Raw genomic sequence first — 57,173 nt, 5'->3', positions numbered from 1 at the left:
TCGACGATGCGGCGTGCCGCCTTGCCGTCGCCATATGGATTGTGTGCGTGAGACATGCTCGCGTAGACCTCGGCGTCATCAAGCAGGTTGACTGCCTCGCTGAGAATCTTTTGACGGTCGGTACCCACAAGTCGTACGGTTCCCGCAGCCACCGCCTCCGGTCGCTCGGTCGTATCACGCATGACTAAAACGGGCTTGCCCAACGACGGCGCCTCCTCTTGAATCCCGCCACTATCAGTGAGGATGAGATGGCTCTGCCCCATCAAATAGACAAACGGCAGATAATCCTGTGGCTCGATCAAATGAACGTTCGCCAGACCGCCAAGAATGCGCGACACCGGTTCCTGCACATTCGGGTTCAAATGGACGGGATAGACGATCTGAACGTCGGGGCGAGCGGCGAGATCTGCCAACGCAGCACAAATATTCTCGAAACCCGCACCAAAGTTCTCTCGACGGTGGCCTGTCACCAGGATGAGCCGGCTATCCTCGCGCAGATAGGGAAAACGGCCTGCCAGCTGATCATGCATGGCAACACTGTGCTCGATACGCGCATGGACCTCGAGCAGGCTATCGATGACGGTATTTCCCGTGACATGCACAGTGTCAGCCGCAATGCCTTCCCTCAAAAGATTCTGTCGGGCTTGCTCCGTCGGTGCGAAATGCGTTGCAGCGATGGTGCCGGCGATCTTGCGGTTCATCTCCTCGGGCCACGGAGAGTAAATGTTCCCCGTGCGCAAACCTGCCTCTACATGCCCGACTGCAATGCGGTGGTAGTAGGCGGCCAGGGTGGCGGCCATGGTGGTGGTCGTGTCGCCGTGCACCAGCACCAAATCGGGTCGCCAGTCGTTGAACACCCCTCTCAGCCCAACCAGGACGCGCGCGGTCAGGTCCGTCAGATCCTGGCCCGGCTGCATCAGATCGAGATCAAACTCGGGCGCGATGTCAAAGAGCGACAGCACTTGGTCCAGCATCTGGCGATGTTGAGCCGTCACACAGACGCGGGCATCAAACCGCGGATCGGCCTTGAGGGCCTCGACGACCGGGGCCATCTTGATGGCTTCCGGACGTGTACCAAAGACAACCAAGACTTTCATAGTTCGCGTATCAACTGCATCCCGCTTTTACCAGCCGGCAAATTGACAAGAAGTCCGGTTGAAGTCGCCGGGCGCGGGGCATGACACAAAGTCCCGCCTTCTTGAGCATGTGTTTTGTTAGGAAAAACCCTGCATTCTAAGCTAAATCGACCCCGGTTTACCCTATCCCCCGTCGTGGGGTATCGATCGTGACAGCCGCGCACGGCTGCTCAAGTGGTCCGCCCATAGGAGTCCTCGAAACGGACAATGTCGTCCTCTCCGAGATACTCGCCACATTGGACTTCGATCATGATCAAGTCGATCACGCCAGGATTGATCAAGCGATGCTTGTGACCCGCAGGAATGTAGGTGGACTGATTGGGCTGCAACTGGATTGTCTGCTCGCCGTTGACGACCGTGGCGGATCCGCTAACGACAATCCAATGCTCGCTACGATGGTGATGCATCTGCAGGGACAGCTGCTCGTGCGGCTTCACCACGATGCGCTTGATCTTGAAGCCATCACCCTCCTCAAGCACCGTGTACGTGCCCCATGGGCGATGCGCCGTCCGGTGGATTCGATAGCTATCGTGGCCGGCTTTCTTCAACTGGCCAACGATATGTTTCACGTCCTGCGTGTTGTCGCGATTGGCGACGAGCAGCGCATCTGGCGTGTCGACGATGATCAGGTTCTCGACCCCAACAGCGCCGACCACGCGGTTATCGCTCTTGATGTAGCAATTGCTGACGTCATGCAGCAACGCATCGCCATAGATGCGATTGCCTTGTGAATCAGGGGGCGTCAGTTCGCTGATGGAATGCCATGACCCAATATCGCTCCAGCCCATGTTGCTGGGCACCACCGCGACACGATCGGATTTCTCCATGACCGCGTAGTCGATCGAAATATCTGGGACATGCTTGAACTGCTCAGCACTCAGCTCGAGCGAGCAGCAGCCGCTTGAAGTCGCTTCGCTTCCGGAATCGACGCTCCGCTCACAGGCTTGCAGCAAGTCCGGGGCGTACTTAGCAAACTCCTCCGTGATGGAGCCTGCGGTGAAGCAGAACATGCCTGAGTTCCAAAGATGGATGCCGCTAGCGACGAATGTTTCAGCGACATCAAGCTTGGGCTTTTCGATAAATCGAACGACCGGATGGACCCCTTTCCGCTCTTGAGCAGCATCCAGCTCGATGTATCCATAACCGGTCTCAGGCGACGCAGGGCGAATACCGAAAGTAACGATGCGCCCCTCCAACGCCGCCGCTGCAGCCGTTTGAACGACAGCCTGGAACTTGCCTAGATCATCAATCAGATGGTCAGCGGGCAAAACCAGCATCACGGCGTCGGCGCCATGGCGTTGTCGAATCCAATATGCTGCCGAAGCCACAGCACCCGCTGTGTTTCGACCAAACGGCTCGAGTACAAAACCCAGCGGGATTTGCGAACCGTTGATTTCTTGACATTCATCCCTTGTCAGAAAATACGTCTCGCGGTTCGTCACAACGACGACCTCCGGCACCTCTGCGAACAAGGTGGCTCGCTTGAACGTTTTCTGAAGGAGGCTTTCACCATCAGCCAGCTTGAGCAACGGCTTCGGGTACGACTCACGCGACACTGGCCAGAGCCGCGTCCCGGCACCGCCGGAAATGATGACGGGAATAATCTTCATTTTGAGCAATCGTGATTTAACGCGTAATTGTAAATTAGCCTTCCCACTTCCTCTCCTTTGAATCCACGGCACTCAAAATGGCGGGGGCACAAACGCCTCAGCCTCACGCAACGGTCGCCCCAGACGGTCTTTGGGCGACAACGTGGGCGCCTCCCTAAGGGGCCATTGAATGCCCAGTTCGGCATCATTCCAAAGCAAGCACCGCTCATACTCGGGACGCCAGAATTCTGTCGTCTTGTAGAGCATTTCTGCGTGCTCGGACAGCACCAGAAAGCCATGCGCAAACCCTTCTGGAATCCAGAGTTGTCGCCGGTTCTGAGCCGAAAGCGTGACACCAGTCCACTGACCGAACGTCGAAGAGCCACCCCGGAGGTCGACGGCCACATCGAAAACTTCACCGGCAACAACTCGAACGAGCTTTCCTTGCGGATATCGGACCTGGTAGTGCAGGCCGCGCAGTACGTTGCGCGCAGATCCCGAATGGTTGTCCTGGACGAATGTGCGATTCAGTCCTGTGGCCGCTTCGAAATCGTGCGCGTTGAAGCTCTCATAAAAGAACCCTCGCTCATCACCGAATACCTTGGGTTCGAGAATCAAAACATCCGTCAGCGCGGTTTGCGTCACCGTCAGCTTCATGAGCATTCATCATTCAGAACGATTCTTGTGCCCTATTGACATTCCGCACCTGAAATTCAGGCGAGCGAGCAATCTGGTCCAGCAAGCGCCGCAAGCCAATCTTCCAGTCCGGCAACTCAATGTCGAACGTCTGCCGCAGCTTGGAGGTGTCAAGGCAAGAATAGGCCGGCCGTGGCGCCACGGCCGGATAATCCGCCGCGGAAATCGGTACGACTTGCTCGGGCCCTGCCTTCAATGCGATTCCCCGCTCCCGCGCACTACCAAGTACCTCCACGGCATAGTCGTACCAGCTCACCTGCCCTGCGGCCGCCACGTGATAGAGCCCAAACGGAAAACTCTGCCGGTCATCAAGTTGCCAATAACGCGCCACCAGATCAGTGGTGACGTCGGCAATCAGCTCGGCAGTCGTGGGACCTCCTATTCGATCCGCGATCACACGCAGAACATCTCGTTCTTGCCCTAGTCGCAGAACGGTCTTGGCAAAATTGGTCCCATGCGCGCCCGCCACCCAGCCTGTACGAAAGACCAGCGCGCGGGCACCACTTTGAGCAATCGCCAAGTCCCCCGCAAGCTTGCTTTTGCCATACGCCGACAGCGGATTGGCTGCATCGACTTCAAGATAAGGACTCGATTTGCGTCCATCGAAAACATAGTCGGTGGAATAGTGCACTAGCAGGCTACCCATTGCCTTGGCTTCCTCCGCTAGAAGGCCGACGGCCAAGGCATTGATCGCAAAGGCCGTGTCCGCTTCAGCCTCTGCTCGCTCCACGTCGGTATAGCCGGCCGCGTTCACGATCACATCGGGGCGTATTTCGCGCAGCGCCTTGCGCAACGCCACAGGCTGAGCAAGATTGCCAGCCACGCGATCCAATGCGACCACGCGTCCAAGAACGGCCAGCCGCTGCTGCAGTTCGAAACCGAGTTGCCCCTTGCAGCCGGTCAGCAATAACGTGGGCTTGGTTTCGGGATCAACTGACATGCTGTTCTGCCGATGTTCCGGTACGCTCCTCGTCCTGAATTGCCGCCTGTACCCACTCGGGGTTGTCCAAGAACCACCGCACTGTACTGCGCAACCCGGAATCGAATGGCACCTTGGGCTCCCAACCCAATTCGCGGCGAATCTTGCCGGCATCGACCGCATAGCGCCGATCATGACCGGGGCGATCTTTCACAAAGCGGATCTGCTCGGAGTACGAACCTTTGTCCCTAGGGCGGAGCTCATCGAGCAGCCCGCACAAGACGTAAGCGATTTCCAGATTCGATCGCTCGTTGCCACCGCCTACGTTGTAACTGTCCCCTATGCGCCCGTTTGCAAGAATCTCGCGCAACGCCGCGCAAAGATCGCCAACAAATAGCCAATCACGAACATTGAGGCCGTCGCCATAGATCGGCAGCGGCTTGCCAGCCAACCCATTGGTAATGATCTTTGGGATCAACTTTTCAGGAAACTGATACGGCCCGTACCCGTTGGAGCAGTTCGCCGTGACAACGGGCAACCCATACGTATGGTGATAGGCACGGACAAGATGATCGGCGCCAGCCTTTGACGCAGAGTAAGGGCTGTTGGGTCGGTACGGTGTGGTTTCGGAGAAGCACGGATCGCCCGATGCGAGCGAACCGAACACCTCGTCCGTTGAAACATGAAGAAAGCGGAACGCCGCCTTGCCCGCGGCATCCAAATCTTGCCAATACATCCGCGCGGCCTCCAACAGAGTGAAGGTTCCGACGAGGTTGGTCTGAATAAACGCGGCGGGCCCTTCGATCGACCGGTCAACGTGACTTTCGGCTGCAAAGTGCAGCACTGCGCGGGGCCGATACTTGCTGAAAAGCTCCCGCAGCGCGGCAGCGTCGCAGATATCAACCTGGAAGAGCCGATGCCGAGGATCGAGATCGACCCCCGCAAGAGTTGCACGGTGGCCTGCGTAGGTGAGCTTATCGACGTTGATGATCCCGTCCGCAGCCGGATCCGCCAACCACCGCAGCACAAAGTTGCCGCCGATAAATCCAGCGCCACCGGTTACGAGAATATGGGGCAACTCTGTACTCCTACCTATCATCGGCCTGCCAGCCATAGCATGCTCAGGCCCACGTTGTCCCCACAACAAGGGCGGCAAAATAGCAAACTGCCGGGAATTCCGGCAAGCACCGTATTCTATCTGCGCCCTCGTGCTCTCCCGAGGAGGGCACTCAGAAATTTGTTGCACGATGTAATAATCGAGACGCCCACGTCGCAAATCGGCGCCATTTCCCCTTGATCCACCGTGCCTAGCCCCTCCCTCGAATTGACCGCCCCCCACGCCATCGGCGACCTCCAAGGCTGCTGCTCCCCCCTCCAGTCGCTCATGGCCGCCCTCCCCGCCAACGCCCCGCTGCGCTTCGTCGGCGACCTCATCAACCGAGGCCCCGACTCGCTGGCCACGCTACGCCAAGTCATCGCGCTTTGCGAAGCCGGCCGCGCACGCACCGTCCTGGGTAACCACGACATCCACCTGCTCGCCGTCGCTGCAGGCGTGCGCAAACCCGGCAAGCGAGACACGATCGGCGACATCCTCTCCGCGCCCGATAGCGACCAGCTCATCACATGGCTGCGTCACCAGCCGCTGGCCATCTTCGAAAACGGCTTCCTGATGGTGCATGCCGGCGTCTTGCCACAGTGGACGACAGGCGACGTACTGGAGCTGGCCAGCGCGGTCGAGCGCGAATTGCGCAGCCCACATTGGAAAACCTTCCTGGCGGACGCCTTCGGTAACCATCCGGACAAGTGGAGCAACGATCTCGTTGGCATGGACCGCCTGCGCCTGACCATTAACGCGCTGACACGCCTGCGCTTCTGCAAGCCCGACGGCACGATGGAGTTCGAAACGACGGATGCCGATGGTGCTCCGGATGGCCACATGCCCTGGTTCGACGTGCCGGGCCGCCGTACGCGTGGCACGCCGATCGTGTTCGGGCATTGGTCCACGCGCGGGCTGGTGATGCGCGACGACGTGATGGGCCTGGATACAGGCTGCGTGTGGGGCGGCAAGCTGACGGCGGCCAAGCTGTCGCTGGCGCCGGCGGGGCGCGACGTGGTGCAGGTCGAGTGCGAGCAGGCGCAAGACCCGCTCGCGCACAAGAAGAAGTAGCCTTGAGGCCTCAGCCCGCACGGTTGATCAGCGTGGCCACGGCTTCCTGGCTATGGGCCGCCAAGGCCCGACGGTCCATCTCGGGGGCCAGGGCCGGCCCCACCAGAACTTCCACCACCAACGGTGGGCCATTCAGGATCGCATTGATCGTGTCCATCATCGACAGGTCGCCGATGTACGCCGGAATGGTCGTCAATTCGCCGGTGGCAGCGACCCGATAGCGCAGCGCCAGTGGGCGGATCGGTGCGCCAGCGCTGACGGGCGCCTGGAACAGGTTGGCGTGGAACGGCAGCAGCTGCAACCCGTCCGACGTCGTCCCTTCAGGAAACACGCAAATGGCATCGCCGGAGCGCATCGCATCTGCAATGACGTGCATGATGCGATGCGCGTCGCGCTTGCGGGCGCGCTCGACAAACAGCACGCCGGTCTGCGCGCACAGCCAGCCAATCACCGGCCAGCTGCGAATCTCCGATTTGGCGACGAAGCGCGGCGGGTACCAACTGTTGATCGCGTAGATGTCGATCCACGATACGTGGTTGGACACCAGCATGGACCCTGCCAGTTCCTGGCCCGCAACCTGCTCGCCATGCACCACGAGCGAGACGCGGAACAGCCCCAGCAACTTGCGCGACCAGCGTTGGATCAGCGCCTGCTTGGTCTGCGGCTTGATCCACCAGAACAGCAGTGCGCACGTGATCAGGCCTTCGGCCAGATGCACGAGCAACCGGAGCTTGCGCAGCACATGCTTGCGCTGCGGCGTGCGCATCTCGGTGGGCGCGCTTGTCACGCGCTGATCAATGCCCGTCATAGGCAAGATGCCCGGCAACCATCGTGGCACGTACGCGGCCGGCCAGCTCGAAGCCAAGATACGGCGAGTTCTTGCCCTGGCTGCGCAGCGTGCGCGGCTCGAGTTTCCACGTTGCATCCGGATCGAACACGCACACGTCGGCCATCGCACCCACCTCCAGCGAGCCCGCATGCAGACCCAGCACACGGGCGGGCTCGCTCGTGATGCGGGCCAGCGCCTTCGGCAGCTCGACCTTGTGCTCGGCGGCCCAGCGCAGCGTGAGCGGCAGCAGGGTCTCGAGGCCGGTTGCACCGGGCGTGGCCTCGGCAAACGGCAGCAGCTTCTCGTCGTCGTCCACGGGCGTGTGGTCCGAGCAGATTGCGTCGATGGTGCCGTCGGCGAGCGCGCGCACGATGCCGTCACGATCACGGCCGGAGCGCAGCGGCGGCACGAAGCGCATCTGCGAATTGAAGTAGCCGATGTCGACGTCAGTCAGCGAGATGTGATGGACGTTCACGTCGCACGTCACCGGCAGGCCTTCGGCCTTGGCGCGACGCACGAGGTCGATGCCGGCAGCAGACGACAGGCGGCAAAGATGCACGCGCGCACCCGTGCTGCGCATCAGTTCAAAAATGGTGTGCAGGCGCACGGTCTCGGCCATCACGGGCACGCCGGACAAGCCCAGGCGCGAAGCCAGCGGCCCGCTTGCTGCCACGCCACCCTTGCCCAGATACGGATCTTCCGGGCGCAGCCAGACGGTAAAGCCGAAGGTCTGCGCATATTGCATGGCACGCATCAGGACCTGCGTATCGATGATCGGCGAATCGGCCTGCGAGAAGCCCACGCAGCCCGATTCGGTCAACTCGGCCATCTCGGTCAGCACCGCGCCTTTGAGGCCCACCGTCAGCGCGCCGAGCGGATACACGTGCGCCTGGTTCAGATTGCGCGCACGGAACTTCAGCATCTCGACAAGGCCGGGCTCGTCGAGCACCGGGTCGGTGTCCGGCGGACACACCAGCGAGGTCACGCCACCGGCCATCGCCGCCGCCATTTCCGATTCGAGCGTGGCCTTGTATTCGAAGCCCGGCTCGCGCAGGCGGGCGGACAGGTCGATCAAGCCCGGGCACACCACCAGGCCCGTCGCGTCGAGCGTCTTGTTGGCATGGAAATCCGCCGGCGCGTGGCCGACACCGACCACCTTGCTCGCCGCAATGTACAGATCCTGTTGGGCATCGATGCCGTTGGCCGGGTCGATCAGGCGGCCGCCTTTGATATGCAGTTTCATTGCTCTTCTTAGTCGTTGTTGCCAGCCACAATGCCCATCACCGCCATGCGCACGGCGATGCCGAACGTCACCTGATTCAGGATCACCGATTGCACGCCGTCGGCCACGGCGGAATCGATTTCCACGCCGCGGTTCATCGGGCCGGGGTGCATGACGATGGCATCCGGCTTGGCCAGCGCCAGGCGCTCCTGCGTCAGGCCGTAGGCCTTGAAGTATTCCTGTGCGGACGGCAGCAGCGCACCGCTCATGCGCTCGTTCTGCAGGCGCAGCATGATGACCACATCCACGCCCTTGAGGCCCTCTTCCATGTTGTGGAAGACGCGCACGCCCATGTGCTCCAGGCCGCCCGGCAGCAGCGTGCGCGGGCCGATGGCGCGCACTTCGGCGCAGCCCAGCGTCGTCAACGCATGGATATCGGAACGCGCCACGCGCGAGTGCAGGATGTCACCGACGATGGCCACCGTCAGGTTGGAGAAATCCTTCTTGTAGTGGCGGATGGTGAACATGTCGAGCAGCCCCTGCGTGGGGTGTGCATGACGGCCGTCGCCTGCATTGATCACGTGCACGTGCGGTGCGACGTGCTCGGCGATCAGGTACGGCGCCCCGGAACTGGCATGCCGCACGACAAACATATCCGCCTGCATCGCCGACAGGTTGTTGATCGTGTCGAGCAGCGACTCGCCCTTGCTCGTGGACGACGCATTGATGTTCAGATTGATCACGTCCGCCGACAGCCGCTTGGCCGCGATCTCGAACGTCGTGCGCGTGCGCGTGGAGTTCTCGAAAAACAGGTTGAACACGCTCTTGCCGCGCAGCAGCGGCACCTTCTTCACCTCGCGGTCGGAATCCGATACGGACACGAACTGCTGCGCGGTGTCCAGCACGTGCGTGAGGATGTCGCGCGACAGTCCCTCGATCGACAGCAGGTGCTTGAGCTCGCCGTTTTTCGTGAGCTGCGGGTTGGCAAAAGTCTTGGGCATGGAGAAACGAAAAGCGACGAGGTCAGTACAGGTCAGGTCAAAGCAGATGCGGCACGGTGCGCGGATTCAAGCGCCCTTGGGCTCGCGCGTGAAGGTGAAGCGCGCGGCAGCGCCTTCGCCAGCTTCGCTCAGCACGAGCGATTCATCGGCGGACAACGTGATGCGCTCTCCGATGTAATCCGGCGCAACAGGCAGTTGGCGTTCACCGCGGTCGACCAATACGGCAAGCTCCACCGCCGCCGGACGCCCGTAGTCGAACAGTTCATTGATGGCCGCGCGGATGGTGCGGCCGCTGGCCAGCACGTCGTCCACCAGCAGGATGCGGCGCTCGTTCACGTCGAACGGCAGCGTGGTGGGTTGCGCCTTGGCGTGCAGGCCTTTCTTGGCGTAGTCGTCGCGGTGCATCGCAACATTGACGACGCCGTATTCCGGCAGGCCCAGGTCATGCGCCAACCGCCTGGCGATCCAGGCGCCGCCGCTGACAATGCCGGCCACCGACCAGGTGTGGCCGTCGGCCAGCCGCGTGCGCAGTTGTGCAACGAGGCTCTGGTACAGCGCCTCGGCATCGATCTCTTGCGATGTCATGCGTGTTCGTCGAAAAACTGTTGGAGGATGATGCGCGCGGCTTCTGCGTCGAGCACATCGTCGGAAGCACCGGCGTCCTGTGCGGCGATGGACGAATAGCGCTCGTCCACCCAGGTGACCGGCAGGCCATAGCGGCCGTGCAATTGATTGCCGAAGCGCTTGGCGAGCTTGATCATCGGCTGCTCTTCGCCATCGGGGTGGACGGGCATGCCGACCACGAAGCCGACGGGCTGCCATTCCCCGACCAGCCGGCTGATCTGCGCGAAGCGGAAATCGACCGAGCGGTTCGGGATGGTTTCCAGCGCCCGCGCCGATCGCGTGATGGAATTGCCGAGCGCCACGCCAATGCGCTTTTCGCCGTAATCGAATGCCAGCAAGGTGCCTTCTGCGGGCATGGAAGCGGGGGCCGGACGCGCCGGCTCAGGCATGCCCGGCCTCGCCCGACAGCATGGCGGGATTGATGCCGAGCAGGTTCAGCGCCGCGGCAAACCGCGCTTCGGGAGGCACGTTGAAGATGATCTCGGGATCGGCCTGGACGGTCAGCCAGCCGTTGCGGCTGATTTCATCTTCCAGTTGACCGGCGCTCCAGCCGGCATACCCGAGCGTCAGGATGAAGCGGTGTGGGCCGCCGCCCTGGGCAACGGCTTCCAGCACATCCTTGGAGGTCGTCATTTCCAGCCCGCCCGGCACCGCCAGCGACGACGAATACGCGCCCGTAGCGTCGTGCAGCACAAAGCCGCGCTCGGTCTGCACCGGGCCGCCGTAGTACACCGATTGTTCTGCGAGGGGATGGATTTCGAGCTTGAGGTCGATCTTGTCGAACAGCGTCGCCAAGTCGATGTCGATAGGCCGGTTGATCACGAGCCCGAGCGCGCCGCGCTCGTTGTGCTCGCACATGTACACGACCGTGCCCGAAAACGTCGAATCCGCCATGCCGGGCATAGCGATCAGGAACTGATTCGTGAGATTGATGAGTGCGTCAGGCGAGGCCATGAGGGGGAGTTTACCAAAAGCCCCCGGCCGCTGCCCCTCTCATTTGGAGGAATCGGCTCTCGGCGCAAGGTTTTTTGGGATTGCGCATTGTGCCGCTTCAGGCACTTGACCCGGTTGCATGCGGCGGCGTGGTGTTCAGCGCTTCCAGATCGGCGGCTTCCAGCCAGCGCCACTCGCCCGGCGCCAGATCGCCGAGCGACAACCCGCCGATGGCGCTGCGGTGCAATCCGGCCACGTGGTTGCCGGCGGCGGCCACCATGCGTTTCACTTGGTGATATTTGCCCTGGGTGAGCGCCATGCGCAGGTGGTGCGTGTCTACGCGCTCGGCCCAGGCGGCGGCAACGTTTTCATTTTCGTCAGCCAGCAGCACGCCGGCGCACAGCTGAGCGATCTGCGCATCGGTCACGGGCTCGGCGGTGGTGATTTCATACACCTTGGGCACCTGGTGGCGCGGGCTGGTGATGGTGTGGACGAACTGGCCGTCGTCGGTCAGCAGCAGCAGCCCCGTGGTGTCCTGGTCGAGCCGCCCGACGCACTGCACGGCGCGCTCGCGCAGCGGCACCGGCAGCAGCGTGTACACGCTGGGATGATGTTTCGGCTTTTGCGAGCACTCGACGCCAGCCGGCTTGTTGAGCATCAGATAGGCGCGGGCGTGGTATGCCCAGCGCTCGCCGTCGACATCCAGCACCAGGCCGGCGGTATCGACCAGCGCATCCGGGCTTTCCATCTCGATGCCGTTGATGAATACGAGACCCGCGAGTACGAGGTCCTTGCAATAGCGGCGCGTGCCGAAACCCTGGGATTGCAGGATGCGATACAGCGGAAGACGAGGAGAATCAGCCATGACAACAACGTGAACAAGACAAAAAGGGGCGATTTTTGCGATACGCTCCGCCAGTCTAAAGAGCAACCGATTTCCATCCGATGCCCTCCACCGCCCCAAGCCGCCAGCCATACAACATCGGAGCGCGCTTCCAGCGAGGTCTGGTGTGGTTCCGGCGCGATCTGCGGCACTTTGACCACGCGGCGCTGCATTATGCCTTGCGGCACTGCCGCGAGGTCTATTGCGTGTTCGTGTTCGACCGCGACATCCTCGACGCGCTGCTCGCGCGCGGGCTCAAGGCCGACCGCCGCATCGAGTTCATCCGCGCGTCCATCGAGGAACTGCGCAGCGCGTTGCGCGAGGCCGGCGGCGACCTCATCGTCGTGCACGACCACCCTCGCCAGGCGATTCCCGAGATCGCCCGCAAGTTGAACATCGAGGCCGTCTTCGCCAACCATGACGAAGAACCTTCCGCGCAGGCCCGCGATGAGGCGGTGCGCAAAGCGCTCGCCCAGCAGCCGTGCGCCTGGTTCGACTTCAAGGATCAGGTGATCTTCGAGCGCGATGAAATCCTGAACGGGCAAGGCAAGCCGTACGGCGTCTTCACGCCTTACAAGAATGCCTGGTTGGCCGCGCTGACGCCATTCGACCTGCGCGCGTATCCGACGGAGCCCTACTTCGGCGCACTGGCCAAGCCGCTGCAGGCGCTGGCGCACGCTACGCCCACGCTGGAAGCGATGGGGTTCGCCCGCACCAACCTGTCGGAAATTGCCCTGCCCAGCGGTATGTCCGGTGGGCAGACGTTGCTCGACGAGTTTGAAGAGCGCATGGACGACTACCATGCGCGCCGCGACTTTCCCGCCGTGCGCGGGCCCAGCTATCTGTCAACGCATTTGCGCTTTGGCACCGTGTCGATCCGCACGCTGGCCGCGCGTGCCCACGCCGCCATGCTGCGCGGCAGCCGGGGCGCGGCGACGTGGCTGTCGGAGCTGGTCTGGCGGGATTTCTACTTCATGATCCTGCATCACCGCCCGGACTTGGCAGACGGCGCCGCGTTCCATCCGGAATTCGATCGCATCCGCTGGGTAGACGGCGACACGGGCGACGCGCGCTTCCAAGCCTGGAAGGATGCGCGCACCGGCTATCCGCTGGTCGATGCGGCCATGCTGCAGATTTTCCAGAGCGGCTACATGCACAACCGCCTGCGCATGGTGGCGGCCAGTTTTCTCATCAAGGACCTTGGCATCGACTGGCGGCGCGGCGAACAGTATTTTGCTGACGTGCTCAACGATTTCGACTTTTCCGCCAACAACGGCGGCTGGCAGTGGGCGGCATCCAGTGGGTGCGACGCGCAGCCGTGGTTCCGCATCTTCAACCCGGTTACGCAATCGGAGAAGTTCGATCCGCAAGGCCGCTTCATCCGCAAGTACCTTCCGCAACTGGCGAAGCTGCCCGACAAGTACATCCATGCGCCATGGACGGCGCCGGCCAATGTGTTGAAGGAAGCAGGCGTGGTACTGGGGGAGACGTATCCGCTGCCCATCGTCGATCATGCGGCCGCGCGCGCCGCGACGCTCGATCGCTACGCCGTCACCAAGGCACATCGCACATCGGGCGCCGAGGCCGCGGCACTCAGCAAGGCCAGCGCCGACGATTGAAGATCGCCACGCGCCAAAAACAACGGGCCGTTGTGTTACCGGCCCGTTGTTGTTTCTGCGAGGCGTGTCGTCAGCCGGCGTTGGCCGCCGGCGCACGCTCGCCGATGAGGTTGCGCAGATGCTGCAGCAGTTCCTCTTCGTTGTACGGCTTACCGAGGTAGACGTTCACGCCGATCTCCGCTGCGTAACGGCGGTGTTTGTCCGCCGTGCGCGAGGTGATCATGATGATCGGCGTGGCGCCGATGCGTTCGTCCGCACGTACGTTGCGCGTGAGGTCGAAGCCGTCCATGTGCGGCATTTCGATGTCGACGAGCATCGCGTCAGGCGTGATCTCCTGCAACTGACGCAGCGCATCCACACCGTCACGTGCGAGCACGGCCTGGTAGCCGGAGCGCGTGAGCAGACGCTGCGTGACCTTGCGCACGGTGAGCGAATCGTCGACCACCATGACGATCGGCTGGGTGGCGAGGCCCGGCACGGCGTCGGTACTGCCGTCGCGCTGCAGCTCGGCCACGGCGCCCGTGGCTTCCGGGTCTGACAGGCTGCGTGCAACCGCTTCGCGCTCGAAGCGCTGCGTGAGCACTACGGGGTTGTAGATCAGCACGATCTCGCCGTCGCCCAGCGTCGTTGCACCGGCAATGCCTTCCAGACGCGCGAGGTGCGGGCCAATGTGCTTGACCACCACTTCGCGGTTGCCGATCACTTCGTCGACGTGCACGGCGGCACGGTCAGCACCGTTGCGCACCACCACGGCCGGCGAGTACTTGCGTCCACCCGTGACAGACGTTGCTTCTTCAAGCAGCGCGCCAAAGTAGTGGAACGGCACGGGGCCGGTCGGCAATTGCAGCGCAGCCGCGTTGTACGCCTCGGCCAGCGCCTGCGGGCGCAGTTGCTGCACGTGGTCGATCATGCCCGACGGAATCGCGTACACACGCTCGCTCACACGCACCAGCAGCACCTGCGTAATCGCGGTCGTCAGCGGTAGGTGGATGGTGAAACGCGTGCCGACTTCCGGCGTGGTCTGCAGCGAGATCCGGCCACCCAGGGCGACGGTTTCCGCACGCACCACGTCCATGCCCACGCCGCGACCGGCCAGTTCCGACACCTGATCGGCAGTGGAGAAACCCGGCGTGAAGATCATCTCGGTGAGGCGCGCGTCGCTGGCTTCTTCGTCGGCGGCCAGCAGCTGACGCTCCAATGCACGGGCGCGGATGCGGTCGAGATTGAGCCCGGCACCGTCGTCGACGAAGTGCAGCACGACTTCGTTACCTTCCTGCTGCACTTCGAGCGTGAGTTCACCGGCGGGAGCCTTGCCCTTGGCGCGACGCTCGTCGGCGGATTCAATGCCGTGCGCCACCGCGTTCCGGATCATGTGCTCGAGCGGACCGCCCATGCGGTCCAGCACGCTGCGGTCCAGTTCCACCGTACCGCCCTTGATGAACAGGCGGACTTCCTTGCCGGTTTCCGCTGCGGCCTGGCGCGCCACGCGATACAGACGGTCGGCCACGGTATCGAACTGCACCATGCGCGCGCGCATCAGACTGCGTTGCAGGCCGCGCGTGAGGCGTGCCTGCGTTTCCAGATCGAGCGATGCCTGATCGAAGCCGCGGAACAAGTTCTGCTGCACCGTTGCCACGTCGTTGACGGACTCGGCCATCATCCGCGTGAGTTCCTGCAAGCGCGTGAAGCGGTCGAACTCCAGCGGGTCGAACGCTTCAGAGTGTGCTGCCGCATCGGCAATGCGCGACTCCATCTGCGTTTCGGCCTGGATTTCGATCTCGCGCACCTGCGAGCGCAAACGCGCCACGTTGTCGTTCAGTTCCGACAGATACGTCTTGAGCGCATCGACTTCCGACTCCAAACGCGCACGCGCAGCACCGACTTCACCCGCATCGTTGATGAGCGAATCGAGCGCACGCGCCTGCACCCGCACCATCGCGCGCTGGCGTTCGGCCACTTCCAGCGCCTCGGCTTCGGGGCTGCGCGTACCGGTCAGGTCCACGCTCGTCGAGACTGCAACCGCCGGCAGCATCGACGCGGAGGACGATGCCTGCGCATCGGCCGTCTGCTGCACATCGGCGGCATCGGCAAGGCCGGCGTCGAGCGGCAGCAGGTTGCCCGCGCCCAGCGCATCGACGTGCGCCTGAATGCGGTCGAACCAGACGTAGAGCTTGCGGAACAGCGCGTCGTCCACGCGGTTCTGGCGCAGGCCGCCTTCAATGGCGCTCTCCATTTCGTGCGCGGCCTGGCCCAGCGTCATGGCGCCGGCCATGCGCGCACTGCCCTTGACGGTGTGCAGATTGCGCAACAGCAGGCCGGCGGCATTACGGTCCTGCGGCGCGGCTTCCCACGCACGCAGATGCTGGCCCAACTCGGGCAGCGCAACGTGCGCTTCCTCCAGAAAGATCTCGAGCAGCGCCGGGTCGAGCGCGTCGGTCGGCGCCTGGCGGACCAGCTCACCCACCGCGGGCTCGGCCACCGGCGACTCGTGCGCGGGCACGAACGTCGATGTAACGTGTTCCGGCTCGAACTCGGGCTCGCCAGCCAGGCCCGCGGTTTCGTTCTCGGCTTGTTCGGCTTCGGTAAAGGCGGCAGGCGCCGGCTCCAGCGGCAGGCGCGGACGCACGAGCAGGCGCTCGCAGAGTTCGTCCAGGCTGCGGCGCAAAGGCTCATCCCCGTCGGGCCAGAGGCTGGCGGCAAATTGATGGAGCATGCCGCGCATGCGCTCGACGGCTTGATCGAGCAGGCGGAAGTCGCCCGGATGCATCGCCACCGGGCGGCTGTTCAGGTTCAGCAGCACCTGCTCCAGCGCTGCGGCCAGTTGGCGCACGGGCTCCAACTCGACCACAGCCGAGCTGCCTTGCAGCGTGTGTGCGGCGCGCAGGGCCAGCTCGCTCGGCGGCGTGCGGCCTTCGTGACGCCACTCCGAGAAATCCACGCCCAGGCGGCGGATCAGATCATCGGCTTCCTGCAGGTAGACGTTGTACAGCGCCACGCTGATGCGGACCGGACCAATCTCCTTCACGCCGTCGTCGTGCGGTGCTTCTTCCGGCTCGCCGGTCTGCGCGAACGGGAACGGGATCACCTTGGCGTCGGCATCGGCAGCCACCGGTTCAGGGGCCGCTTCCTGAATCGTCTCTTCGACGTGTTCTGCAACGGGCTCGGCGGCCTCATGCTCGACCAGCAGTGCGGTCGCCTCCGGCATCGGCGCCTCGACTTCAGGCAGCGCAGGTTCGTCATCCCACGTGAGCGCGACCGCGTCTTCGGCTTCGGTTTCAGCAACGGAGGCATCCGGCGCGGCCAGTTCCAACGACGGTTCTGCGACTGCGTCGTGCGATGCGATTTCAGCCGTCGGCGCTTCCACCGCTTGCGGCTCCGCGTATTCAGCGGCCGGGGCGACTTCGGCCGGCTCGGACGCTTCGGGCGCCGGCACGGCCTCCAGCCACACGAACGGACCGCCGTGGCGCACGCGCTCTGCGGCGGCGACCAGCGGTTCGATGGCGTGATCGGCTTGCGGCGACTGGGCAATGGCCGCAGCCCACGTCGACAGTTCCGACTCAGCGCGCGTCAGCAGCGCGGCCAGGTCGTGCGTCGGCACGCGGCTCTCAGCCAGCCAGACATTCATCACCTGCTCGATGGCCCAGGCGGCTTCGCCATAGCGCGTGAGGCCGACCATGCGGCCCGAGCCCTTGAGCGTGTGGAACGCACGGCGCAGCTGCGTGAGCAGGTCCAGGTCCGAGCCGGCAGCCAGGCCGCCCGTGCCCATGTCGGCAGCGGCCTGCAGGCCCTGCAGGTCGGCGCGCACGCCGGCCAGCACTTCTTCGGCTTCGGACAGGAAGATGTCGAGCAGCTCGGCATCGATGGATTGGGTGTCTCGCGCGGCAGCAGGCGCAGGCGCGGCGGCCGCAGGCACGGCAGCCGGTGCCGCCAATGCGGCCTGCATGCGCTCAAGCGCGCCGGCGCTGCCAACCTGCCATGCGTCGAACTGGGCCAGCGCCTCTTCCAGGCGACGGCGGCGAGCCGGATCATCGTCGATGGCGGCGGCGTCACGCGCTTCCTGCAGCGCCGTGCGCAACTCCGCGGCGAGCGGGTCGGTCGGGTCGACCGGTTGTTTGGCCAGCAGCCGATCCAACAACGATTGCAGCGGCGATGCGGCATCGGCATTGGCGATGTCCGCACCAGCCTGCGTTTCGGATTGCGGCTCGCGGCGGGCCAGCATGCCGGCTTCCGTATCGAAGGCGAACTCGCGCCACGCGGTTTCGCGCTCAGTCGGCGTCAACTGGCCTTCGATGACGATCTCATCGACCTGCCCGCCCGTCAGCTCGGTGCTGGCTGACAGGGCGTCGAGCAGGGCCTGCAGGCCGCTGACATTGGCGGCCAGCGCAGCGAGGTAGCGTTCGCGATCGGCGGTCGCGCCCTCGCCCGCGGCTTGCAGCGCGTCGATGGTCGATTGCGCCGCTTCGGTGGCGTGCACTGCCTCATAGGCGTCGAGCGCGGCAAAGGCGCTTTGCATCTCGCCGAACAGGCGGGCGGCTTCCTGCAGCCCGCCGCTTTCTGCACCTTCGCGCTCGAAGGCGTCGAGGTGCGTTTCGGCAGAGGCCAGCAGCGTTTGCAGCGCACGAACCTGATCGGCACGCGAGCGGCGTTCAGCAGCCTGCTCGGCCAGCAGCGTGAGCCATGCTGGCGCCGGCACGGCGTGACCGTCTTGCGTGGCGCGGGCGTGTTCGGCCAGCTCGCTGCAGCGGGCGGCAAACCACGCGCTGCGCAAGTCGCCGGATTCGCCATGCAGCGCCCAGGGGCGCGCGAGCATGCGCGAGAGAAATTGCAGCGTGGGCGAGACGTCCTGCCCGGCAGCTTCGGTCAGGCGGTTCGACAGGTCGGACAAAGCCGGCTGGCCCAGCGCATCGGCATGCAGCGCCAGCGTCTGCAGTGCAGCGTCGAGTTCGTCCGCAGCGGGCGCAGGTTGCTGGCTCAGCGTTTCGAGCGAGCGGCCGACGCGTTGCAGCGTGTCGCTGGCGTCGGTCGGCAGCAGCGCGTAGTACTGGCGCGTATGCAGTGCGCCAGCGGGCGCGTGCGTGGGCGGAATTGCGAAGGCCTGCACGCAGGCCACGATGTCCGGGCCCAGCGTGTCGTCGCCCACCGGCGCCGCCGGTGCGTTGCTGTACGCCATGCCGGCCAGCAAATACAGCGCGTCGGTCAGCAGGCCTTGCGGCAGGTGGACGTTGTTGTGCGAATACTGGCGCAGCAGCAAGTTAACGCGTGCCGCCAGGCGCTTGGCCGTCATGTCGGCAGGTACGAGGCCGGCACGCAGGGCACCAAAGGTCAGCGCGAGCACAAGCCACAGATCGCGCTGCAGATCGTCTCCGGCGCGGCGCGGTTCACGCTCCAGCGCGCGGATGCCATGCAGCAGGTCTTCCAGCGGAGCATAGGCCGCTGCTGCGGCGGACGGATCCACCACCGCACCGTCGGCGTTGGAGGCCGGCGCACGCAGCGCAGTCAGCAATGCGAGTTCGAACTTGCGACGCAAACGCGCCAGCCCTGGCAGATCCCGCGAGGGCAGCAGCAGCGCCGGCAAGTGGCGCAGCTCATCGGCCCACAGGTCAGCCGGGTGGATGCGCTCTTCGCCCAGGCGGGCGAGCACGGCTTGATACGGCTGGAACAGGCGCAGCGGCTCTTCGGCCATGCCGGCCATCAGGTCGGCGACGTATTCCTGCAGCGCCTGCACGGCGCGCGAGAACACATCCAGCGTCTGTGCGTCGGCGGCGACGGTGCCGGTATCCACCGCCTCGAGTAGGCGCTTGGCGGCCTGGCAATACACGTCGACACCGCGCAGGCCGACGATCAGCAGCGCGCCAGCGGCCTGGTGCAGATACTGGCCGGCCAGGCGCAGCGACGTCGTATCGCGCGCACCGATGACCTCCGGATCGGCGATCACATCGGCCGCATATTCGCCGAACTCGCGCACGGCATCGTCGAGCGCGGCGCGCATGTTGGGTGCCACCCACGCCAGCGCGGAAAGATCACGCGCGGGCACGGCAGGCTTCGGGACGGACTTCTGACGCCCGGCTGGGGCTCCCACCGCCTCGACAGAGGCGGATTCGGGCTGGGCGGAAGATTGATGACGCATGTGTGCTTCCAAAAAGCAGGTGGCGGTTGCCGCGATTGCCCCGGGGTGGCCCCTTCGGCGTTCCCGCCCGAAATCCAGAGGTGACGAGATCAGGCGATGCGGAACCGCGCCACCGAGTCACGCAGTTCTTCGGCAAGCTGCGTGAGCTGGCGCACCGACTGCGCGGTCTGGCGCGTACCGGTCGACGTCTGTTCCGTGATGTGCAGGATCTGTTCGATGTTCTGCGCAACGTCCGAAGCCAGCGTCGCTTCGTGCGACGTCGTCTGCGAAATGCTCTCGATCAGTTCGGCAAGCTGGCGCGACACGCGGCCGATCTCCACCAGTGCGGCACCGGCGTTATCGGACAGCTTCGCCCCTTCCACCACACCCGCCGTGCTGCGCTCCATGGCGTGCACCGCGTCTTGCGTGTCGGTCTGAATCGTGCGGATCAGCGCGCCGATCTGCTTGGCTGCCTCGGCGGAACGTTCTGCCAGGCGCTGCACTTCTTCTGCCACCACCGAGAAGCCGCGGCCGGCTTCACCAGCGGATGCCGCCTGGATGGCAGCGTTCAGTGCCAGCACGTTGGTCTGCTCGGTAATGTCCGAGATCAGCTCCACGATTTCACCGATCTCCTGCGACGATTCACCCAGGCGCTTGATCCGCTTCGAGGTTTCCTGAATCTGGTCACGGATGTCGTTCATGCCCGTGATGGCGTTCTGCACGGCCTGCTGACCTTGCTCGGCAGCGGCCAGCGAGGCGCGTGCAACGTTGGCCGATTCGGCTGCGCCGCGCGAGACCTGCGTAATGCGGTCCGCCATCTCCACCACCGACTGACCGGTCTGGCGAATCTGGCGCGACTGTTCTTCCGATGCGGCCACGAGGCTTTCCGACGTGGTCTGCACCGCCGACGATGCCTGCGTCACCTGCTCGGCCGTCTGCTGCACCCGGCCGACCAGCTCGCGCAGTTCTTCCACGGTGTAGTTCACCGAGTCGGCGATGGCGCCGGTAATGTCTTCCGACACGGTGGCCTGCTTGGTCAAGTCACCGTCTGCAATGTCCTGCAGCTCGTTCATCAGACGCAGAATTGCAGCCTGGGTGGAATCGTTGTTGCGCTTTTCCACCATCCGGCGCTCTTCAGCTTCGCGCTGACGGGCTTCTGCTTCCATCGTACGCACACGCGAATCGCGCAGGTACAGGGCGGCCAGGCCGGCCAGGCACACCACGGTCAGGATGGCGGACAGCACCACCGCACCGAGCGTCACCGGACGGCTGCGCACGCTGCCGGCATAGGCAGACTGCAGGTCCGACAGGTCGGCACGCAGCTTTTCGTTGTCGTTGAAGATCTGCTGCTGGGCGCGCTTGGCGGCGATCAGGCCCGGCAGGTTTTCCAGAATGATCTGCGTGGTCTTCTGCACGTTGTCGAAGCGGGTCGACAGCTCTTGCAGGTAGCCCTTCGTCTCGGCATCGGTGGCGGCCGACAGGCGCAGCGCTTCCGAGCCGTTGAGCAGGCCGTTCAGGGTTTCGCGGAAGGTGTTGGTGTCCTTACCGAGCAGGAACGCCGTTTCCGGGTTCACGCCTTCGCCAGCCAGGAACTCGTTCATGTTCTTACCCAGACGCTGCGTCAACATCACCAGCTGCGACGAGGCGGCCACTTCACGGGCCGGCGCGTTGGTCTGCAGCTTCATCGACGAGATCTGCTCGGCTTCTTCCAGCAGTTCGGGGTTCGACGCGTTGAACACGTTCAGCGTCTTACCCACCGCCACCAGCGTCTTTTCCTGCGCCAGAATGGCCTGCGCGCTCTTGTCGCTGCGCTTCCATTCTTCGATCGACTTGTCGAGCAGCGCTTCGGCCTCGCCACCCGAGGCACGCACACCGCGCTCGGAATTGCCGTTCTTCAGCGCATCGAGGTTTTCCTGCAGACGTGCGCGGCTTTCCTTGAGCTGTGCGAATGCATTGGTGTTACCCAGCAGCGCCACCGGCACCGCCTTGGCCAGACGCTGCGAGTGCATCAGCGTGTCACCGGCAATTTCAATCTGCACCGAACCGTTGTTGGCCTGGCGGTTATCCAGGTACACCGAGATCAGCAGCGCCAGCAGACCAACCACCAGGCCGATCGTGAACACGCGCTGCTGCGCGGCAAACGGCACGCGCTCCATCCAGCCGACCACGGCATCCATGGGCGAGCGGCCGAGCTGCGTGGGCGGGCCAGCGGGATTGTCGTCATCCGTATGGGGCGCATTGTCCAACTGCGCCAACTGCACGGAAGCCGCCGATGCGCCCTCCGCTGCAACCTCCGGCGCCCCTGCCTGACCGGCACGGCGACCTGCGTTGAACCACTTGAACCCCATAGGACCCTCTTTTCTTGTCGATGCTGCCGTCTCGTTCTGTCGAGATCAGCCGCATGGATTTCCCGTCCGCGTCCGCGCCTTGTTCCACCTGGCGTGGTACGCACCTTCGGCGGTGCCTGTGAATACACTTGGCCACCTGGCGCGCCCTGTTGCACGCGCCGTGCACCGCCTCTTGCCCCTGCACACCCCGCTCCCGTTGCGGCGTGCCCAATCGTTCTTACTGGCTCTAAGGCTCTACGGCCTGATTGCCCAATCGCTTTACGTGCGGCTGCGGCCAACCTGCAGAAACGCCGGATCGGCCAGCAACTGCCGCACATCCAGTTCGCGCCATTGCGTGCCCTGGGCGTCGCGCCAGGCGCGGCCCAACCACGGACGTCCTTCTTCCACCGTGGCTTCCGCGGGCTGCAGATCGCTCAGGCTGCGCAGGCCGGCCACGCGCGGCACGACAATCGCGCACGCACGCTGCGGGTCTTTGGACAGCACCACGATCTTGGCGCCGCTGCCGCTGCCCGTCGGCGCTTCACCGCAGAACAGGCCGAAATCGATCACGCCGAGCAGGTTGCCGCGCGCATTCACGAGACCGAGGTACCACGGCTGTGTGAGCGGCACGCGTGCGGGCGGCTGGTAGTCCAGCACCTCGCCGGTTTCGGTCAGCGACAGCAGCCAGTGGTGCTCGCCGATCTGCACGCCCAGAAAGCCTTCCGTCGACGACTTGGCGCGCGCCTCCTGCAGGCGGCGGGCCAGCATCGCCTGGTATTCGTGCAGGCGCTGGCGGGAGGTCAGGTTGGTGCGCTGTTCGTTCACGTCTGGCTCATGTCCGGTGCTGGTTCTTTGCTGCGCGCGGTCTTGACGTCGCGCTTCTAAACGAACTGCCGCAGGATCACTGCGCCAGCTTGGCGATCTTCTCGAGCAGCTCTTCGGCCTTGACCGGCTTGACGATGTAGTCCGATGCGCCCTGGCGCATGCCCCACACGCGGTCGGTCTCCAGGCCCTTGGTCGTGCACATGATCACGGGGATGCCCTGGAAGCGCTCGTCCTTCTTGATGGCGCGGGTCGCCTGGTAGCCGTTCTGGCCCGGCATCACCACATCCATCAGGATCAGGTCGAAGGTTTCGGCTTCGAGCTTGGTCATGGCCTGCTCGCTATCGGCCGCGACCGTCACCTTGAAACCGTTCTTGCCGAGAATCTCCGACAGATGCAGCGCTTCGGTCGGAGAATCATCGACCACCAACACTTTCTTGATTGCCATACAAACAGTCCTTCATTAAGAGAGATGCCGTCACTGCGCGGCAGCTTGCGCCACCGGCAAATGCGTCTGGACCGCCTCCAGCAGCGCTTCCTTCGAGAACGGCTTGGCGAGATGGTCCACCGCCCCGACCGACTTGCCGCGCGCGCGGTCGAAAATCCCGTCGCGCGAAGACAGCATGATCACAGGCGTGGCATGAAACTTTGGGCTTTTCTTGATCAGCGAGCAGGTCTGGTAGCCGTCGAGATTCGGCATCAGGATGTCGCAGAACACGAGATCGGGCTTCAGGTCACCCACCTTGGCCAGTGCGTCGAAGCCGTCTTCGGCCAGCACGACCTGGCACCCGGCCTGGGTGAGGAAAATCTGCGCGGTACGGCGGATGGTGCTGGAATCGTCGATTACCAGCACTTTGCAGCCTGTCAGGGAATGCGCCAGCGGAGAGTTCGCCAGCGGTTGAGAGTCAGCCAGTTGTTCCACCCGCGCGGATTGCATCATGTTCTCGCAGTGCGCGACCACGGGTCGCCACGACATTCTGACCGGATGGATCGCGGCAAATCGCCGCGCAGCGTGCCCTCCAAACGGAAAGGGCCCACGCTGGCGACGACTTCAAAACTACGCCCCCCGGCCCGCTTATGAAGTGTGAAGCTCAGAATTTGACGAAGTGTGACAAGTCACCTATTCGCCGTCAATGGCGCCGGCGGTCCGCCGAGCGCTTGTGGCATGGAAGCGACGAGCCGATTCATCGAACCGTCACTTCCTGATACTTGGCTGTCAGCAAGAGGGCAAACACTCACTTGCTGACGGGAGACAGGTCAGATCCGGATCAGATCTGCACCATTTCGAAATCTTCCTTGCGCGCGCCGCATTCCGGGCACGTCCAGTTGATGGGCACGTCTTCCCACTTCGTGCCGGGCGCAATGCCGTCGTCCGGGGCGCCTTGTTCTTCGTCGTAGATCCAGCCGCAAATCAGGCACATCCACGTCTTGTATTCAATCTGTTGTTCCATAGGGCAAAGCTTCGGTGGGTTCCGTCTATTAAAATGGCAGGCCAGATGGTACCGAATCACGCCCGGCTACGCCAGAACAGGCGCCGGGCAGACACGGTGTTTGACTGCATCCAACCCGGATCTGCGGCAAACCACCGCATAATCGCCTCGAACCGCCTTTAAACCGTACCGCAGCGCCGCTCTGCTCGGCGCCACGCTCTCTTCCAACGCCCTCCATGTCGACTCCCTCCCGCAGCGCCGCCCTGTTTGAACGTGCCCAGAAGACCATCCCCGGCGGGGTGAACTCGCCGGTACGCGCCTTCCGCTCGGTGGGCGGCACCCCGCGCTTCATTGCCAAGGCAGCCGGCCCGTACCTGTGGGACGCGGACGGCACCCGCTATATCGACTACGTCGGCTCGTGGGGCCCGATGATCGTCGGGCATGCGCATCCCGAAGTCGTGCGTGCCGTGCAGGACGTCGCCGCTGACAGCTTCTCGTTCGGCGCGCCCACCGAGGCCGAAGTCGTCATGGCCGAGGAAATCTGCAAGCTCGTGCCGTCGATCGAGCAGGTGCGGCTCGTGTCGTCGGGCACCGAAGCGACCATGAGCGCCCTGCGCCTGGCGCGCGGCTTTACCGGGCGCGACCTGATCGTCAAGTTCGAAGGCTGCTACCACGGTCACGCCGACAGCCTGCTGGTCAAGGCCGGTTCGGGCCTGCTGACGTTTGCCGATACGACGCAGAACGCGCCGTCTTCCGCCGGCGTGCCGGAAGACGTGGTCAAGCACACGATGGTGCTGCCGTACAACGACGTCGCCGCACTGCGCGAGGCCTTTGCCCGCCACGGCAAGGAAATCGCGGCCGTGATCGTCGAACCGGTGGCCGGCAACATGAACCTCGTGCGTGGCAGCAACGAATTCCACCAGGCCATGCGTTCGCTGTGTACCGAGCACGGCGCCGTGCTGATCTTTGACGAGGTGATGACGGGCTTTCGTGTGGCGCTCGGTTGCGCGCAGGCGCTGTACGGCATCAAGCCGGACCTGACGTGCCTGGGCAAGGTCATCGGCGGGGGCATGCCGGCCGCTGCGTTTGGCGGCCGCCGCGACATCATGGGATTCCTGGCGCCGCTGGGCAACGTGTACCAGGCTGGGACGCTGTCAGGAAATCCGCTGGCCGTAGCGGCCGGGCTCACCACATTGCGGCTGATTGCGGCAGAGGGTTTCCACGACCGACTGGCCGCGCAGACCCGCAAGCTAGTGGATGGGCTGGCCGATATCGCTCGTGAAGTTGGCGTGCCGTTTGCCGCGGACAGCGTGGGCGGCATGTTCGGCATCTACTTCCGTGAGGGCGTACCGACGAGCTTTGCTGAAGTGACCAAGAGCGATGTTGGGCGCTTCAATGCGTTCTTCCATGCGATGTTGGATCAGGGTGTGTATCTGGCGCCGTCTGCGTTTGAGGCGGGGTTTGTGTCTGCGACGCACGATGACGCGATTTTGGATGCGACGTTTGAGGCGGCTCGGAAGGCGTTTAAGGCTGTTTGAGTTTTGTTTCTTGGGATGGGGCTTGGTGGTGCATCCCTTGTTTCATCCCCTGCCGGGGCTGACTCACTTTCTTTGTCTTGCCAAAGAAAGTAAGCAAAGAAATGCGCGCCCGAGATGGCGAAAGATTCCTTGAATTTATGTCGCAGGGAGGGGAAGGGAAAAACTCGCTGCGCTCAGACAGTTTCCCTTCCTTTTTCCTCCCTGCAACAGAAATTCAAGGCGCCATCTAGGGCAGGGAAAGTCAAAAGACAACAGCCACACCCTCTGGGCGCAAGCCCAAACGACAAAGGCCAACCGCACGATGGGTTGGCCTTTTTCTTTTGACGTTGAGCCCTTGATGGCGCCTTGGATTTTTGTTGCGGGAAGGATAAAGAGGGGAGGCCTGTTTGAGCGAAGCGAGTTTGCCTCCCCTCCCTTCCCGCGACACAAATCCAAGGGGAAGTCGCCATCTCGGGCGCGCCTTTCTTTTGCCTACTTTTCTTTGGCAAGACAAAGAAAAGTAGGTCGTGCCCGGCAGGGTACGAAACAGGGATGAACCACAAACAAAAAAACTCAAACCCGCCCAACCACCTCCACCAACTCCCGCCCCACCCCCTCAGAAGCCAACATCATCGGCGCCCGCAACACATTCCGAATCAATCCCTCGGCAGCCAGCCAAGCCTTCAAAGGCCCAGGGTTCGTCTCGGCAAACAACAACCGAATCACCGGTGCCAGCGCATGATGCAACCGCCGCGCATCGTTCAACCGCTGTTCCTGCACCGCCCTTGCCATCTCGACAAACAGCTCCGTGCGGACATGCGCGGCGGCAATGATCGCCCCGACGCCGCCCGCGCACAGCGTGCCGAACACCTGCGCATCTTCCCCCGCCAGCACCTGCAACCGCCCGTCGGCGATCAGGCGCTGCGTCTTGTCCGCGTCGCCGCCGCAATCCTTGATGCCGTGGATGTTCGGATGCGCCGCCAGCGCGAGCAGCGTTTCGGTGTCGATGTTTGCACCGGTGCGGTACGGAATGTCGTACAGCAACACCGGCACGGGCGAGGCGTCGGCCAGTGCGGTGAAGTATTCGATGATCCCGCGCTGCGACGGACGAATGTAGGAAGGCGCCGGAATCAGAAACGCTGCCGGCCGATGCTCGGCGAGGCGCAGCATTCGCTCGCGTACAGATGCGAGGGCGCTGCCCGAGACGCCCATCACCACGGGCAAACCGTCGGCGGCGGCACGTACCGTATCGAGCACGTCGGCCTGTTCCTGATCCGTCAGCGCTGCGGCTTCGCCGGTACTGCCACACGCCACGAAACCCGCGACGCCCAGCGCGCGGTACCGCACCACCAATGTATACAGCGCGCCGTAGTCGACCGACCGTGCCGCGTCATCGGCAAACGGCGTCACGATGGGCACCCAGATGCCCGAATAAGACGGGCATTCGCGGGTGGACAGATGGGTGGATGCATTTTCAAGCACGACAACACTCCTGGACGAATCAACGACCGGTCAAAGAACCGTCAGAAGCGCTTCGGGAATGCGGCCCCGCGAGATGCGGGTGGGAGGCAACCGTGTCCAACGTATCGGTCAACCGCTGTTCCGTCGCCCATCTGACGGAACAGCGCTCCGGTCAGACGAGCGGCTGTTTGGTGGCTTTTTTGGCGCGCGCGAGCGTCGACACGGCCGACAGGCTGAATGCCGGTGCCGTGCAGATCGACGAGAAAGGGGAAATCGCGCGCATGGAAATTGTCAAAAAAGTCCCCATACCGTACTGATGTGTGACTGGGGCGTCAAGCGCATAAGCTAAAGTGCGCTGGAACGTCGTGAGGCGCTGTCAGTCTCATGCCACATTCTTTTCGGATTCAAGATCTAGAGGATTTCATGACCCCTGCCCTGACCTTCCGCTCGACGCGTTTTTCGGTGCTGCGCTGGCTGGCACTGTCGTTGGCCGTGCTCGCCGCACCGTTTTTGTCTGCGTGCGGCTACAACGATTTCCAGGCGAAGGACGAAGCCACCAAAGCGGCCTGGGCCGAGGTGGTCAACCAATACCAGCGCCGTGCCGACCTGATTCCGAACCTCGTCAACACGGTCAAGGGCTATGCCTCGCACGAGAAGGACACGCTGGAAGCCGTGACCAAGGCCCGCGCCGCGGCCACCAGCTTCCAGATCACGCCGGAGGTGCTGAACGACCCGGCGGCCTTCCAGAAATTCCAGCAGGTGCAGGGCGAGCTTTCGAGCGCGCTGTCGCGCCTGATGGCCGTGTCGGAAAACTACCCGCAGCTCAAGGCTGACCAGTCGTTCCGTGATCTGCAATCGCAACTGGAAGGCACCGAGAACCGCATTACGGTGGCGCGTCAGCGTTACATCAAATCGGTGCAGGACTACAACGTGCTGGCCCGTAGCTTCCCGACCAACCTGACGGCCAAGGTGATGGGCTACCAGGTCAAGCCGAACTTCACGGTCGAGAACGAGAAGGGGATTTCCACCGCCCCGGCAGTGAAGTTCTGACGAGCTGATGACCATGTCGATGCGTGCGCGTGCCTGCTTCGCCTTCTTGCTGACTGCAGCCCTGTGGCTGGCTGCCGCGCTGCCCGCGTACGCGCAAAGTGACATGGTGGCCGTGCCGCCGCTGGCCGCGCGCGTGACCGACCTGACCGGCACGCTCAGCGCCGAGCAGAAGAGCGCGCTCGAACAGGTGCTGGCCGATTACGAGCAGCAGCGCGGCAGCCAGATCTTTGTGCTGATGGTGCCGTCCACCGCGCCGGAACCCATCGAGGCGTATGGCATCCGCGTGGCCGATGCGTGGAAGGCCGGCCGCAAGGGCGTGGACGACGGCGCGATCATCCTCATCGCCAAGGACAACCCGGCGTCGCTGCGCAAGATGCGTATCGAGGTGGGACGCGGGCTGGAAGGTGCACTCACGGATGCGCAATCCAAGCGTGTCCTGCAGGACGTGATGGCGCCGCACTTCCGTCAGGGCGACTTCTACGGCGGGCTGTCGGCGGGCATCTCGGCCATCCAGACCGTGATTGCCCAAGAGAGCCTGCCGCCAGCCGAGCGGGCGAAGCGTCAGCAATCCGGCGGCGGCATCGGCGATTGGCTGCCGGTGCTGTTTCCGCTGGCGATCATCGTGTTTTTCGTGCTCAGCGCGGCCATGCGCTCGGGCGGGCGCGTCACGGGCAGCCTGCCCGGCCGACCCGGATCGCGCGTGATGATGGGCAATCGCGGCTGGGGCCCGGGCACCATCGGCGGCTTGGGTGGTGGATTGGGCGGCGGCCTCGGCGGTGGCTGGGGACGCGGCGGCGGTGATTTCGGCGGCGGCAGTGGCGGCGGGGGAGGCTTTGGCGGCGGCGGTGGTGGTGATTTCGGTGGCGGTGGCGCCTCCGGCAACTGGTAACAGGCAGCAGGTAACGGCATCCATGGCTTCCAAGACCCGACACCACCACGGCGCACGCCGTGCCCTCACCCACCTGCTGACGACTTCGTCGCATGCCAGGCGCGCGTTTCCGCCGGCCGATCTGCAAAAGCTCGAAGCCGCCGTGCGAGAAGGCGAACAACGCCATCGCGGCGAAGTGCGTGTCGTCATCGAAAGCTCGCTGCCGGTGCGCGACGCGTGGGCGGGTGTGTCGCCGCGCCACCGCGCCCGGATGCTGTTCGGGCTGCTGGAGGTGTGGAACACGCGCGAGCACGTGGGCGTGCTGCTCTACATCAACCTGGCCGACCACGCGGTTGAGATCCTGGCCGACCACGGTATCGCCGCCAAGGTGGACGCCCACGCGTGGCGCACCATCTGCGAGACCATCACGCGCGGCTTTGCGCAGCGCGTGAGCATGATGCCGGTCCTCGATGCGCTGGCGCAGATCAACGACCTCCTCGCCGCGCACGCGCCTTCCGATGGCACGCCGCGCACGAACGAGCTGAGCGACCGGCCAGTCGTGCTGTAACTGCTTCGCACTTCCTGCGTTGTTCCCCTGCCGGGCTGGACCATGTTTCAGAACTGAAACGGTTTCGACGTGCCCAGCCGCGCCACCCCTGTCGGTCGCGCGCCTAATCCTTCCATACGAGGGATTGGCTGCCAGCGCATCGGGCGTCGAGATCAGGGCCGCGTTCCGCCGTAGGCCACCTCTCCGATAAAGCGCTCCTCTCTTCCTGCAAGACCCCGCCCAGGACACCTTGCAGCCACATCGCGCCGGACGACTGCACCGCATCGCATCTTGTCCTGGCAAGCGCCCCGATGTTTCAGCAATGCACGCATTGACGCGGGTGGCATGGATGCGGGCTTACCCGCGGCTTTTTGCGGCGCACAACGCGCATGCGTCACTTTCACGTTTGCCGTTTGCGCAAATGCCGCGTGCGTGATCGTTTGCTGTTTCGCAGACCGCACAAAGTGCACGTAACGCCTGGGTAACAAGCGCCAGCCAATTGCCTGGGCTGCGCGCTCACATGCCTGCCCAGCCTTTGAAAATCAAGGACTTAGCGGCAATGGCACGCTCGTCGCTCTGTTGGTCCCGCCGACATAGCAGCACGGTGTTTCGGAAAGACAAGACAGAACCGGCGCACACCTGAGGGGGTGGGACGTGGAAACCAAAGACCAACACATCAAATACCGCCAGACCGGCGCAGCCAGCGTGGAATACGCACTGCTGCTGGTGATGGTGGCTTTGGTGCTGATTGCCGTCATGGCGAGCGTCGAAACCAGCGTGGGCGATTTCTGGAGCAACGCGGCATCGGTGTTGATGACACCCGGCGGGTTCGGATCATCGGGCTCGCAGGGCGGTGGTTCGGGTGGTTGATATTCAAGGCCTGGGTAGCGCGCAATCGCACCACGGGCCGGTAGCACACAGCGCATGCCAGACGAGCAGCGCAGCGAACAGAACAGAAGACGTACGGGGAAGTTGTGAACGCGCTGGCACAAAGAGGCCAGCCGGCTGCAGGGACCGGCAACCGCCGGGAGCGTCTGCGGTGAACACGGAAGTTGTTGCACTTTCAGGCGTGAGCCGGTTCCTGGAGGAATGGTGGACCGGCCCGCGGCGCCCAGCGGGCACCTGCTGCGATTGCGGCGATGTCCGGGCGAGCGACCACCAGCGGCCACGCCGGTGCGAGCCCTGAGAACTGGTGAAGTCGGGGGAGCCTCTTGGTGTTGTCGTGCTCCGGAACATGCTGGCCTTCGCGCCGGTGTGGCACCGGTGTGCGCACACGATCTCCGGAACCCCTGGTTTGGCCTTGGCCGGCTTGTCTGGCCAGAACCCAGCGCCCGATCTTCAGCGGTGCGCCTTTCCTTGAACCATGACGTGAGGAGATTGAAATGAAAGCCATGATCAAGCGTTTCGTGCGCGAAGAAGACGGTGCAGCCGGCGTGGAATACGCACTGCTGCTGGCCTTTGTGGCTCTGGTGATGGTGACCTACGGGACCACCGTCAAGACCGCGGTCGGCGCCATCTGGAATTCGATCGCAACCCAGCTGTCGACGGCCGCCGCCTGAGCAGTGCCAGTGCGCCCAGGTCAGGTCCGGCAGCCCCGGGCCTGATCCGGCCGAATACACGCTGGCCCGCGGCACCCGATGCCGCGCGGACAGCCAGAACAATCGCCCGAGAGGAACCCGAGATGACCACCCTGACAAGCCTGAGCGCCCTGGCGAACCTCAGCCTGATCGTGCTCATCGTGATGGCCGCTGCGAGCGACGTGCGCTCGCGCCGCATCCCGAACTGGCTGGTGGCAGCGGGCCTCGTGGCAGCGCTTCTCGCGCAATGCCTCACACAGGGCTTCACCGCAGGCGCGCTCGCCTGGCTCGGTGGCGCAGCGGTGGGCATGGGCCTGTGCATCGGCGTCTATCTGCTCGGTGGCATGGGCGCCGGCGACGTCAAGCTGATGGGCGCGATCGGCGCCTTCATGGGGCCCTTCGGCGCCTTCCACATTGCCTTCGTGAGTTTTCTGGCAGGCGGGGTGCTCGCGCTTGCCATGGTGTTGCTGCGCCGTGACGCGCAACGCTCGTTTGCAGGCGTTTCAACGCTGCTGATGTCGCTGCCGTTCGGTGGTAAGGCCGTGCCTTCGCCGGACAGCGGGGGCAAGCGCAGCGGAACGATCCAGTTGCCGTACGCGGTGGCGTTTGCCGCAGGCACGTTGCTGGTGAAGTGGGGAGTGTTGTAGCCGAGGGGGAAACACCTGACGCGTGCCGATGCGGTGCAAGACAAGCACACGGCGTCGCCGCAGCCAGCCTGACGGAATGAATGCCACCAGGCACGCGCCAGACACACAAGGCATCAAGGACCACGCAAGAACGGTCCAGGACCGGGGAGAAGTGACATGCGTCAATCCAGTCGCACCATCGGGCAAGCCAGGACCTGCGCGGCGCCCCATCGCCACGCCTGTGGACCGCGTCCATCCTGGCACGCACCGCCCGCCTCCCCCTCTTCTTCGGCCGACCGGCGCCTAGGCCGGCCGTGCATGCCCGCTACGTGTCTTCGGACCAAGTGGCGGTGGGATTGAGAACCATCTGAGTGGGGTTGGGAAATGAAAAACCTGCGCATTCTCTCCATGTTGCTGATTGCCACGATCGCCGGCCTTGCGGCGGTGGTCTTCGCCTCGCGCTGGCTCACGCAGCAAAGCAGCAGCGGCATCACCAAGGTTGCCGTGGCCGCCGCCGACATTGACCTCGGCCAGCGCCTGTCGCCGGACTTCATCAAGGTGGTGGACTGGCCGACCGCCAGCCTGCCGCCGGGCGCCATCTCCGACACGCAAGCGCTCAGCGGCCGCGTCGTGCGCGCCAGCCTGACGCGCGGCGAGCCGGTACTGGAATCGAAGCTCACGCCGCAAGGCACCGCGGGCGGTTTGTCGGCCGTCATTGCCGACGGCAAACGCGCCATCACCGTACGGGTGAATGACGTGGTGGGCGTGGCGGGCTTCGCACTGCCGGGCAGCTACGTCGACATCATCGTCAACACGCTGCAAGACAACAAAGACGGCAAGGCAGCGGCGAGCGATCGGTCCGATCAGTCGATCTCGAAGATCGTGCTGGAAAAGATCCTGGTGCTGGCCGTCGCGCAAGAGGTCAACCGCGACGACACCAAGCCCAAGGTCGTGAACGCCGTCACGCTGGAAGTCACACCGGAACAAGCCGAGAAGCTCGACCTCGCACGCAGCGTGGGCACGCTCTCGCTGGTGCTGCGCAACCAGGTCGACCCGCAACCCGCCGATACCAGTGGCGCGACCAAGAGCACGCTGCTCAAGGAGCCCAAGATCACGGCGGCCGTGGCGGTGCCGGTGGTCAAGACGGTGCAGGTGGTACGCCGCGTGGCTGCTGCGCAGCGCGCACCCGGCAACTGCATCGGCGTGATTGCCGGCGTGGATCACGGCGCCGAGTGCTTCTGAAGCGAAGCGCATCACTCAAAACTCACGGGCAACGATCAACAACACAACAGGAAGAACAGACCAAAGGCCCCAGGAAGAGGGCTCCGGCACGGTCACAGGCAACACATAACCGGCCTTGTCTTGCAGAACAACCAATCTGGGGGATCACCATGAACCGACTCATCACGCAACGCGGCGAGACACGCTGCATGGGGACGTACATGAAGGCGACTGCAGCCGCAGTGGCCATGTTGGGGGGGCTTTGGGCAGGTGCGGCGCACGCGCAGGTCGGTGTGGAATCCGCCATCCTGACCAATAACGCGGCGGCGCCGGCCAAGCCGATGCGCATGTCGGCCAGCGGGCCGATCCAGCTGACCATCGGCAGCGCAAGCAACGCCGAGGCCAGCCGCGATTCGGCACCCAAGGGGCCGAACTGCACCGGCGCCATGCGCGAACACAGCGAGGTGACCGTCCCCATCGGCAAGTCGACAATGGTGCAGCTGCCGGAAGCCGTACGCAGCCGCACCGTCGGCAACCCGCGCGTGGTGCAGGCGATGCTGGTGTCGCCGCAGACGCTGTACGTGCTGGGGCTGGAAGTCGGCTCCACGAACATGATCGTGCAGGGCCGCAGCGGATCGTGCACGGTCATTGATGTGTCGGTGGGCGCAGACCCGGCCGGCCTGCAAGCCGCACTGCGCCGCCTGGTGCCGGGCGCGAAGAACGTCGAAGTCTCTGCCGCCGCCGACAGCATCGTGCTGGGCGGCACGGTGAGCGATTCGGTGCAGGCGCAGAAGATCGTCGACATCGCCAATGCGTTTGTCACGCGTCAGTCGCGCGGCCCCGTGCGCGAAGAAGGCGGCGGTGGTCAACAAGCCACCGGCCAGATGAATGCCGGCGGGCAGAACGGCGCACCGCTGCGCAGCCCGCGCATCATCAACATGATGGCGGTCGAAGCCCCGCAGCAAGTGATGCTGGAAGTGAAGGTGGCGGAAGTCTCCAAGACCCTGATCGACCAGATGGGCTCGGCGCTCAATGTGGCCGGTGCCTTCGGCAGCTGGTCGGTCGGCGCGCTCGCCAACTTCCTCTCGGGCTCCAACGACATCGTCAACTTCAGCAAGAACAACCGCCTGCCGCTGAAGTTCGCGCTGGATGCGCAAAAGGGCGATGGGCTCGTCAAAGTGCTGGCCGAGCCGAGCCTGATGGCCATCAGCGGTCAGGAAGCCAGCTTCCTTGCCGGCGGCAAGATCTTCATCCCTGTCGCGCAAGGGGGCTCCGTGGGCGGTGTCTCCACCATCGTGCTGCAGGAAGAAACGTTCGGCGTGGGCCTGCGCTTTACGCCCACGGTGATGGAAAACGGCCGCATCAACCTGAAGGTTTCGCCTGAAGTTTCGGAGCTGTCTCCGACCGGTGTATCGGTCACCTCGCCCAGCACCAACAACACGCAGATCCTGCCGCTGATCACCACCCGGCGCGCCTCCACCACGCTGCAGGTGCATGACGGCCAGAGCTTTGCCATCGGCGGGCTGATCAAGAACAACATCACGGGCAGCCTGAAGGCGATCCCCGGTGTTGGCGAGTTGCCGGTGATCGGTGCGCTGGCGCGCAGCACAAGCTTCCAGCAGGACCAGACGGAGCTGGTGTTCGTGGTCACGCCACGCCTGGTCAAGCCGCTGCCCGCGGATTACCCGCTGCCGACGGATACGTTCGGTCAGGTCAACACGGGCGAGATCCTGCTCAACGGCAACATGGAAGGGCACAAGGCCAAGCCGGTCAAGGCACCGGCCGCGATGTCCGCCCCCGCTTCCGCGTTGCCGGCACCGCAGGCCGCCGAAGCTGCACCTGCAGCGGCCGCAGCGCCCGCAGCCCAACCAGTTCAAGCGCCAGCCCCCACCGCGAGCGCACCGGCTGCAGCCGACACCGCAGCCGAAGCGCAAGCCCCCGCAGCCGCCACGGTACCTGCTGCACCGGCCGACAACGGCACACCGCCCGCGCCGGCTCCCATGGCGCCGGCACCGAACGCACGCCGCTTCGTGTCGATGGGCGAACAGCCCTTCCACGATTGACCCGACCGCAACCTTCAAGGAGACGATCATGAACATCACTTCGAAGCTGGCGCGGGCCGGACTCTGCAGCGCAATCGCCCTCACCCTGGCTGGCTGCATGACGACCACCCCGGAGTACGACAAGCACTTCGGTGAGGCCGTCCGCTCGGTGCAGGCCATGCAGACGCTCAACCCGAATGCATCGGCCAACACCAACCCGGTCACGGGCGTCGACGGCCGTGCCGCCACCGCCGCCATGGATCGCTACAACACCCAGTTCGTCAAGCCGTCGGCCGATGTCAGCGCCTTCACGGTGGGTGTGGGATCGGGCAGCAGCCTGAGTTCGCAAGACCGGTAGATCGCACCACGCAAGAACGCTGAAAGAGGAAAACGCGCTGCCGCCCGCGGCGCGTCACCAGACGCTCACAGGAGCCCGGCCATGGCCAAGATCGCTCTCGTATCCGCCGACGAATCGCACCTGCAATACCTCGCAGGGCTGATTGCACAGGCCACCAGCCACGTCGTTCAGCGCACGTGCGCCGCCCCGGCCAAGGCACTCGGCCAGCCAGGGCTCGCGCAGGGCGCCGATCTGCTGATCCTGGAAGCCGCCACCTTCAGCGCCGACGACATCCAGCAGCTGCGCCGCCTGACGACGGACCGCCCCGACACGCTCTGCATGCTGCTGACGGAAAACCCGTCTGCCGACCTGCTGATGCGGGCCATGCGCGCGGGCGTGCAATGCGTGCTGCCATGGCCGCCCGACGCGCACGAGTTTCGCGACGAGCTGCAACGCTGCACGAGCCACGCGCTGTCCGGCTCGCGCAACGAGGGCCAGGTGCTGTCGTTCCTGTCGTGCAAGGGCGGCAGCGGCACCACCTTCACTGCGGCCAACTTTGCGCATGTGCTCAGCGCACGGCATGGCAAGCACGTGCTGCTGGTCGATCTCTGCCAGCAATACGGCGACGCCGCCTTCCTGGTGACGGACCAGACCCCGCCGGCAACGCTGGCCAATGTCTGCAACCAGATTGACCGGCTCGATGCCGCCTTGCTCGATACCTGCGTCACGCATGTCGGCCCCGACTTCGACGTCCTGGCCGGCGCGGGTGACCCGATCAAGGCCGGCGAGATCAAGGCGATGCATCTGGAACGCCTGCTGACGCTCGCCGCATCGATGTACGACGTGGTCGTGTTCGACCTCGGGCAGGACATCAACCCGGCGTCGATCCTGGTGCTGGACCACAGCAGCGTGATTTACGCCGTGCTGCAACTGAATCTCGCCTACCTGCGTGCCGGCCGCCGCCTGATGGAGATCTGCCACTCGCTCGGTTATCGCGCAGAACGGCTGAAGCTTGTCGTCAATCAGTACGACAAGCGCGTGCCGTTCACGCAGAACACCCTGGAAAGCGCCTTCGGGATGCCCGTCTCGCATGTGCTGCCGTATGACCCGGCCACCGTGCGCGACGCCGTCAACCAGGGCCGCCCCGTGCTCGATGTGGCCGAGAACAGCCCGATCAGCCGCGCGCTCACAGACATGGCGCGGCAGCTCTTCCCTGCCACGCAGCCGCAGCGCGACGGCCTGCTGCGCAAGCTGTTCGGCCATGCCAACCAAGTACCGGCGCCGGTGCGGGCCTGACAAGCGCCCGACACGTCTCTAACCCATCGATCGCGTGGAGCCCATCATGTCACTGCGAGAACAACTCTTTCAGCAAGCCGGCGAGGCGCTACCGCAACGCGTGGCCTACGCGAACGGCTCGAATGGCCACACCAGCGCGGCCTATCAGCAAGTGGCGCAGGACGTGCACCAGATCATCATCGACCGCGTGGAACTGAGCCGCCTGCAGCAACTCACGCCCGAGCAGATCAAGCGCGAACTGGCGCAACTGGTCGAGCGCATCGTCGACGAAGGCAAGCACCAGCTCAATGAGAGCGAACGCCGCCGCCTCGTCTCCGACGTGCAGGACGAGATGCTCGGCTACGGCCCGCTCGAACCGCTGCTGGCCGACCCGACCGTCTCCGACATCCTCGTCAACACGCACAAGTACGTGTACGTGGAACGCCGCGGCAAGCTCGAGCTGACGAGCGTGACCTTCCACGACGACGCCCACCTGATGCGCGTGATTGAAAAGATGGTGTCGCGCGTCGGCCGCCGCATCGACGAATCGAGCCCGATGGTGGATGCGCGGCTGCCCGATGGCTCGCGTATCAACGCGATCATTCCGCCCTCGGCGATCGATGGGCCGCTGCTGTCGATCCGGCGTTTCTCGGTCAACCCGCTGACGATCCAGGACCTGGTCAACTTCCGCACGATGACGCCGGAAATGGCGCAGCTGCTCGATGCGATGGTCAAGGCCAAGCTGAACATCCTGATCTCGGGCGGCACGGGCAGCGGCAAGACGACGCTGCTGAATATCCTGTCGGGCTACATCCCGGCAAACGAACGCATCGTCACCATTGAAGATGCGGCCGAACTGCAACTGCGCCAGAACCATGTGCTGCGCCTGGAAACGCGCCCCGCCAACATCGAAGGCCGCGGCGAGATCACGCAACGCTCGCTGGTGAAGAACGCCCTGCGGATGCGGCCCGATCGGATCATCCTCGGCGAAGTGCGCGGCGCAGAAGCGCTCGACATGCTGCATGCGATGAACACCGGGCACGAAGGGTCGCTCGCCACCATTCACGCGAACACACCGCGCGATGCACTCACGCGGCTCGAGAACATGGTCAGCATGGCGGGCCTGCAACTGCCGCCCAAGACGATGCGCCAGCAGATCACCTCGGCGCTGACGGTGGTGGTGCAGGTCACGCGCCTGACCGACGGCAATCGCAAGCTGGTGAGCGTGCAAGAGATCACCGGCATGGAAGGCGAAGTCGTGAACATGCAGGAGATCTTCACCTTCCGCCGCAAGGGCATCGACGCGGACGGCCGCATCAAGGGCCACTTCTGCGCGACGGGCGTGCGGCCCAAGTTCTCGGAACGTCTGCAGGCCTTCGGCATCCATCTGCCGGAAACCCTGTACGACCCCTCGGTGCAATACGAGGTCTGAAGGAGAACCGACATGGACACCATGGTGATCGGTTTCACGCTCTCGGTTTTCGTAGCCATTGTGCTGGGCGTATCCGCTGCGTATCTGTGGTGGGACAGCCGCCACAGCCAGACCGCCAAGCGCCTGAGCCAGCGGCTGAAGATGGCGCTTCTCAGCAGCGCACGGCACGGCGCCGACGAGAGCATCCTCAAGCAGCGCGTGCTGGCGGAATCGCCCGAAGTGGCGGCACTGCTGGGCCGGCTGCCTCGCGTCAACCGGCTCGACCTGCTGTTGCTGCAATCGGGGCTGGACTGGTCGGTCGCCCGGTTTCTGGCGCTGACGCTTGCGGTGCCCGCGGTGGTGTTCATCGGCGTCTCGCCGCTCAATCCGCCGTGGGTCGCATCGCTCGCATTGGCCGCTGCGGGCGCCTCGTTGCCGCTGTTCTACGTGCTGCATCGACGTACGCGCCGGCTGATGAAGCTTGAAGCGCAACTGCCGGAAGCCACCGACCTGATCAGCCGCGCGCTGCGTGCCGGCCACTCCCTGCCAAGCGCGCTCGAGATGGCAGGCGATGAACTGCCGCAGCCGATCGGCGCCGAGCTGGCGATGGTGTTCAGTCAGATCAACTACGGCGTCTCGTTGAACGACGCACTCGCCGGCCTGATCGACCGCGTGCCGGTGGACGACCTGCGCTACCTGGTGATCGCCATCCTCATCCAGCGCGAATCCGGCGGCAACCTGGCCGAGATCCTGGACAACGTGGGCTCGCTCATTCGCAAGCGCCTGCAATTGCTCGACAAGGTGCGCGTGCTGTCGGCAGAGGGCCGCCTCGGCGGCTGGATCCTGACCGCGCTGCCGCCGGGCATGGCACTGGTGGTCTATCAGTTGAACCCGGAATTGATGTCCACGCTGTGGAAAGACCCGACGGGCATTCAGATGATGTGGTCGGCCATTGTGATGACGTGTGTGGGCGTGTTGTGGATCCGCCAGATCGTACGCATCCACATCTGACACGACACAGCGCCATAGAGCACAGAACAGAATTCGGAGGCAGGGGCAACCCTGAACGGACATGCAGATCGCACAGACAGTCTTGCTTGGCGGCACGTTCATCATCGTCTTTGGCGCGGTGCTGGTGGCACTCAATGTGCTGCGGCCGAGTGCGCTGCAGCGCCGTCTCGGGCAGATCGACCGTGAAGCGCCGAGCCTCGTGCCGCAGGACACTTCCAACGACTGGCTGCACAAGATCAGCCAGATCGCCAAGCCGCTGGCCAAGGCGTCGCTACCCAAGGACGGCTGGGAATCTTCCGACCTGCGCACGCGCTTCGTGCATGCCGGCTGGCGCTCGCCGGATGCACCCGCCATCTACTTCGGCATCAAGACGATGCTGGCGATCGGGCTGCCGCTGCTGCTGTCGGTGGTGCTGCTGGGCCGCTTTGACGCCAACCACCAGAACGAATTCCTGAGCGTGCTGTTCGGTGCCGCGCTGGTGGGCTTCTACCTGCCGAACATCGTGCTGCGCGCAAAGATCCGCCGCCGCCAGCGCGACATCTTCGAAGCGTTTCCCGACAGCCTGGACCTCATCATGGTGTGCGTGGAAGCGGGCCTCGGGCTGGATGCCGCCGTGCTGCGCGTGGTGGAAGAAATGCGGACGGCGCGCCCCGCGCTGGCCGAAGAATACGAACTGCTGACACTCGAACTGCGGGCCGGCCTCGCACGTGAAAAGGCCCTGCGCAACCTGGCCGCCCGCACCGGCGTGGAAGACGTCAGCATGCTGGTGGCCATGCTGATCCAGGCAGACCGATTCGGCACCAGCGTGGCCGAATCGCTGCGCGTGCATTCGGACATGCTGCGCACCAAGCGCCACATGCTGGCTGAAGAACGCGCGGCCAAGATCGGAACGAAGATCCTCTTCCCGCTGATCTTCTGCATCTTCCCGTCGCTGTTTGTCGTGCTGCTGGGCCCCGCAGCCATCCAGGTGATCGGCGCACTGCGCTCGGTTGCGGCCCAACAGTAAATCGAAGTCAAACAGCCGACCCGCTATCGTTTCAAGGAGACCATCATGCGCTCCCGTGCCTCCCAACGTACCGCGCACCGCCCTGCCCGCACGCGCAAGATGCGCGGCGCCGCCGGGGTCGAGTTCGCCCTGGTCTTTCCGATCCTGCTGCTCGTGGTGTTCGGCATCGTCGAATTTGGCGCGGCGTGGTACGACAAGGCGGTCATCACCAACGCCAGCCGCGAGGCTGCGCGCGCGGGCGTCGTCTTTGGCAACCCGGTGCCGACCAGCACCAAGATCCAGAGCGTGGCGACCAACTACTGCCAGAACCGCCTGGTGACATTCGGCGCGGCGGCCAACTGCACGGTGGGCTCGGTCACGAGCTGCTCGGCCTCCGGCAATCCACTCACGGTCACCGTGTCGTACACGTTCACCGGCCTCGTGCTCGGCAAGCTGGCGCCATTTACGGGATCGCTTGCGATGAGCGCGCAGACGACCATGCTCTGCGAGTAACCCGCAGCTCCTGCACTGTGCGAGGTGTGCCATGACCCAGCAAGCCCTCTCTCTACGGCAACGCGGCGCGGTCGGAATGATTGCCCCGATGTTGCTGGTTGTCTTCCTGTCGATCGGTGCGATCGCCGTCGACGTGGCGCACCTGTATGTGGTGCGCAATGAGCTGCAGAACGCGGCGGACGCGGCGGCGCTGGCAGGCGCCGCGGGACTCAACCCGATCAGCCCCACGCCGCAGTGGAGCAACGCCGTCACCAAGGGCACCAATGCTGTCACGCTGAACGCGTCCGACGGCAAGACCCTCGCCACGGGCACCGTCACAGCCGGCTACTGGAACCTGACCGGCACCCCAGCCGGCATGCAGGCGCAAACCATCACACCGGGAACGAACGATGTGCCGGGCGTGCAAGTCACCATTACGCGCGCATCGGGCGTCAACGGTGGCGCTGTCAAAGGCTGGCTGACATGGGTGTTTGGCGGCGGCACGGCGGACATCCGTGCCACGGCCGTCGCCGTCATCGCCGCGCCGGGCACGGCCAACCCGGGAGCGCTGTTTCCGGTGGCGCTCAACAAGTGCCTGTTCGATCTGTACTGGAACTACACCACCAATCAGCCGCTGAATGATCCGTCGACCGGCAAGCCCTACGTGATCGACATCGACGCCAGCTATCCGCCCGGCACCAACACCTGCGCCAGCGGCGAGTGGACCGGCTTTGGCGGCGCCACCGACGCCAACACCGAAAAAGGCCTGGTCGCAAGCGGCAACCCGACCACCGTGAGTATTGGCGACACCATCAACATCTCCACCGGTGTGAAGACCAGCGTCTATAACGCGATCCCCGCGCTGCCCTACACCGTGACGATGCCGGTGGTGGCCAACGTTGTGCCCGGGTCGAGTTCACCTGTGGTGGCGTTTGCTGGCTTCACGATCACAAAGGTCGTCACCAACGGCACGCACTCGTACATCGAGGGCAACTTCACCACCAACACGAAGGTCAGCGGGGGCGGCTCCGGCACGAACTATGGCGCCTATGTGCCACCGCGCCTCGCAAACTAGGCACACAGACCATTCACGGGGAACGCGCCATGGTCCAGTCGAATCAACAGCAACACGCGCAGCCGGTGGCGGATCGTCATTGGATCAACGCCGGCACGGTGCGCAAAGGCAGCAAGCTGGCGCTCGCTGTCTTCCTGCTGATCTTCGCGCTGGGTGCGTGGGTGACGAACGGCTTCACGGATACGCGCATCACCGGGCCCGCGTCGGACTTCTCGGTCTTCTGGGGCGCATCGCACATCGCCCTCCATGGTCACCCGCTCGACGCCTACGACATCGACAAGATCATGGTGGTGATCAACCAGTTCGGCACGCTGGAAGCGGGCAGCGAGCGCATTCTGCCGTGGCTCTATCCGCCGACCTTCCTGCTAGTAGTGCTGCCGTTGTCGCTGTTGCCGCTGTGGCCGAGCTATCTGCTGTTCATGCTGGCCACCGGCGGCCTCTATGTGAAGGCCACAACTCGGCTGCTGGGGGACAAGGTGGATGCGCGTCAGCACGCGTGGATGTCGGTGCTCAGCTCACCGGCCGTGTTCGTGACGGTGCTGATGGGGCAGAACTCCATGCTCACCGCGGGGCTGGCCGCCACGGCCGTGGCATGGCTCGACAAGCGGCCCGTACTGGCCGGCGTGGCCATTGGCCTGCTCGCCATCAAGCCGCAACTGGCGCTGCTGTTTCCGGTGGTGCTGCTCGCAGCTCGCGCATGGAAGACGATGGCCAGCGCGGCAGTCACCGCCGTGCTGTTCGGCGCCATCAGCATTGCCGTCTGCGGCTGGGACACCGTGCCCGCCTTCATCCAGAGCGCGCACTGGGCCGAGACCAACCTCGTCGAACACGGCGGCACTGCGTGGTATGTCATGCCGACCTTCCTGGCGGCGGCGCGCGCAGCCGGCATCGGTATCAAGCTGGCCTATGCGATTCAAATGTCGGTGGCCATACTGGCAACGCTTGCCACCGCCATCGTGTGGCGCCGCACGAGCGACACCGGGCTGCGTGTTGCTGCGCTGGCAACCGCCACGCTGCTCATCTCGCCTTATGTGCGGGCGTATGAACTGACGTGGCTCGTCGTGGCGATCGCCGGCTATGTCAGCCATGGCATTCGCTTCGGCCTGTCGGGCATGGAGCGCTGGCTGCTGGTTGCGGCATGGCTGTTGCCGGTATTCGAATTCACCAATCCGTTGTTCCAGCTACCGCAGGTCGGGCCGTTTTTCCTGGTGGCGATGATGACGATGACCGTGCACCGAACGCTCACGCACGCACGCGTGCACACCGCCATCAGCACCAAGTCCGGCCTGCCGGCTACGACAGCCATGCCGGCAGCGGCGAACGCACGCACCACCGCATAAGCATCGACAGACCAGTCATAGGTCTGCATATCGTCATCAAAGTTTTGGGGGAAGTCATGCAACCGAATCATCAAGACCCACACGACGCGCCTCTGCTTTCCCTCGTCGTACCGTTCTACAACGAAGGCGATGCGCTGCACCTGTTCTTCGCCCGCGTGGTGCCGATCCTGGAATCGATCGACAGCATGCAGTTCGAGATCGTGTGCGTGAACGATGGCAGTGCAGACGACACGCTCGCCAAGCTCGTCGCCGTATCGCAGGCCGACGCCCGCGTGCGGGTGGTGGACCTGACCCGCAATTTCGGCAAGGAAGCGGCACTGACCGCCGGCCTGGACGACGCGCAGGGCGATGCCGTCATCCCCATCGATGCGGACCTGCAGGACCCGCCGGAGCTGATCCCCACGCTGGTGGCGCACTGGCGCAAAGGCGCCGAAGTCGTGCTGGCACAGCGCGCCAACCGCGCTTGCGACTCGTACCTCAAGCGCGTGACGGCCACTGCCTATTACCGCATCCACAACAAGCTGTCCGACCTGAAACTGCCCGAGAACGTGGGCGACTTCCGGCTGATGGACCGCGCCGTGGTGAACGCGCTCAAGCAGCTGCCGGAGCGGCACCGCTTCATGAAAGGCCTGTTTGCCTGGGTCGGTTTCAGCACGGTCATCGTGCAGTACGAGCGTGAGAAACGCAGCGCGGGCTCGTCAAAGTTTTCCGGCTGGCGGCTGTGGAACTTCGCGCTGGAAGGCATCACGAGTTTCAGCACACTGCCGTTGCGCAGTTGGACGTATCTCGGTGCGCTCGTTGCTGCGCTGGCGTTCTGCTATGGCGCCTTCATCATCCTGCGCACAATGATCTTCGGCGTGGTGGTGCCGGGCTACGCCTCGGAGCTGTCGCTGATGCTGCTCTTCGGCGGGCTGCAGATGATCGGCCTGGGAATGATCGGCGAATACGTCGGCCGCATCTATGACGAAGCGAAGGGCCGCCCCATCTACCTGGTCAAGCGCCGCTATCAGGAGCGCCGCCCGCGCACCCGCGTACCGAGTATCAACAACCGGCAAGTGATCCCGATTGCCAGCGCTCGCCCGCGCCAGCCGCAAGGAGAACGCCAGCGCAGCCACGCCACACGGCGTTGAGGCCAACCGGAGACGCATCATGCGACACGCAGAATCGAGCGTCATGAACACCTTGGCCGGCGTGCTGCCGCTGCCGGATCGCATGTTGCTGATCCGCGTGTTCCGCTTTGGGGTGTCTGGGGTCGTCGCCACCGGCGTGCATGTGGCGATTGCCACAGCGCTCATCAGCGGCGTCTCCGCAACGCAGGTCACAGCCAACGGCGCGGCCTTTGTCTGCGCCAACGTGTGTTCGTACCTGCTCAATGCCCTGTGGAGTTTTTCGGCCAAACCGGCGCGCGCCAACTTCCTGCGCTTCTACGCCGTCTCACTGTTGGGCCTGGCGCTAACGCTGGCAATTTCGTGGTGCGCGCAGACGCTGGGCTTGAGCTATTGGACCGGACTAGCGGGCATCCTATCGACGGTGCCGCCGCTGACCTTTGTGCTGCACCGGTTCTGGACGTTCCGCTGACGCAGCTGCGTGCTCCGGGTCAGTCGGCCTCGCCGCTGTCGCTGCCGCCGTGCGTGCGGTCGAAGCGGCGCAGCGTGTCGATGCGCTCGCGCGTGAGCGGGTGCGACGAGAAGAACGCCGAGGCATCGTCATCGCTGGCGGCCTCGGGCTTCTTCGCAGCCTCTGCCTTGCGCGTGCCGCCATGCGTGTCTTCCAGCGCCTGCAGCACATCGGCAAACGCGCCGACAGACACGCCGTTCTCCTGCAGCAGCAGCGCGGCATAGCGGTCGGCGTCGCGCTCGTAGTCACGCGAATAGCGCAGCGTCAGCAGCGCCGCCGGCACACCTGACAGGATCGTCGAGACATCGCCAAACAGCAGCGCCGCCGTTGCCCCAATGGCCGACGACTGAATCACCTGCCGCAACCCGTGGCGATATTCAACGTGACCCGCCTCGTGGGCCAGCACACCCGTCAGGCCATCGCCCTCGCCCACCAGCTTGACCAGCGCGTCGGTCACGACGATGTCGCCGCCGGGCAGCGCAAACGCATTCGCGCCGATGTCGGCATCCCGAAACACGATGTGATACGTGTGCGTGGCCTGCGGCGGCCGGTGCAGCGCGGCAAAGCGTGCGCGGATGCGGTCCTGCTGGGCGACGGGCAGCTTGCTGGGCCGGAGCCAGCGCTCGTCCATGGCTTTGAGCGTGCTGCGCCCCAGTTGCGCCTCGGCACGCTGCGGCACCATGTTGGCGACCACCTTGGCGCCCCACGGCAAACCGTATCGATAGCCCAGCGCAAGCACCACCACCATGGCCAGCAGCGAGCCCAGCGCCAGCTTCCAGCTGTTCTGCGCCAGCACGACCCAGCCCTCGCGATAACCCGTTCGATGCAGCAGCGCATTCAGTGAGGTCTGCTCCGCCGGGTCGTTGATCTCGCAAAATGCGCCGTCTTCGAAGGTGATCAGCCGCGGCGCATGCTTGACGCGCTCCGACACCCGCAGCGTAGAGAGCGGCGCGCGGCGCAGCACCGTGCCTTCGGGCTCGAACAACACTGCCTCGCCCGCCTCGACGGCAAGGCGCACGGGTTGCGCGCGCGAAGTACGGCCGTCGAAGTAGGTCGCGAGAATCACAGCCGGTGCCTTTGCCTTGCAGCGCGTTTACAGCGCGATATCGATGTCGTACCAGTCCACCGTGGCGTCGCCCAGGGCGCCCACGTTGGTGGTTTCACCGGCAACGAAGGTATCGAGCGAACCGGCCGCGATCATCGTCACCGAGTCGAGCTTGTAGCGCGCCGTACGCACACGTGCAAACGGGGTGAACAGGCCGACGGTGATCAGGATCAGCACCGCATTGGACACGAAGATCCAGAACAGCTTGCCCGCACCCACCTGGCTCTGGAAGCGATGCGCACCCAGCGTGGTGTGGTTCCACACCACGTTCTGCAGGCGCGACAGGAAATACGGCGTCAGGAACAGCATCGCGGCATACATGAACAGGCCGATGACGATGAAGCCGAAGATCTGGCCCACGCCCGGCGCACGATGCAACGACACGCCCAGCAGCAACGCGAGGCACGAGGCCACGACGAAGGCCAGTATCGCCAGTCCGAACGTCCGCAGGTACACGCCATAGAAGTTGCCCGGCGTGCCGGAAAAATCGAACTGCGCGGTACCGAAGCGCGTGTTCTTGTGCTGGAAGCGCTTGAAGCGCTGGTGCGCCAGCGGTGCGAGCAGGTACAGCGACAGCACGCTCAAGATCGGCCACACCAGGAACACCATGTAGCCCTCGGCATCCTTGCCCGTAAAGGCAAAGCGCAGGCCGCGGTAGCTGGAATTGGCCATGCGGAAACGCAGCGAGCGCACGAGCAGCCACGGAAACGCCGCAGCCATCACGATCAGCAGCGCCAGCCCCAGCAGCGGCGACGAATGACCGAGCAGGTTGAACGCAAACGCCAGCACGAAGATGATCGCGCGGCCCTTGAGAATGGCGATGGGGCTGCCGTGATAATCGAAGCTCGACCCTGCCAGTTGCGTGTTGCGATAGAAATACTGCAGCGTGCGCACCTTCGCCCAGGCCGAGTAGATACCGAGCGTGACGATGGTCAGCAGCAGGTTGACGATCCAGATGCGGAAGTATTCCGAGCCGCTGCCGATAAAGCGCAGTCGCAAGGGTTGCGGTGCAGCTGCGGGGGGACCACCCGGGGCGCTGCCCAGGACGGACTCGCGTGCGATGTCGTTCATCTGTATTCCCTTCCCTGAGTTGTTGTCGTGCCCCGCTTCAGGACGCTCATCGAGATCATCGAGACTTGAGGACGCCGAGGCTCGCGGGTGGGCCGATTGTAGCGAAGCCGAGTGCCTTGCAGCGTTAACACCGTCTTAACAAAGCGACCAACAAAAAACCCCGCGGGCTCGCACCCACGGGGTTCTTTGTTTGGAACAGCCATCCCGAAGGATGGCCGGGCCAGGGCCGGAACGGCAAATTACATCATGCCGTCCATGCCGCCCATGCCACCCATGCCGCCCGGCATTGCCGGAGCTGCATCGTCCTTCGGCAGTTCTGCCACGGCGCAGTCCGTCGTCAGCATCAGCGAAGCGACCGAAGCGGCGTTCTGCAGCGCGGTGCGGGTCACCTTGGTCGGGTCCAGCACGCCCATTTCCACCAGGTCACCGTACTCGCCGGTGGCGGCGTTGTAGCCGTAGTTGCCCTTGCCTTCGATGACCTTCGACACCACAACCGAAGCCTCGTCGCCAGCGTTGGTGACGATCTGGCGCAGCGGCTCTTCCATGGCGCGCAGCACGATCTTGATACCGGCGTCTTGGTCAGCGTTGGCACCCTTCAGGCCGGAGATCAGTGCACGGGCACGCAGCAGTGCAACACCGCCACCAGCCACGATGCCTTCTTCCACGGCAGCGCGCGTTGCGTGCAGCGCATCTTCCACGCGGGCCTTCTTTTCCTTCATTTCGACTTCGGTGGCAGCGCCAACCTTGATCACGGCAACACCGCCGGCCAGCTTGGCCACGCGCTCTTGCAGCTTCTCACGGTCGTAGTCCGACGTCGCTTCTTCGATCTGGGCACGCACTTGCTTCACGCGGGCTTCGATGTTGCGGGCATCGCCTGCGCCATCGATGATCGTGGTGTTTTCCTTGCCGATTTCAACGCGCTTGGCTTGGCCCAGGTCGTTCAGGGTTGCCTTTTCCAGGGTCAGGCCGACTTCTTCAGCGATGACCTGGCCGCCCGTCAGGATGGCGATGTCTTCCAGCATGGCCTTGCGGCGGTCGCCGAAGCCCGGAGCCTTCACAGCAGCCGTCTTCAGGATGCCGCGGATGTTGTTCACCACCAGCGTTGCCAGAGCTTCGCCTTCGACGTCTTCAGCGATGATCAGCAGCGGACGGCCAGCCTTCGCAACTTGTTCCAGCACCGGCAGCAGGTCGCGGATGTTGCTGATCTTCTTGTCGAACAGCAGCACGAACGGGTTGTCCAGCTGGACAACTTGCTTTTCCGGGTTGTTGATGAAGTACGGCGACAGGTAGCCGCGGTCGAACTGCATGCCTTCCACGACGTCCAGCTCGTCGGCCAGCGACTTGCCGTCTTCCACAGTGATCACGCCTTCCTTGCCGACCTTGTCCATGGCTTCAGCGATGCGCTGGCCGATGGATTCGTCGCTGTTGGCCGAGATGGCGCCAACTTGAGCGATTTCCTTGCTGGTGGTCGTCGGCTTGCTGATCTTCTTCAGCTCTTCGACGGCAGCCGTCACGGCCTTGTCGATGCCGCGCTTCAGGTCCATCGGGTTCATGCCGGCGGCAACGTACTTCATGCCTTCGCGCACGATCGACTGGGCCAGCACTGTTGCGGTGGTGGTGCCGTCACCGGCGTTGTCGCTGGTCTTGGAAGCGACTTCCTTGACCATTTGCGCGCCCATGTTCTGCAGCTTGTCCTTCAGCTCGATTTCCTTGGCGACCGACACACCGTCCTTGGTCACGGTCGGGCCACCGAAGCTGCGCTCCAGCACCACGTTGCGGCCCTTCGGGCCCAGGGTCACCTTCACTGCGTTGGCGAGAATGTTCACGCCTTCGACCATCTTGGCACGTGCGGCGTCGCCGAACACTACGTCTTTAGCTGCCATCTTGAGAATCTCCGAGATCTTTGGATGTTGCCCGCGCGCTCAGTCAGCGGCGCCGGCAATGAGGATTGGGTTACGGGTAAGCGATGCGGCGGAGCGCGTGCTTACTTTTGCACCACGGCCATGATGTCTTCTTCGCGCATGACCAAGACTTCCTGACCATCCACCTTGACGCCCTGGCCGGCGTACTTGCCGAACAGCACGCGGTCGCCGACCTTCACGTCCAGCGCGATCGCATTGCCCTTGTCGTCTTTCTTGCCCGGGCCGACGGCCAGCACTTCGCCTTGATCCGGCTTTTCAGCGGCGGCGTCAGGGATGACGATGCCCGAAGCGGTCTTGGTTTCGTTGTCCAGGCGCTTCACGATCACGCGGTCGTGCAAAGGACGCAGGTTCATACACAACTCCTCAATGCAAAGTGAGTGTTTATTCACAAAACGCGCCGCAGAACGCGGCGCATCGGGAAAGCATCGGGGACTGGAGACATTGTTAGCACTCCTGTCCGGCGAGTGCTAATTATAGGGACGGGGTATTACGATTTCAAGAACGGGCGCGGCGGAAGTTACTGTCGGTGTCGAGATTCACTCAACGTTGAACTTTGTTCACTCAACTCTCAACTCCCTCGCGTCCGCCGCCCGGCCTTCCCTCGAAGAATCCCTTTTCCATCAACAGGTTGCTGGATGCGGCCAGGCAAATGCTGCGCGACGAAAAGGCCGCGGATCGCGCCACGAAGCAAGCTCATCCAAACTCGTACCTCTTTCCGGGATATCAATTATGTGCATCATGAATCACAAAAAGAAGGTATGTCCCGCACGTTCAGTCCCGGGCGACCGTCGACATTCGGGTAAACATGGGGCTCTACCCGCTGTGCTTCCTCCTTGGTGCTGGCCACAAATCGCCACGTTACCCCGCGCGCAATCGGTCCACCAGCAACCGGAATGCGGCGGAGTTGTTTTTGCGGGTGGGGTAATACAGGTGGTAACCAGAGAACGGTGGGCACCAATCCTCCAATAGCCGCACAAGCCGGCCGCTCTGAATCACGTGCGCAGCGTGGTCCTCGATCAGGCAGGCAATGCCGTGCCCATCGGCCGCCGCGGCAAGGATCATGTCCGGGTCATTGAAGACGAGTTGCCCGCCCACGCGCACCTTCAGTTCCTGGCGCCCCTTCCTGAATTGCCAGGCATAGAGCCCGCCGCTGCCGGGCAGGCGGAAATTGATGCATGCGTGCTGCGCCAGGTCGCGAGGCGTTTTCGGGATGCCGTGACGGGCAACATACTCGGGCGCCGCCACAACGGCCAGACGCAGGTCGGGACCGATTCTGACGGCAACCATGTTGTCCGCAACGAGTTCACCCAGCCGGATACCCGCATCAAACCTGTCACGCAAGAGATCGCGTAGCGCGGCGTCTGTGCTGACCTCAACCTCGACATCTGGGTAGTCGGTCGCAAACGTGCGCAGCGCGGGCCATAGCACCGCGGTTGCGGCGTGCCGGGGCGCCGTGATCCGGATGCTTCCGCTCGGGGTCTCGCGCAACGATCCGACGGCACCAAGGCTTGCGTCGATGGCTTCGAAGGCCGGTTTCAGGCCTTGCAGAAACACTTCACCCGCTGCGGTCAGGGCAACGCTGCGCGTGGTGCGTGTGAGCAGGCGCACGCCAAGCCGGGCTTCGAGCCGCCGCAAGGTATGGCTGAGCGCAGATTGCGACGTGGACAGCCGCGCTGCCGCCCGGGTGAAGCTCTGCTCTTCTGCAATGGCGACGAAGGCGTTCAGGTCGATCAAATCATCGCGTTCCATCATCGGCCTCCTACATTTATGAACAGCCAATATAGCTGTTTTGTATTTTTATCTCTTAATTTCAACAGTGTGGGCAACGACAATGGTTACGTAGAAAGCCAATTGACCGAGGATGGCGTCAGCGCTTGGCGAGCGTCCTCCAACTAAGGAGTCTTCCGCATGAACAACGTCTCACGCCGCACGTTCCTGGCGCGCACGACACTGGCAGCAGCTACCGCGTATGGCGTTTCAAGAAGCGCAGCCGCTGCGGAAAAGGCGGTTGCCGCAACCACAGCCTCTGATGCATCCGCGACTTCGCATCCCATGGCCGAGAACACAGCACCGGGCGTGTACAGACATGCCGTAGGCGAAATCGAATTGCTTTCCGTCACCGATGGGTCGAACACGTTCGCGCGCAGGGATGACTTTGTTTCCAACATCCCGCCGGCGACAGTGGCACGCGCGCTGCATGAAGCGTTTTTCCCTACAGACGCCATCACCCTGACTTTCACGCCTGCCGTGGTGAAAACGCAGGGGCAGCTTGTCGTTATCGACACCGGGTTGGGCGAGGCGGCATTCCGGCAGAGCCGTGGCGTAGGCGGTCAGTTCCACACCAACCTGGCGGCGGCCGGCCACAGTGCGGCAGCGGTCGACAAGGTACTGATTACCCATTTCCATGCAGACCACATTGGTGGTCTGGTGACAGCAGACGGGAAGCCGGCGTTTCCCAACGCCGAGATCTGGGTGTCGGATGCCGAATATGGCTTTTGGATGGACTCCACGCAGATGGCCCGCGCAACGTCAGAAAGCATGAAGGCAAACTTCGAGCGCGCACGTCGCATCTTTGGAATTCTGGGCAACAGCGTGAAGCAGTTCCAGCCCAATGCAGAAGTCGCCCCAGGGGTCACTGCCTTGGCGACACACGGGCATACCCCAGGGCACACGTCGTTCGTTGTTGCATCGGGCACCGACAAGGTTCTGATCCAAGGGGATGCGACCACGCACCCCGCCCTGTTCATCCGCCACCCCGGTTGGCATGGCGCCACGGATATGGACCCCGTCCTGGCAGAGAAGACGCGCCGCACGCTGTACGACAAGGCCGTAGCGGAAAGGATGCTGGTGCACGGGTTCCACTTCCCGTTCCCAGCGCTCGGCCATCTGGTACGAGATGGTGACGGCTATCGGATGGTCCCGGTGATGTGGAATCCGGCGCCCCTAAAGCTGCCAGCATGACGCCCCCTCCCTTACTTCTGTTTTGTCCCCTCCGCCTTAGGCCCGCAACGGCACCCGCGAACAGCGAGGCAGCCATGCATTGCGCTTCATGGCTGTCGCGTCCAGCAGGTCGGCGCCCGTATTCGAGATATCTTGGTCCGGCTTACACGGCCTTGGCGTCGGGGGCCCATTTCGCTGGAAATTCGCCGGCACGCAGCGCGGGCGTTGCCGCGACGATGGCGTAGTCGACCAGCTTGTGCACGTGGAACGAGTCTTTCTCGAGCATGGCGTCAAGCTCCGCGCGGTTGTCGCAGGCGGCCAGCACAAAGCCACCGGTTCGCGGTTCCAGTGGTCCGGCCACAAGAATCCGCCCTTGTCTGGTGTACTCGACGAGCCAATCGCGATGGGTATCGAGATGACTTTCCACCTCTTCCATCGGGCGGATGTAATTGAGCGTGATGGCATACAGCATGGATTCAATCTCCAGGGGGATCAGGTTGCGGAAGAATCTGGACGACGCGTCTCGCTTGAACCGAGTCAAAGCCCGGTGGGGTAAGCGGCCTCTCGTACGCTGGCGTGTGCCGCGCTCATGGCCTCGCTGCGCGCGTCTGCGCCCCGGGAGAGCCGCTCAGCGCGCACAAAGCGGACATCGACAATGCCTAGAAAGCCGAACACCGCGCTCAGATAGGCTTCTTGAAAGTCCATGATTGCGGCGGGCCCAGCCGAATACATGCCGCCACGCGTTGAGGCAACGATCACGCGCTTGCCCTCGATCAGGCCCACGGGGCCGTTCTCCGTGTACTTGAACGTGCGGCCGACCTGGGCCACCCGATCGATCCAGGCCTTCAACTGGCTGGGCACCGAGAAGTTGTACATCGGCGCGCCAACAACGATTACGTCACTGGCAAGCAGTTCCTTGACCAGCATTTCAGAGCGCGCGTGTTCTGCTCGCGTGGCGTCATCAAAATCGCCGACACCTGGGCTGCGAAAACCGGCGGCGATGGCGCCATCCAGATGAGGAATCGGCTCAAGCGCGAGATCCCGATGCACAACCACGGCCGCAGGGTTATCGCGGCGCAGCTCGTCTGTGATGGCTGCGCTCAGGACACGCGACGCAGAAGCGTCGCCAAGGATGCTGGAATCGAGGTGCAGGATTTGCATGGCGTCTCTCCGAAAAAACGTTGGGATGGAAGTCAAGATAGGGGGACGGCGCATGTGGAACTAGGGGCGCGTTTCGCTACGGAGCGTCCTATGAATGAGACAATCCTCACTCATCCCAGCCACCGTTTTTGGAGCGTTGTCGTGGAGGATCTCAACGATCTCGTCATGTTTGCTGCTGTGGTCACGCATGGCAATTTCTCCAGTGCTGCGCGGGCGCTTGGCATCCCGAAATCTCGGGTCAGCCGCTGCGTGGCAGAGCTGGAGGAACGGCTTGGCGTTCGATTGCTGCAGCGATCCACGCGCGCCGTGCGCGTGACCGACGTGGGGTCGGCTTTTTATGCGCACTGCGAGGCCATCACGCAATCCGTGCAAGCGGCAATGGAGGTTGCAGAACGAGCAAGCGACAAGCCCTCAGGACGGCTGCGCGTGAGTTGCCCGGTCGGCGTGGCACACATCTTCCTCGCCCCTGTATTGGCGAAATTTCTTGAGGCCCACCCTGATGTGCGGCTGGAACTTGACCTGACCAACCGTCGCGTCGATGTCATCGCAGAAGGCTACGACGTGGCTTTGCGTATCCGATCCACGCTCGATGATTCAGAGTTGGTCTTGCGCAGTTTCGGCCTGAGTGAGCAGGTGCTTGCGGCCAGCCCTGCCTTTGTAGAAAGGCACGGCCCATTCCATACGGTAGACGCGCTACAAGGCGTGAGCGGAATCGGGCCTGGTGGCGGGCGTGGCGAGCCCGCTCGTTGGGAGGTCACCGGGCCCGATGACCGGGCTCAGGAAATTCACTACAAGCCGACGCTCGTGACCGACGATGTGTACCTGCTTGAGCAGATGGCACTCCGTGGTGCGGGTGTGGCGCAATTGCCCGTCGATCTGTGCGGACCGGCCATACAGGATGGACGGCTTGTGGTTCTGTTGCCTGAATACCGTATGCCGTCACACCAGCTTCATGCGGTGTTTCCCTCGCGGCGAGGTGTCGTGCCGGCGGTGCGTGCCTTCATTGAGTTTCTTGCGGCTGAGTTGCCAGTGATGACCTCCCGAGCCGCTGCCCACGACGAGGCCGCTCCTGGGCCCAGCGCACACTGATGCGGCGATGAAGCCACGAGGTGCACAGCCTCGTGAGGCTTCATCGCGGCAGGGGTTCACCGGCGCGCCTCTCGAGCGGCGCGATCAATCAGGTTCGCCACCACGGCCGGGTGCGAGACCAACGACATATGGCTCGATTTCACCGTCGTCACGCGAGCCTTGATCTGTTCGGCCAACTCACGCTGCACGGGCGTCTTGAGCGCATGGTCCTCTTCGGTAACGAGATACCACGTTGGTTTGTCGTGCCATGCCGCATGAGAGACCTTGCCTTCAAACGCGGATGCAGAAATGGGCACCTGCGTAGCCGCAAGAATGCGCGCACGGGACTCAGGTACGTCGCCCGCCATGACTTGGCGATAGGCTACTGGATCATCGAGCCAGATCAGACCTTCACCATCAGGCTTGAGTCCTTCCATGGGCGCCTTCAGGCGGGTCAGAAGGTCCGATACCGATTCGCCGCTGTCCGGTACAAGCGCAGAGAGGTAGACGATGCCTTTGACGTTGTCGGCATTCCCCGCTTCAGTTACCACGGCGCCCGCATAGGAGTGGCCTACCAGGATGACGTCACCCGACTGCCGGGCCAGAACACGGCGGGTGGCAGCGACATCGTCCGGCAACGAAGTCAGCGGGTTCTGAACCGCGGTGACGTGGTAGCCCTTGCGCTGCAAGGCCGAGATGACCTCTGACCAACTGGAGCCATCGGCAAAGGCGCCATGCACCAGGACGATATTTCGGATCGGGCTACCCACTTCTTTTGCCTCGATCGCTAGGGTGAAGAGGCTCGCCATGAGCCCGACAAAGATTGCAGCGGATTTGAGCCACCGGCTCTGGGGTACTTTCATAAGTCGCTCTCGCTCGTTCTATGAAGGGAAAAATTCAGTCGGCCTGTGGGTTTAATGCTGAGAGAAAAGCCTGCCCAAGTAGGCACGGACGTCACGGATCGCCGCATCTCTCGCCTGGGTGTTGGCCCCAACATGGGGGTCCAGTTGCACGCACGCATCCTGGAAGCTGAATTCGGATTGCGTGGCGACGTTGATCAATGTCCCCTGTGCGTCTTCTGCAATCTGGCACGCGCGGACAGTTTGCGATCCCTTGGCCACGGTGGGTGCCATATCGAACGGCAGATCAAATGCATGAGGCGCGTCTGGGTAAACCGTCATCAAAGCGTCTTTGCCAGCCTCGCGTAACCGCTCCACGTACGCCGCGCACTGCTGGGGCGGGTCATAGTCATCGTCGGCACCATGGAATTCTCGGATTGGAGCGTCAATGTTGGTGTCGTCTTGATACCGCGTCATGCAGTCGGGGTAAAACGGAATGTATGCCTGGAAGCGCGCACCGCTCGTATTCCACAAACGGTGAAGCCGGCGCATCGCCGCATACAACGTGGTCTGCCCGCCGCGCGAGAATCCCATCAGAACAATTCGTTGGGGATCGATTCGCGGGTGGTGCGCGAGCACGGAGAGTGCTCCATACGCGTCGATGATGAGATTCAACCGGCCCAGTTGGCTTTGGTCGCGACTGGTCGAAACGATGCCTCGCCCCGTGAAGCCGTCGACGGCGAACGTGGCGATGCCCATGGCGTTAAAAATGCGCTCCCACATCTCGATGTTGGGGCCAATGCCGCTGGAACCGTGGATGAGCACCACTACCGGTTGACGCCCGCCTGCCTGGGACAGGCGCAGCACACCCCCCACCGTCACCGGCTTTCCATCTTTGCTGCCGGTCAAGACCTGGGTGTCCGAGAGCGTGAGGGACGGAATTGCATGCACTTCAACATGCGCCGCGATATCACCACTTTGCGCCTGTGATGCGGTGGCCCAACAGCACAGGGCAAGCGCGAAAACAGTCAACCACTTCATTGCCTCTCCCCTCCTGACGTCAGCCTTCTGTTTTGAGCGTCCCGCGCGAGATTTGGTCGCGCTCCAACGACTCGAACAGCGCTTTGAAGTTGCCTTCACCGAAACCTTCGTCGCCCTGACGTTGAATGAATTCAAAGAAGACCGGCCCCAGCACGGTTTGAGAAAAGATCTGCAGCAACAGGCGAGGTTTCCCGCCGGAAGTACTGCCATCCAGAAGAATACCTCGCGCCTTCAACTGCTCGATGGGCTGCCCATGATTCGGCAGGCGCGCCTCCAGTGCTTCGTAGTAATAGTCGTTCGGCGCGGTCATCAACGGCACGCCGGCCAACTGCAGCTGATCGATGGTGTCGATCAGGTTGTCCGTCAGCAGCGCGATGTGCTGAATGCCTTCTCCATTGAACTGCAGGAGGAATTCTTCGATCTGGCCGCTGCCCCTGGACGACTCTTCATTCAGGGGGATTCGGATCTTCCCATCGGGCGCCGTCATCGCCCGCGACGCCAGCCCCGTGTACTCGCCTTGGATGTCGAAGTATCGAAGCTCTCGGAAATTGAACAATTTTTCGTAGAAGGCCGCCCAGAACGCCATGCGCCCACGGTAGACGTTGTGCGTCAGATGGTCGATTCGCTTCAGTCCATATCCTGTGGGGTGTGTATCTGCGCCTTCGATGAATTCGAAGTCGATGTCGTAGATGGACTTGCCGTCTTCAAAGCGGTCGATGAGGTAGATCGGCGCACCGCCGATGCCCTTGATGGCAGGAAGGCGCAACTCCATGGGGCCCGTCGGAATGTCGATCGGTTGGGCACCGAGTTCGAGCGCGCGATTAAACGCTTGATGGGAATCCCTGACTCGGAACGCCATGCCGCACGCACTGGGCCCGTGTTCAGCCGCGAAGTAGGCAGCCAGGCTCTTCGGCTCACGGTTGACGATGAAGTTGATTTCCCCTTGTCTATAAAGAAGAACGTCTTTTGAACGATGCCGCGCGACAAGGGTAAAGCCGAGCGTCTCAAACAGCGGCTCGAGGGTGTTTGGCGTCGGGGATGCGAATTCCACAAACTCGAATCCCATCAATCCCATCGGGTTGCTAAAAAGATCTGCCATCAGCGTTCTCCATGAGTTTGCTGTTTGCTGTTCACCCGGCTGCGCTCACCAGCTCCGGCACGACGGCGTTCAGATCACCCACGAGGCCGTAGTCCGCCACCTGGAAGATCGGCGCTTCCGGATCCTTGTTGATCGCGACGATCACCTTCGAATCCTTCATGCCAGCCAAGTG

53 protein-coding genes and 1 pseudogene (1 of these 54 running past the window's edge) are annotated in these 57,173 nt (G+C 63.7%); 24 read left to right on the top strand and 30 right to left on the bottom strand.

Going from position 1 to position 57,173, the window contains the following annotated elements:
• The 5 genes from wecB to rfbB form a co-directional block, all read right to left on the bottom strand.
• Window positions 1-1,097 carry the 5' portion of a non-hydrolyzing UDP-N-acetylglucosamine 2-epimerase gene (wecB, locus tag ABIC76_RS22640; RefSeq protein ID WP_354535315.1) on the bottom strand. It extends 25 nt beyond the left edge of the window, so 1,097 of the gene's 1,122 nt are visible here — the first part of the coding sequence; its start codon is at window positions 1,095-1,097; the stop codon falls past the left edge of the window.
• A 209-nt stretch (window positions 1,098-1,306) separates the two neighbouring features.
• Window positions 1,307-2,746, bottom strand: a complete 1,440-nt coding sequence (locus ABIC76_RS22635) for a mannose-1-phosphate guanylyltransferase/mannose-6-phosphate isomerase (protein ID WP_354535314.1) — start codon at window positions 2,744-2,746, stop codon at window positions 1,307-1,309.
• 72 nt (window positions 2,747-2,818) lie between these two features.
• Window positions 2,819-3,382, bottom strand: a complete 564-nt coding sequence (gene rfbC, locus ABIC76_RS22630; protein WP_354535313.1) for a dTDP-4-dehydrorhamnose 3,5-epimerase — start codon at window positions 3,380-3,382, stop codon at window positions 2,819-2,821.
• 13 nt (window positions 3,383-3,395) lie between these two features.
• On the bottom strand, window positions 3,396-4,361 hold the full coding sequence (gene rfbD / locus ABIC76_RS22625; protein WP_354535312.1) for a dTDP-4-dehydrorhamnose reductase: 966 nt from the start codon (window positions 4,359-4,361) through the stop codon (window positions 3,396-3,398).
• Window positions 4,351-5,418, bottom strand: coding sequence for a dTDP-glucose 4,6-dehydratase (rfbB, locus tag ABIC76_RS22620; RefSeq protein ID WP_354535311.1), 1,068 nt, complete (start codon window positions 5,416-5,418; stop codon window positions 4,351-4,353). Before rfbB ends, rfbD begins: the two co-directional genes overlap by 11 nt.
• Window positions 5,419-5,643: 225 nt before the next feature.
• On the opposite strand from rfbB, the gene ABIC76_RS22615 reads away from it, so the two are divergent.
• Entirely contained in the window at window positions 5,644-6,507 is an 864-nt protein-coding gene (locus tag ABIC76_RS22615; RefSeq protein ID WP_502947890.1) for a symmetrical bis(5'-nucleosyl)-tetraphosphatase, read from the top strand.
• Between the two features lie 10 nt (window positions 6,508-6,517).
• Here ABIC76_RS22615 and ABIC76_RS22610 read toward each other — a convergent pair whose 3' ends face one another.
• The 7 genes from ABIC76_RS22610 to ABIC76_RS22580 all read right to left on the bottom strand — a co-directional run bounded on the left by ABIC76_RS22610 (window position 6,518) and on the right by ABIC76_RS22580 (window position 11,981).
• A complete protein-coding gene (locus ABIC76_RS22610; protein WP_354535310.1) occupies window positions 6,518-7,315 on the bottom strand; it encodes a lysophospholipid acyltransferase family protein in 798 nt (265 codons plus the stop codon).
• The gene (locus ABIC76_RS22605; protein WP_027678021.1) at window positions 7,302-8,579 is read right to left on the bottom strand and encodes a dihydroorotase; all 1,278 of its coding nucleotides are present in this window, start codon (window positions 8,577-8,579) and stop codon (window positions 7,302-7,304) included. Before ABIC76_RS22605 ends, ABIC76_RS22610 begins: the two co-directional genes overlap by 14 nt.
• An 8-nt stretch (window positions 8,580-8,587) precedes the next feature.
• Entirely contained in the window at window positions 8,588-9,559 is a 972-nt protein-coding gene (locus ABIC76_RS22600; protein WP_027678022.1) for an aspartate carbamoyltransferase catalytic subunit, read from the bottom strand.
• Between the two features lie 66 nt (window positions 9,560-9,625).
• Entirely contained in the window at window positions 9,626-10,144 is a 519-nt protein-coding gene (gene pyrR / locus ABIC76_RS22595; protein WP_354535309.1) for a bifunctional pyr operon transcriptional regulator/uracil phosphoribosyltransferase PyrR, read from the bottom strand.
• On the bottom strand, window positions 10,141-10,572 hold the full coding sequence (ruvX, locus tag ABIC76_RS22590) for a Holliday junction resolvase RuvX (RefSeq protein ID WP_102064670.1): 432 nt from the start codon (window positions 10,570-10,572) through the stop codon (window positions 10,141-10,143). Before ruvX ends, pyrR begins: the two co-directional genes overlap by 4 nt.
• The gene (locus tag ABIC76_RS22585; RefSeq protein WP_009238898.1) at window positions 10,565-11,137 is read right to left on the bottom strand and encodes a YqgE/AlgH family protein; all 573 of its coding nucleotides are present in this window, start codon (window positions 11,135-11,137) and stop codon (window positions 10,565-10,567) included. Before ABIC76_RS22585 ends, ruvX begins: the two co-directional genes overlap by 8 nt.
• Window positions 11,138-11,234: 97 nt before the next feature.
• Window positions 11,235-11,981, bottom strand: a complete 747-nt coding sequence (locus ABIC76_RS22580) for a pseudouridine synthase (RefSeq protein WP_354535308.1) — start codon at window positions 11,979-11,981, stop codon at window positions 11,235-11,237.
• Window positions 11,982-12,061: 80 nt separating this feature from the next.
• Here ABIC76_RS22580 and ABIC76_RS22575 point away from each other — a divergent pair, with 80 nt between their 5' ends.
• Window positions 12,062-13,618 carry a cryptochrome/photolyase family protein gene (locus ABIC76_RS22575; RefSeq protein ID WP_354535307.1) on the top strand — a complete coding sequence of 519 codons (1,557 nt, stop codon included), beginning with the start codon at window positions 12,062-12,064 and terminating at the stop codon, window positions 13,616-13,618.
• A gap of 70 nt (window positions 13,619-13,688) precedes the next feature.
• Here the strand turns inward: ABIC76_RS22575 and ABIC76_RS22570 are convergent, their stop codons facing one another.
• The 6 genes from ABIC76_RS22570 to ABIC76_RS22545 form a co-directional block, all read right to left on the bottom strand.
• Window positions 13,689-19,745: a hybrid sensor histidine kinase/response regulator gene (locus ABIC76_RS22570; protein WP_354535306.1), complete on the bottom strand. Its 6,057-nt coding sequence runs from the start codon at window positions 19,743-19,745 to the stop codon at window positions 13,689-13,691.
• 89 nt (window positions 19,746-19,834) lie between these two features.
• Window positions 19,835-22,072 carry a methyl-accepting chemotaxis protein gene (locus ABIC76_RS22565; RefSeq protein ID WP_102064666.1) on the bottom strand — a complete coding sequence of 746 codons (2,238 nt, stop codon included), beginning with the start codon at window positions 22,070-22,072 and terminating at the stop codon, window positions 19,835-19,837.
• A 258-nt stretch (window positions 22,073-22,330) separates the two neighbouring features.
• On the bottom strand, window positions 22,331-22,876 hold the full coding sequence (locus tag ABIC76_RS22560; RefSeq protein WP_027678029.1) for a chemotaxis protein CheW: 546 nt from the start codon (window positions 22,874-22,876) through the stop codon (window positions 22,331-22,333).
• A gap of 76 nt (window positions 22,877-22,952) precedes the next feature.
• A complete protein-coding gene (locus tag ABIC76_RS22555) occupies window positions 22,953-23,321 on the bottom strand; it encodes a response regulator (RefSeq protein WP_004629647.1) in 369 nt (122 codons plus the stop codon).
• A 30-nt stretch (window positions 23,322-23,351) separates the two neighbouring features.
• Entirely contained in the window at window positions 23,352-23,849 is a 498-nt protein-coding gene (locus ABIC76_RS22550; RefSeq protein WP_009238904.1) for a response regulator, read from the bottom strand.
• 292 nt (window positions 23,850-24,141) lie between these two features.
• Window positions 24,142-24,324 (bottom strand): rubredoxin, encoded by a 183-nt coding sequence (locus ABIC76_RS22545; protein WP_003261842.1) that lies wholly within the window; start codon window positions 24,322-24,324, stop codon window positions 24,142-24,144.
• A gap of 215 nt (window positions 24,325-24,539) precedes the next feature.
• Between ABIC76_RS22545 and hemL the strand changes: the two genes are divergently transcribed.
• On the top strand, window positions 24,540-25,841 hold the full coding sequence (gene hemL, locus ABIC76_RS22540; protein WP_102064665.1) for a glutamate-1-semialdehyde 2,1-aminomutase: 1,302 nt from the start codon (window positions 24,540-24,542) through the stop codon (window positions 25,839-25,841).
• Between the two features lie 552 nt (window positions 25,842-26,393).
• On the opposite strand, the gene dapA is transcribed toward hemL, so the two are convergent.
• A complete protein-coding gene (gene dapA, locus ABIC76_RS22535) occupies window positions 26,394-27,302 on the bottom strand; it encodes a 4-hydroxy-tetrahydrodipicolinate synthase (RefSeq protein ID WP_354535305.1) in 909 nt (302 codons plus the stop codon).
• Window positions 27,303-27,394: 92 nt separating this feature from the next.
• Between dapA and ABIC76_RS22530 the strand changes: the two genes are divergently transcribed.
• The 19 genes from ABIC76_RS22530 (at window position 27,395) to ABIC76_RS22440 (ending at window position 44,716) form a co-directional block, all read left to right on the top strand.
• Entirely contained in the window at window positions 27,395-27,598 is a 204-nt protein-coding gene (locus ABIC76_RS22530; RefSeq protein WP_092971826.1) for a hypothetical protein, read from the top strand.
• A gap of 106 nt (window positions 27,599-27,704) precedes the next feature.
• A complete protein-coding gene (locus ABIC76_RS22525) occupies window positions 27,705-28,331 on the top strand; it encodes a LemA family protein (protein ID WP_012761321.1) in 627 nt (208 codons plus the stop codon).
• A gap of 13 nt (window positions 28,332-28,344) precedes the next feature.
• Entirely contained in the window at window positions 28,345-29,220 is an 876-nt protein-coding gene (locus ABIC76_RS22520; protein ID WP_354535304.1) for a TPM domain-containing protein, read from the top strand.
• A 22-nt stretch (window positions 29,221-29,242) separates the two neighbouring features.
• The gene (locus ABIC76_RS22515) at window positions 29,243-29,767 is read left to right on the top strand and encodes a TPM domain-containing protein (RefSeq protein ID WP_354535303.1); all 525 of its coding nucleotides are present in this window, start codon (window positions 29,243-29,245) and stop codon (window positions 29,765-29,767) included.
• 633 nt (window positions 29,768-30,400) lie between these two features.
• Window positions 30,401-30,616 carry a Flp family type IVb pilin gene (locus ABIC76_RS22510; protein WP_102064661.1) on the top strand — a complete coding sequence of 72 codons (216 nt, stop codon included), beginning with the start codon at window positions 30,401-30,403 and terminating at the stop codon, window positions 30,614-30,616.
• A gap of 512 nt (window positions 30,617-31,128) precedes the next feature.
• Window positions 31,129-31,305: a Flp family type IVb pilin gene (locus tag ABIC76_RS22505; protein ID WP_027678035.1), complete on the top strand. Its 177-nt coding sequence runs from the start codon at window positions 31,129-31,131 to the stop codon at window positions 31,303-31,305.
• Window positions 31,306-31,427: 122 nt separating this feature from the next.
• Window positions 31,428-31,970 carry an A24 family peptidase gene (locus ABIC76_RS22500; protein WP_374220476.1) on the top strand — a complete coding sequence of 181 codons (543 nt, stop codon included), beginning with the start codon at window positions 31,428-31,430 and terminating at the stop codon, window positions 31,968-31,970.
• 363 nt (window positions 31,971-32,333) lie between these two features.
• Window positions 32,334-33,191 (top strand): Flp pilus assembly protein CpaB, encoded by an 858-nt coding sequence (gene cpaB / locus ABIC76_RS22495; RefSeq protein ID WP_027678037.1) that lies wholly within the window; start codon window positions 32,334-32,336, stop codon window positions 33,189-33,191.
• Between the two features lie 149 nt (window positions 33,192-33,340).
• Window positions 33,341-35,233, top strand: a complete 1,893-nt coding sequence (locus ABIC76_RS22490) for a type II and III secretion system protein family protein (RefSeq protein ID WP_354535302.1) — start codon at window positions 33,341-33,343, stop codon at window positions 35,231-35,233.
• Between the two features lie 28 nt (window positions 35,234-35,261).
• The gene (locus tag ABIC76_RS22485; RefSeq protein ID WP_027678039.1) at window positions 35,262-35,570 is read left to right on the top strand and encodes a hypothetical protein; all 309 of its coding nucleotides are present in this window, start codon (window positions 35,262-35,264) and stop codon (window positions 35,568-35,570) included.
• 81 nt (window positions 35,571-35,651) lie between these two features.
• The gene (locus tag ABIC76_RS22480; RefSeq protein ID WP_102064659.1) at window positions 35,652-36,845 is read left to right on the top strand and encodes a CpaE/TadZ family protein; all 1,194 of its coding nucleotides are present in this window, start codon (window positions 35,652-35,654) and stop codon (window positions 36,843-36,845) included.
• A 46-nt stretch (window positions 36,846-36,891) separates the two neighbouring features.
• Window positions 36,892-38,256: a TadA family conjugal transfer-associated ATPase gene (locus ABIC76_RS22475; RefSeq protein ID WP_102064658.1), complete on the top strand. Its 1,365-nt coding sequence runs from the start codon at window positions 36,892-36,894 to the stop codon at window positions 38,254-38,256.
• A gap of 12 nt (window positions 38,257-38,268) precedes the next feature.
• A complete protein-coding gene (locus tag ABIC76_RS22470) occupies window positions 38,269-39,246 on the top strand; it encodes a type II secretion system F family protein (protein ID WP_354535301.1) in 978 nt (325 codons plus the stop codon).
• 61 nt (window positions 39,247-39,307) lie between these two features.
• A complete protein-coding gene (locus tag ABIC76_RS22465) occupies window positions 39,308-40,252 on the top strand; it encodes a type II secretion system F family protein (protein ID WP_354535300.1) in 945 nt (314 codons plus the stop codon).
• 45 nt (window positions 40,253-40,297) lie between these two features.
• The gene (locus ABIC76_RS22460) at window positions 40,298-40,744 is read left to right on the top strand and encodes a TadE/TadG family type IV pilus assembly protein (RefSeq protein ID WP_354535299.1); all 447 of its coding nucleotides are present in this window, start codon (window positions 40,298-40,300) and stop codon (window positions 40,742-40,744) included.
• Between the two features lie 31 nt (window positions 40,745-40,775).
• The gene (locus ABIC76_RS22455) at window positions 40,776-41,798 is read left to right on the top strand and encodes a TadG family pilus assembly protein (protein WP_102064654.1); all 1,023 of its coding nucleotides are present in this window, start codon (window positions 40,776-40,778) and stop codon (window positions 41,796-41,798) included.
• A 29-nt stretch (window positions 41,799-41,827) separates the two neighbouring features.
• Window positions 41,828-43,138 carry a glycosyltransferase family 87 protein gene (locus tag ABIC76_RS22450; protein WP_354535298.1) on the top strand — a complete coding sequence of 437 codons (1,311 nt, stop codon included), beginning with the start codon at window positions 41,828-41,830 and terminating at the stop codon, window positions 43,136-43,138.
• Between the two features lie 56 nt (window positions 43,139-43,194).
• Window positions 43,195-44,268: a glycosyltransferase family 2 protein gene (locus tag ABIC76_RS22445; protein ID WP_354535297.1), complete on the top strand. Its 1,074-nt coding sequence runs from the start codon at window positions 43,195-43,197 to the stop codon at window positions 44,266-44,268.
• 19 nt (window positions 44,269-44,287) lie between these two features.
• Window positions 44,288-44,716: a GtrA family protein gene (locus tag ABIC76_RS22440; protein ID WP_027678048.1), complete on the top strand. Its 429-nt coding sequence runs from the start codon at window positions 44,288-44,290 to the stop codon at window positions 44,714-44,716.
• 19 nt (window positions 44,717-44,735) lie between these two features.
• Here the strand turns inward: ABIC76_RS22440 and ABIC76_RS22435 are convergent, their stop codons facing one another.
• From ABIC76_RS22435 to ABIC76_RS22415, 5 genes are all read right to left on the bottom strand, one after another.
• The gene (locus ABIC76_RS22435) at window positions 44,736-45,821 is read right to left on the bottom strand and encodes a M48 family metallopeptidase (protein WP_354535296.1); all 1,086 of its coding nucleotides are present in this window, start codon (window positions 45,819-45,821) and stop codon (window positions 44,736-44,738) included.
• A 27-nt stretch (window positions 45,822-45,848) separates the two neighbouring features.
• Entirely contained in the window at window positions 45,849-46,931 is a 1,083-nt protein-coding gene (locus ABIC76_RS22430; RefSeq protein WP_354535295.1) for a YjgN family protein, read from the bottom strand.
• A gap of 239 nt (window positions 46,932-47,170) precedes the next feature.
• On the bottom strand, window positions 47,171-48,814 hold the full coding sequence (gene groL, locus ABIC76_RS22425) for a chaperonin GroEL (RefSeq protein WP_009238928.1): 1,644 nt from the start codon (window positions 48,812-48,814) through the stop codon (window positions 47,171-47,173).
• A 101-nt stretch (window positions 48,815-48,915) separates the two neighbouring features.
• Entirely contained in the window at window positions 48,916-49,206 is a 291-nt protein-coding gene (gene groES, locus ABIC76_RS22420) for a co-chaperone GroES (protein WP_009238929.1), read from the bottom strand.
• Between the two features lie 505 nt (window positions 49,207-49,711).
• Window positions 49,712-50,602 (bottom strand): LysR family transcriptional regulator, encoded by an 891-nt coding sequence (locus tag ABIC76_RS22415; RefSeq protein WP_354535423.1) that lies wholly within the window; start codon window positions 50,600-50,602, stop codon window positions 49,712-49,714.
• Window positions 50,603-50,761: 159 nt separating this feature from the next.
• On the opposite strand from ABIC76_RS22415, the gene ABIC76_RS22410 reads away from it, so the two are divergent.
• Window positions 50,762-51,814 carry an MBL fold metallo-hydrolase gene (locus tag ABIC76_RS22410; RefSeq protein ID WP_354535294.1) on the top strand — a complete coding sequence of 351 codons (1,053 nt, stop codon included), beginning with the start codon at window positions 50,762-50,764 and terminating at the stop codon, window positions 51,812-51,814.
• Window positions 51,815-51,956: 142 nt separating this feature from the next.
• Here the strand turns inward: ABIC76_RS22410 and ABIC76_RS22405 are convergent, their stop codons facing one another.
• Window positions 51,957-52,265 (bottom strand): YciI family protein, encoded by a 309-nt coding sequence (locus ABIC76_RS22405; protein ID WP_102064647.1) that lies wholly within the window; start codon window positions 52,263-52,265, stop codon window positions 51,957-51,959.
• A gap of 65 nt (window positions 52,266-52,330) precedes the next feature.
• Window positions 52,331-52,954 carry an FMN-dependent NADH-azoreductase gene (locus ABIC76_RS22400; RefSeq protein ID WP_354535422.1) on the bottom strand — a complete coding sequence of 208 codons (624 nt, stop codon included), beginning with the start codon at window positions 52,952-52,954 and terminating at the stop codon, window positions 52,331-52,333.
• Window positions 52,955-53,095: 141 nt separating this feature from the next.
• Here ABIC76_RS22400 and ABIC76_RS22395 point away from each other — a divergent pair, with 141 nt between their 5' ends.
• Complete coding sequence (locus tag ABIC76_RS22395) at window positions 53,096-54,043, top strand: LysR family transcriptional regulator (protein WP_354535421.1); 948 nt, start codon at window positions 53,096-53,098, stop codon at window positions 54,041-54,043.
• Window positions 54,044-54,099: 56 nt separating this feature from the next.
• Here the strand turns inward: ABIC76_RS22395 and ABIC76_RS22390 are convergent, their stop codons facing one another.
• The 4 genes and pseudogenes from ABIC76_RS22390 to ABIC76_RS22375 all read right to left on the bottom strand — a co-directional run.
• The gene (locus tag ABIC76_RS22390) at window positions 54,100-54,885 is read right to left on the bottom strand and encodes an alpha/beta fold hydrolase (RefSeq protein ID WP_354535293.1); all 786 of its coding nucleotides are present in this window, start codon (window positions 54,883-54,885) and stop codon (window positions 54,100-54,102) included.
• A gap of 51 nt (window positions 54,886-54,936) precedes the next feature.
• The gene (locus tag ABIC76_RS22385) at window positions 54,937-55,902 is read right to left on the bottom strand and encodes a dienelactone hydrolase family protein (protein ID WP_354535292.1); all 966 of its coding nucleotides are present in this window, start codon (window positions 55,900-55,902) and stop codon (window positions 54,937-54,939) included.
• Between the two features lie 19 nt (window positions 55,903-55,921).
• Complete coding sequence (hppD, locus tag ABIC76_RS22380; RefSeq protein WP_354535291.1) at window positions 55,922-57,001, bottom strand: 4-hydroxyphenylpyruvate dioxygenase; 1,080 nt, start codon at window positions 56,999-57,001, stop codon at window positions 55,922-55,924.
• Between the two features lie 31 nt (window positions 57,002-57,032).
• A pseudogene (locus ABIC76_RS22375) lies at window positions 57,033-57,173 on the bottom strand (electron transfer flavoprotein subunit alpha/FixB family protein); the annotation flags it as partial.

Origin of the sequence: Ralstonia sp. 1138, assembly GCF_040544795.1 — a bacterium.
GTDB lineage: Bacteria > Pseudomonadota > Gammaproteobacteria > Burkholderiales > Burkholderiaceae > Ralstonia > Ralstonia flatus.
This window is presented reverse-complemented; position numbering and strand designations above follow the sequence as displayed.

Excerpts from the sequence above, each read along its gene's own strand:
- ABIC76_RS22515 (WP_354535303.1), top strand. The coding sequence starts at position 29,243 with ATGGCTTCCAAGACCCGACACCACCACGGCGCACGCCGTGCCCTCACC.
- cpaB (WP_027678037.1), top strand. The coding sequence starts at position 32,334 with ATGAAAAACCTGCGCATTCTCTCCATGTTGCTGATTGCCACGATCGCC.
- hppD (WP_354535291.1), bottom strand. The coding sequence starts at position 57,001 with ATGGCAGATCTTTTTAGCAACCCGATGGGATTGATGGGATTCGAGTTT.
- ABIC76_RS22575 (WP_354535307.1), top strand. The coding sequence starts at position 12,062 with ATGCCCTCCACCGCCCCAAGCCGCCAGCCATACAACATCGGAGCGCGC.
- ABIC76_RS22480 (WP_102064659.1), top strand. The coding sequence starts at position 35,652 with ATGGCCAAGATCGCTCTCGTATCCGCCGACGAATCGCACCTGCAATAC.
- groES (WP_009238929.1), bottom strand. The coding sequence starts at position 49,206 with ATGAACCTGCGTCCTTTGCACGACCGCGTGATCGTGAAGCGCCTGGAC.
- ABIC76_RS22440 (WP_027678048.1), top strand. The coding sequence starts at position 44,288 with ATGCGACACGCAGAATCGAGCGTCATGAACACCTTGGCCGGCGTGCTG.
- ABIC76_RS22635 (WP_354535314.1), bottom strand. The coding sequence starts at position 2,746 with ATGAAGATTATTCCCGTCATCATTTCCGGCGGTGCCGGGACGCGGCTC.
- ABIC76_RS22555 (WP_004629647.1), bottom strand. The coding sequence starts at position 23,321 with ATGGCAATCAAGAAAGTGTTGGTGGTCGATGATTCTCCGACCGAAGCG.
- ABIC76_RS22385 (WP_354535292.1), bottom strand. The coding sequence starts at position 55,902 with ATGAAGTGGTTGACTGTTTTCGCGCTTGCCCTGTGCTGTTGGGCCACC.
- rfbD (WP_354535312.1), bottom strand. The coding sequence starts at position 4,361 with ATGTCAGTTGATCCCGAAACCAAGCCCACGTTATTGCTGACCGGCTGC.
- ABIC76_RS22585 (WP_009238898.1), bottom strand. The coding sequence starts at position 11,137 with ATGGCCTCGCCTGACGCACTCATCAATCTCACGAATCAGTTCCTGATC.
- ABIC76_RS22475 (WP_102064658.1), top strand. The coding sequence starts at position 36,892 with ATGTCACTGCGAGAACAACTCTTTCAGCAAGCCGGCGAGGCGCTACCG.
- ABIC76_RS22445 (WP_354535297.1), top strand. The coding sequence starts at position 43,195 with ATGCAACCGAATCATCAAGACCCACACGACGCGCCTCTGCTTTCCCTC.
- ABIC76_RS22405 (WP_102064647.1), bottom strand. The coding sequence starts at position 52,265 with ATGCTGTATGCCATCACGCTCAATTACATCCGCCCGATGGAAGAGGTG.
- ABIC76_RS22570 (WP_354535306.1), bottom strand. The coding sequence starts at position 19,745 with ATGCGTCATCAATCTTCCGCCCAGCCCGAATCCGCCTCTGTCGAGGCG.
- ABIC76_RS22390 (WP_354535293.1), bottom strand. The coding sequence starts at position 54,885 with ATGAAAGTACCCCAGAGCCGGTGGCTCAAATCCGCTGCAATCTTTGTC.
- ABIC76_RS22455 (WP_102064654.1), top strand. The coding sequence starts at position 40,776 with ATGACCCAGCAAGCCCTCTCTCTACGGCAACGCGGCGCGGTCGGAATG.
- ABIC76_RS22520 (WP_354535304.1), top strand. The coding sequence starts at position 28,345 with ATGTCGATGCGTGCGCGTGCCTGCTTCGCCTTCTTGCTGACTGCAGCC.
- groL (WP_009238928.1), bottom strand. The coding sequence starts at position 48,814 with ATGGCAGCTAAAGACGTAGTGTTCGGCGACGCCGCACGTGCCAAGATG.
- ABIC76_RS22490 (WP_354535302.1), top strand. The coding sequence starts at position 33,341 with ATGAACCGACTCATCACGCAACGCGGCGAGACACGCTGCATGGGGACG.
- hemL (WP_102064665.1), top strand. The coding sequence starts at position 24,540 with ATGTCGACTCCCTCCCGCAGCGCCGCCCTGTTTGAACGTGCCCAGAAG.
- ruvX (WP_102064670.1), bottom strand. The coding sequence starts at position 10,572 with ATGCCTGAGCCGGCGCGTCCGGCCCCCGCTTCCATGCCCGCAGAAGGC.
- ABIC76_RS22500 (WP_374220476.1), top strand. The coding sequence starts at position 31,428 with ATGACCACCCTGACAAGCCTGAGCGCCCTGGCGAACCTCAGCCTGATC.
- ABIC76_RS22415 (WP_354535423.1), bottom strand. The coding sequence starts at position 50,602 with ATGGAACGCGATGATTTGATCGACCTGAACGCCTTCGTCGCCATTGCA.
- ABIC76_RS22565 (WP_102064666.1), bottom strand. The coding sequence starts at position 22,072 with ATGGGGTTCAAGTGGTTCAACGCAGGTCGCCGTGCCGGTCAGGCAGGG.
- ABIC76_RS22430 (WP_354535295.1), bottom strand. The coding sequence starts at position 46,931 with ATGAACGACATCGCACGCGAGTCCGTCCTGGGCAGCGCCCCGGGTGGT.
- ABIC76_RS22460 (WP_354535299.1), top strand. The coding sequence starts at position 40,298 with ATGCGCTCCCGTGCCTCCCAACGTACCGCGCACCGCCCTGCCCGCACG.
- ABIC76_RS22580 (WP_354535308.1), bottom strand. The coding sequence starts at position 11,981 with ATGGCTGATTCTCCTCGTCTTCCGCTGTATCGCATCCTGCAATCCCAG.
- ABIC76_RS22545 (WP_003261842.1), bottom strand. The coding sequence starts at position 24,324 with ATGGAACAACAGATTGAATACAAGACGTGGATGTGCCTGATTTGCGGC.
- ABIC76_RS22600 (WP_027678022.1), bottom strand. The coding sequence starts at position 9,559 with ATGCCCAAGACTTTTGCCAACCCGCAGCTCACGAAAAACGGCGAGCTC.
- ABIC76_RS22550 (WP_009238904.1), bottom strand. The coding sequence starts at position 23,849 with ATGTCGTGGCGACCCGTGGTCGCGCACTGCGAGAACATGATGCAATCC.
- ABIC76_RS22450 (WP_354535298.1), top strand. The coding sequence starts at position 41,828 with ATGGTCCAGTCGAATCAACAGCAACACGCGCAGCCGGTGGCGGATCGT.
- ABIC76_RS22505 (WP_027678035.1), top strand. The coding sequence starts at position 31,129 with ATGAAAGCCATGATCAAGCGTTTCGTGCGCGAAGAAGACGGTGCAGCC.
- pyrR (WP_354535309.1), bottom strand. The coding sequence starts at position 10,144 with ATGACATCGCAAGAGATCGATGCCGAGGCGCTGTACCAGAGCCTCGTT.
- ABIC76_RS22605 (WP_027678021.1), bottom strand. The coding sequence starts at position 8,579 with ATGAAACTGCATATCAAAGGCGGCCGCCTGATCGACCCGGCCAACGGC.
- ABIC76_RS22400 (WP_354535422.1), bottom strand. The coding sequence starts at position 52,954 with ATGCAAATCCTGCACCTCGATTCCAGCATCCTTGGCGACGCTTCTGCG.
- rfbC (WP_354535313.1), bottom strand. The coding sequence starts at position 3,382 with ATGAAGCTGACGGTGACGCAAACCGCGCTGACGGATGTTTTGATTCTC.
- ABIC76_RS22485 (WP_027678039.1), top strand. The coding sequence starts at position 35,262 with ATGAACATCACTTCGAAGCTGGCGCGGGCCGGACTCTGCAGCGCAATC.
- ABIC76_RS22470 (WP_354535301.1), top strand. The coding sequence starts at position 38,269 with ATGGACACCATGGTGATCGGTTTCACGCTCTCGGTTTTCGTAGCCATT.
- ABIC76_RS22610 (WP_354535310.1), bottom strand. The coding sequence starts at position 7,315 with ATGACGGGCATTGATCAGCGCGTGACAAGCGCGCCCACCGAGATGCGC.
- ABIC76_RS22525 (WP_012761321.1), top strand. The coding sequence starts at position 27,705 with ATGACCCCTGCCCTGACCTTCCGCTCGACGCGTTTTTCGGTGCTGCGC.
- ABIC76_RS22410 (WP_354535294.1), top strand. The coding sequence starts at position 50,762 with ATGAACAACGTCTCACGCCGCACGTTCCTGGCGCGCACGACACTGGCA.
- ABIC76_RS22465 (WP_354535300.1), top strand. The coding sequence starts at position 39,308 with ATGCAGATCGCACAGACAGTCTTGCTTGGCGGCACGTTCATCATCGTC.